The sequence below is a fragment of the Empedobacter falsenii genome (assembly GCF_019308355.1).
Lineage (GTDB): Bacteria > Bacteroidota > Bacteroidia > Flavobacteriales > Weeksellaceae > Empedobacter > Empedobacter falsenii_B.
The window spans coordinates 1-57,671 of the sequence record NZ_JAAGKM010000016.1 but is presented as its reverse complement, the minus strand read 5'-3'; the positions used below and the strand labels follow the sequence as shown (position 1 = coordinate 57,671).

The following is a 57,671-nucleotide window of genomic DNA, read 5'->3' as shown; positions in this document are numbered from 1 at the left end:
AACAAAGGAATTATGAACGGAATTGATGCGGTTGTGATTGCAACAGGTAACGATTTCCGTGCTGTAGAAGCTTGTGCGCATACATATGCGGCGAAAGATGGGCAGTATTCTTCGTTAACACACTGTGAAGTGAAAGATGGAGTTTTTCGTTTTTGGATTGATTTACCAACTGCTCTTGGTACAATTGGTGGATTGACAGCTTTGCATCCGTTAGTAAAATTAGCAATGGGAATTCTTGGGAAACCGAATGCTAAAGAATTGATGGGATTTGTTGCTGTTGCTGGTTTAGCGCAAAACTTTGGTGCATTACGTTCTTTGGTTACAACTGGAATTCAGAAAGGTCACATGAAAATGCACTTAATGAATATCTTGAATCAGTTAGAAGCAACTGAAGAAGAAAAGAAATATTTTGTCAATTATTTTAAAGATAAAACGGTTTCTCATCACAATGTTATCGAAGAGTTTTGCAGATTACGTGGTGTAAAAAATGTAGAAGAGATCAAAAAAGAGAAGTAATCTAACAAATGCGAATTTGGTCTGTTCATCCGAAATATCTCGATGCAAAAGGAATTGTAGCACTTTGGCGCGAAACGCTTTTGGCAAAAAATGTTTTGGAAGGCAATACAAAAGGTTATAAAAATCATCCGCAATTAACTCGTTTCAAAGCAATTGAAAAACCGCTTGAAGCGATTAATCAATATTTAGCAAAAGTTTGGGACGAAGCCACAAGACGAGGATATAATTTTGACCGAAATAAAATTGATTCTGATTTTACAAAGATTAAAATTGAGGTTACAACAGGTCAAATGCAATATGAATTCAACCATTTATTAAAGAAGTTAGAACAAAGAGATCCTGAGCGATTCAAACAATTTGAAAACCTTAAAATGGTTGATTGCGCGGAGATTTTTGAAGTAAAAGAAGGAGAAATAGAAAAATGGGAGATCATTTCTTAGAAGAATATTTTGCGAAAGCAAAAGAAAAACAACGCGAACACAAAAAGTTTTTGGAGAAGTTGAAGAAAAAACCACCTAAAAACTTGGATCAAAAAATGGAAGAAATTCATGAAGATGTTTTCAATCGCATCGATTGTCTTTCTTGTGCGAATTGTTGCAAAACAACGGGTCCGCTTTTTACACAAAAAGATATTGAGCGTTTAGCACATGTTTTTCGTATCAAACCAAGTCAATTTATTGATAAATATTTACGAATTGATGAGGATAACGACTACGTTTTGCAGCAAGTTCCTTGTCCGTTTTTGGATAGTGAAAATTATTGTTTGGTTTATGAAGATCGTCCAAAAGCTTGCCGTGAATATCCACATACAGATCGCAAAAAGTTTTATCAGATTAATCATCTTACCATAAAAAACACGCTAATTTGTCCTGCAACTTATGAAGTTGTGGAACAAATGCAGAAAGAAATAAAAGTATAAATGGAAACACCTCTAAAAATAATCGCATTTAGTATGTTGATATTTCCGACAATTTATCAGGGAATTGCGGGATTTAGAACCAAAGATGCTGCTGTTGTAAAAAAAGTTGCTTGGCGCGCTGTCTTAATGCAAATCATGGGAACGCTTTTGGCTTATTTTATCTTCATAAAAATTGGTCAAGACAAGCAAGTTGCCATTTATGTTGGCTTTATGTTTTTTACGTCGGTCGCCATTTTAGTGCTAATACAAAACATTCTGATTTACTTAAAAAACAATAGTAATAATTAAAAAACGTCGCTCATAGAGCGACGTTTTTTTTAATATCATTAAGCCAATAAATTAACGTATTGCTGTGCTTTTTCGGTCAATTTAGTTTTTACTTCATCATAATTTGAATCAAAAAAACTACGTAATCTGAACTTTGATTTTTTGGTTTGAATAGTTAGAATTTGATTACGATTCAAACGAAAAATATCTTCTTCTTCGTACAAATAATAAATTGCTCGATATGGAATTTCATCTTTTTTGAAAATTGTTCTGATTTCGAACGTTTCTTCTTTTAACGTAAATAAGGTCAAATTAAACGTTAAATCATATAAAATTGACATCGAAGCAAGCAAAGAAATCATGAAAACGCCAATGCGTAAAAAAGGTTCGTCTATCCAAAAATTTCCTCCAAACCAAAAAGCTTTGACAAACGTGAAGTTAACCATCATTAATAATAGAAAAATGATGACGAGAAGAAGTGTTTGCCAACTAAGTTTAGATTTTACCATCTCTCATTGGATTTGTACTAATTTACAATTTTTTTGAACAGGTTTAGAAAATTTTTCTACAAATAAAAAACCTCAGATAAATCTGAGGTTCATTATATTAAAAAAAATGTTATGTTATAAAATTTCAATACTAAAACTATGATTGAGATAATTGTTATAATCCAAGATTTATGCCAAACTGAATCATTTTACGATTATCGAATGTATTATCTTTAAAATAATTATTAAAATCCTTTCTCACAAAGACATCAATCAATCCTAAACCAATTGTTACTTCGGCTCCGTAGATAAAATTATTCACATTATAATTTCCACGATTTTTGCTGCGAACACCATCTCCTTTGTAAATATTATTCGATGATAACAACGTTCCTCCATACATATATGCTGCGATATAGTGTTTTCCTTGCGGACGATATGCAAAATCTTCGGTAATATTTTTGACTTTCGAAAAATTGTATTTAAATCCAACTGGAACCATAAAATAAGCCGAGCGCAACTTCGATTTGTCTAACGATTTGTCATGTTTTATTAAACCAACATCTCCATTTTCATCACGATTAAAACGCATATCATCGTCAATTCTGTAAGTTCTCCAAGAGAATAATGCTCCTGCCAAAAAGTTAACAGGACTTGTTAACGATAATTGTCTTTCGTACATTAAACCCGCTGTAATGTTGCTCGAAAACTTCTCGTGTTTGTTCAATTCCTCATCTTTTTTTCCTGTAAACGCCATGTATCCAAAAGAAGCATAACCGTTAATTTGATTCGCAATTCGGTAACGTTTCGTCACATCTTGTTTCGTTTTTGGCGTAATTGGATCTTCGCCGTTCATAATCGAAAATGCAACTTGTTGTTTGATGATATCATCTAAGTTAAAATTCACTTCCTGAATACGATCATTTATCGTTCCCGAATACACATTTGCAATCGCTTCTTTCTTCGCTGTAGCCTCAGAAGCATTCAGTTTTCCTTCTGCTAATTCTTTGTCAACTGCCGCAATTTTCTTTTCCATTGCAGATTTTTCTTCCTGCACAATTTGACGAATCACTAACGTAAATTCGCTAATGCGATCTTTTACAATTGGACTGATTTTTTCGTCATTTTTATCATTCAAATCAAATGTAAATTTTTGAGCATATAGTGATGTAGCTGATAAGCATAATAATCCTGCTACGATAAGTTTTTTTATCATAATCTTGCTAATTTAGGGATATTAATGTTTTATTTGAAGCCGATAGAAACCACGCGCGATTGGTTTGACTCCTTTAGATTTTCTTTATTTTCGATCGAATACAACAACATATTTGGATCTACAAAATTCTTCTTCTTTTTGTTCACTTTTACAGAATCTAATGTTGTGTTAGCTGCAATATTTTTCTTTGGTTGAGCTTCTGATTTTAACTCTTCTTTCTTCTCTGCAATAGCTTCTTTCTTCGTTGGAAAAGCCATTTCAACTTGTTGAGATTCTTCGTTTATCGCCACTTGAACTTTACCATGTTGAATTGGTTTCTTCTCTTCTTGAGGCTGAATTTCAACTTCTTTTTTAGAAGAATCAATCTTTTCATTATTCGCTAAAATCGATTCTGAAGAATGAACTGTATTAGAATCTGATTGAATTTGTTGCGGATTATTTTGTTCCTGATGATTTACCAATTCTTTTGGTTCATCATTTTTAGATTGATTCGTAAATAAATAAACAGACGTAGTAACTGTAAATAACGCCACAACCGCAGCAGATAACCACCATTTGTAGTTTGATTTTTGTGGTGATGGAGCGACATCCATACGAGCCTGAATTCTGTCCCACGCATCGTGCGAAGGTTTTAGCTCACGATTTTCTAAATCGTTTTTTATATAGTTTGATATTTTATCGTTGTTTTTCATTTGTCATTTTCTTTTTACTTAGAACAATTTCTTTCAGTTTTGCCTTTGCTCGAAACAATTGCGTTTTGCTGGTCGATACCGAAATATTGAGCATTTCTGCAATTTCTTGATGCGAATAATCTTCGAGAATATGAAGATTAAACACCAGTCTATAAGGTTCTGAAAGTTGATCTAACACGTCTTGCACATTAAAATTTAACCATGTTTCTTCTACTTCTTCATCTGCTTCATCATAATTAGAAACTCTTACATCATCAACATAAATCAATGTTTTATTTGCACGTAAAAAAGTTAAACATTCGTTGACCATAATTCGACGCATCCAACCTTCGAAACTTCCTTTATTTTGAAATTTCTCGATATGATTAAAGACTTTACAAAAACCGTTAATCATACAATCTTCTGCATAATGCATGTCTTCGATGTAACTTCTACAAACGCTCAGCATCTTTTTGGAGTTTTGTTCGTAGAGTTCTTTTTGCGCCAAAGCATCGTTCTTTTTTAGTCGATCGACTAAAATTTCTTCTTTACTTTTTCGATTTAGTACAAATAATTTCACGTGTGTTAATTGCTTTCTTACTTAATAGACTCAAGGTTTGTAAAAAGGTTACAGAAAATTAGACATTTTTTTGAAATGATTTGATATAAAATGAAAAAAGCTCGCAATGAGCGAGCTTTTTAATTGTTTTTATCTAAAAATAGATTTATTTCTGAAATGAATCTTTATTCAATTCGTATAATATTTTAAGACCTTTTATTGTGTGTAGACGATCATCGATATCAATTTTATCTGTCAATGATTTGTAAACACCGCCAACTCCTCCTGTTGAAATTACATAAGATTGTTCTCCTTCTTCGGCATTGATACGATCGATCATTCCTTCGACCATACTTAAAAACCCATAAACCATTCCTGATTGCATGCAAGATTCTGTATCTGATCCTAAAACAGTTTTTGGTGCTTTTAGTTCGACTGTTGGTAATTGAGCTGTTTCTCCTACTAAAGAATTTAAGGCAGTAATAATTCCGGGAGCAATTACTACTCCACCGACATTTGCTGATTCGTCTATGCCTAAGAAAGTTAGTGCAGTTCCAAAATCAATGACAATTTTTTTGCCTTGATAATTTTGATAATGTGCAGCTACGGCATTCGCATATAAATCTGTTCCCATTTGGTTTGACTTATGCTTGATTGCTGATGGCGTATTACGATCTACAACCATTGGTTTGAACTTGTGAATCTTTTGTAATGCAATCTTAACGCTTGCTGTAAGTGGTGGTACAACCGAACCTATCACAATATCTGTAATATCATTTTTCGAAATTCCGAAAGGCTCGTACATGTTCGAGAATTTTGCAAAAAACTCGTATTCGGTACGGTAAGGTTTTGAATTGATTGTCCATGTAATAATCTCCGTTTCACTTTTGAAAACTGCGAAACGAAGATTAGTATTTCCAATATTTACTGCTAATAACATTATTTTGTAAATACGTTATTTTTATCGTTTACATCTGCCAAACGTTTTGTTGGATCGATGGTAACTTGTTTAACTTCTTTCGAAACTTTAACATCATAGGTAGGTTTTGTCCAGAACCAATCTTCTAAAATAATTCTTTTTGCACCTTGGTATTCTACTAAGTTTTCTGCTGGTTTTTCTCCACGCATTTCACGTAAAGGAATGTAGAATAATTCTTTTGAGCCATCTGTATATTCTACCAACAAATCGATAGGCATTGCAAAATCTGATTTGTTTGCAATTGTGATTGTGTTTCCGTTTACAGCTTCTACAGCGTAATCAATTTTGCGTGTTGTGTTCAAGAATAAATTGAAGTACCATTTAAGATTAATTCCAGAAACTTCTTCTGCTACACGTTTGAAATCATTCCCTGATGGATGTTTGAATTTCCATTGTTTATAGAATTCTAGGAATGTTTTGTTTAAATTATCATTTCCAATAATATATCCTAATTGAATTGCTAAAACTTGACCTTTGTAATATGCTTCTAAAGAGTATGCATAGTTTGTATTATAATAGTCTGCTAATAAACTTGCAGGTTCTTCTTTACCAGAAAGTGCTAAATTAATATATCCTTTGTAGGCATCTGGATTTGGATTAGAAGGCATTACTTTTAATTTATCTACAACATTAAGGTGCGCCATTTGCTCTACATATGATGTAAAACCTTCGTCGAACCATTCGTTGTATGTTTCATTGATACCAAATAATTGTTGGTACCAAGAGTGAGCTGCTTCGTGGAAAATAGTTCCGATTAAGCTATTTAAATTACTTCCTCCAGCAATTAAAGTTGCAGTACCATATTCCATACCACCGTCACCACCTTGAATGATTGAATATGTTTTCCAAGGATATTCGCCAAAGTGTTCAGAATTATAATCGAAGAAACCTAATGCGTAAGGCATTGCTTGTTTCCATGCAGAAGATTTATCATTGTCTTGGTAAACTAAATATACCTCAACACCATGCTTTGATTTTGCATGTTCTACAATAAATTCTTTGTCTGCAGCCCAAACAAAATCGTGAATATTTTCAGCTTTGAAATTCCAAGCTACTTTTCCATTCTTTGTTTTGATTGTTGGATTTTTTACATAACCTTTTACACTATTAGGGTCTTGTAATTCTCCTGAAGCTCCGATTACATAATCTTTATCGATGTTAATTGTGACATCAAAATTACCAAAAGGCGCAAAAAATTCGCGACCAATGTATTCATCTAAATGCCATCCTTCTGGATCGAATTCTGCCATTTTAGGATACCATTGTGCCATAGAAAATTCTACACCATCTTTCGAATTACGTCCAGAACGACGAATTTGTTCGGGAACTTGTGCATTCCAAACCATATCGAAAGTAGAAGTTTGTCCTTCTGCAATTGGTTTTGCTAATGTAACTTCTAAGATTGTTCCGTCTACTTTATATGAAACGGCTTTACCATCTTGTTTAAGAGATGTTACTTTTTGATAACCAATTTGATCTGGTTTTAATTCAGAAATACGGCTAACATATTTAGGATTTTCTTTTGTTCCGATATTTGTTGCCATTCTTTTATCAGGATCTGAAATGTTTTGTAAACGATTATCCATCATACTTCCTGGTTGAAAAGCATTAAAATATAAATGAAAATAAACTTTATTCAGGCTTTGACCTGAATTGTTGGTGTATTTCAATTGCATTTTTCCATCGTATTGATATGATTTTTCTTTCATATCAACATCTATTTTATAATCTACCTTTTGTTGCCAATATCCTTTACGTTGTGCAAAAGCTAATTGAACCAAACATAAGCAGATTAGTAAAGTGAATTTTCTCATTTCTAACTAATCATTAAACTTTAACTTCAAAAATACAAAAAAGATTGAGATTAAGGTGAAGGTTGGGGGTTGGTTGTTTTTATTTAGTTAACAACCTTCTGTTACTTTTTTTATTCATTGAATATCTATTTTAATTAATTGGTATTCATATGCCCTTCGGGGAACAGTCAAAAAAAGTAACCAAAAAAGACTTGGCTGTAAATCGATTGGACTAAAAATGGTTTTCGCTTCGCTAAAGATTTTAAAAACTCTACGAGCTAAAATCTTTTTAACGCTGCTCTTCAATCATTTTCTTAACGTCATCGATTTAATGCCAATTTTTTGATTTGGAATTTGATTAGAAAATAATGTGAAGCTGAAATGAATTTAGCTTGATAAGTTAGGGTTTACACTCTTCTATGCCCTCTCGAGAGGGATTTTTTTTTGTGTCTTTGGTGAAGTTTTTTCTTTTGATAAAAAAAGAAAAACCGTTTGTATCTTGGACATCAACTTATGTGATTTGTTATGATATAAACGGTTTTTTCTCTCTTTTCTGAATCATAGTCAATGTTAGTTTACTATGATTTTTCCTACGTAAACAGAATTAGATGCAAATAGGTTTTCTGGATTGACAAAGGCAATCCATATATGTAATTCTTTACCTTGATATCTTGGTAATAAACTTAGTTGATATGTTAAGTCTACACGGATTGCATTGGTTTGAAAAAACTGGGTTCCTACATTAAGGTCGTTGTCTTCTGCAAGTAATGCCACCATGTAATCTGTTTCGCCATTAGAGCCCATGGAGTTGTTTTCCCAATCGATCTGAATTGTTAACGGAGTTGGAGAACTGATGGCTAAGGGTTGTAGATCTATTCCTTTTCCTTTTGAAAATTGAATTTGATGATAATTAGGTAGTATTTGTAAATTATCCATATCACAGACTAATGCATTCATGACATTGCTCATTGCAGAATTGTATGTGGAACGTAATCCTACTTTTGTTCCGAAAAATGCTTTTGCATATTCTTTGTAACTCGCAAGAAATAAGACTGATTTGTTGAAACGTTCTTTGATTAATGCTTGTTTTGGAGTTGGTGCTTTTGATAATTTTTTAGGACGAATGCGTGATATTTCGTAACCGTTGACATTTGCGACTACTATTCGACCTGTACGACCGGATGTACCTGAAATGATACTGTCAATAACTTTACCCATACTTTTTGGTTTTAAATGTTTTACTTGATTTTTAATTTCTATGGTGAAGTTCGTAATGGATATCCGTATTAATTCAATTATTGCATACAAATGGAAACATTTGGAATGATTTGCAATGCTTTGGAATGAAATGTACTTATTTGTATTCGTCTGTATATTTCTGTGGTTGTGCTGTGGTTGTTCTGTTGATAAGTACCGCAGCGCTTCGGTGTTTGTTCGGTGTTTGTGTGGTTGTAGTGGTTTTGTTTTACATTTGATTTACACTCTCCTGACCTCTTTCAAACGGGGAAGTTTTTCTTTTTGGTTAAATCTTCTGTCTCTTTTTTTGTCTAAAAAAGGATTCAAAAAAAGAATTGGTTGTTAATTGTTATCTTTAATGATGATCTTATTGAGTATTATTAAATTTATTATAAATAAAAAGAGGCTTAAAAGCCTCTTGATTTATTTGAGTAATTGATTGATTATTGCTTGGTAAACTTCGTGTCTTAAGTAGACGTTTCGACCAAAATAATTGTAGGCTTTTAAAAGGTTTTTCTTTCTGTAATTGTATAATGTACTTTTGCAAATTTTTAGGTATTGCAATACATCCTCCTCTTCCATTAGGTACAAATCTAAAGAACTAATGTTTCCTTCTGCAAATGCTTGTTGCATTTTATTGATTTCTTCTGCTAATTGTTGAAACTAATTGACTGAGTTAAACGCTTGACTTTTCATCTGAAGAATCGTAAGATTTACTCTAAAGATAAATTGATTATCGAAATGATTTTATGGGTTTTAACTTTATTTATCAATAATGTGTTGTTGATAAGTTAGGGTTTACACTCTTTGCAAAATAATCCCATATAAAAAAAAGCTCGTGTCAAGTACTTGACACGAGCTTTTAAATAATAAATAATAAAAAACTATATAATAATCATTCTCCAATTACCACATTGGCGTTTGTAAAAATGACGATAATATTCCTGGAAAAATTCCCATCACAATTAAGATTACCATTCCGATAATTAAAAGGAAATTTGTTAACCCGTCTTGTGTTTTTAATTTGTTTTTCCCTTTTTTGAAATACATGTAGTTGATGATTTTGAAGTAATAATACATACTCAAAACTGCCATAACCAATGCAATTACAATCAAAAATAGGTTTTTATCGTTTGTTCCTCCAATACTCAACGCCATAAATTTCGCAAAGAAACCTCCTGTTAATGGAATACCTGCTAATGAAATTAATGAAATTGTCATCGCTGCTGCTAAAACTGGATTTGCTTTTCCTAAACCAATGAAACTCTCAAATTTTGGATTTTTGAATTGATCAATCGCATAGAAAATAATGAAGTTCGCAACTGAATAAGCAATCGTATAGAACATCAAAGCCTCTTTAGAAGCTGAATTGATATTGAACAAAACAAATAACATGAAACCTGCTTGCGCGATTGATGAATAAGCCATCAAACGTTTGACAGATTTTTGAGAAACTGCTCCGAAGTTTCCGATAAATAACGTCAAAATGATAATTGACGCGAATAATAAACGGTAATATTCGGCATATTCTACATTTGTTGGGAATGATTTTAGGACTAAAATAAATCCTAAAAATGATCCTCCTTTGATGATTGTCGACATAAACGATGTAAACACAGTTGGTGTTCCGTCGTAAACGTCTGGTGTCCATGCGTGGAACGGTGCTGCAGAAACTTTGAAACAAAATGCGAAGATGATTAAACACCATCCTGCGTAATAAATTGTTTCGAAATCTTTGTTATAGTTTACCAATTGATCAACCATAAAAGTTCCTGTTGCGCCGTACAAAAATGTTACACCTAACATCAAAATTCCTGTTGAGAAAGCTCCCATCAAGAAATATTTTACAGAAGCTTCTGTACTTCTAAGACTTTCTTTGTTTGTTCCTGCAATAATGTACATTGGAATTGACATTAATTCGATTCCTAAGAACATAATTACTAAGTTGTGGAATTGTGCTAAAACTGCGATTCCTGTAAAAGAGAAGAAAATTAAGGCATAATATTCTGCCACATGTTTTCCTACTTTTCCAAACGAATCTTTGTTCAACAATAAGTAAAAAATTGCCAATCCTGCCAATGCGATAAAGAACGAAACGCCGTAAAGCGATTGTCCAATCATATTATCGAATTTTCCTGCGAACATTGAGCAACCTTTCAAGTCGAAAATTCCTCCTACAATCATTCCGAAAAACAGAACAACAGAAAGTATATTTAAGGCACGATTATTTTTGATGTAGAATCCACTAAACATCAAAATAATACCTGAAAGTGCTGATAAAATAATCGTATTCATATCTATTTATTCAAAAATGATTAATGTGCTAATAAATTAAAAATTGGTGTTGGATAAACTCCTAAAATAATCACGATGATTGCGATTACAGAAATAACTGCAATTGGTCCAAAACCTCCTTTTTGAGCATCTTTTTGTTTGATGTTTTTCACTTCTCCAAACAATAATGCGCTTGATAATCTCAACGTATAAACGGCAGATAAAATAACACCTAAACAAGCTACTACACATAAAACTGGATTGTGTGTAAATAATGCAGAAAGCATCATAAACTCTCCGATGAATGAGCTTGTCAATGGTAATGCTACGTTTGCTAAACCGAATATCATGAATAAGATAGATAATGTTGGATCAACTTTTGCTAAACCACCAATCGATTTGATGTCTGTCAAATCATATTTTCTTTCCATAATATCTACACATAACCATAATCCTAAAACAACTAAACCATGTGAAAACATTTGGAAATAAGCTCCTGCTACACCATTTGCTAATTCAGAAAATAATGACACAAAAATTAAAGCTAAGTGAGCAATCGAGCTATATGCAATAATTTTCTTCACATTTTTTGCACTCAAAGCTATTAACGAGGCATAAACTAATCCGAAAATTGCTAAATAAGTAATGTATTTGAACAATTCTGAAATCGTTGGAAACATTCCCAAATACCAAGTAACCACTGCAAATAATCCCATTTTCGCCATCAAAGCTGAAAGTACAACTGTTAATGGAGTTGGTGATGTTTTATAGATTGTTGGTTGCCATGTATGAAATGGAAAGATTGGAATTTTAATCACAAAAGCGATTAAGAATAACAATGCCAACGCTGTGTTTGTTGAATAATGCGGTCCTGTAACTTGTACAACATCTGTTAATAAAAATGATGCTGGTTGTAAGAAAAATCCGATGTAAATAATTCCTCCTAACATAAACATCGATCCTAAAATCGTATATAAGAAGAATGTCATATTTGCGCGAATTTTGTCTTTTCCAATTCCAAATAATCCGATTAAGAAATAAACTGGAATTAAGACAACTTCCCAGAAGAAATAGAATAAAATTAAATCTTCTGCTAAGAAAACTCCGTTTAATCCTGCTAAAGTGATTAACAATAATCCATAGAATGTATTGCTATATTTTTGTTTTGTTGTTGATAAATAAACAAAAAGAGCTAAGTAAGTAAGGTTAGTTAATAGAATCATTAATCCTCCCAAACCTTGAGCATTTAACGCGAAATAAGTTTTAACGCTGTTGAAATTGAACCATTGTGTTTGAAACGTTAACTCGTTGTTTCCACCTTTGCAAGTGATAAACAAGTACAACGCCAACAACGCTCCACCAACGAATGCTCCTAACCATCTTTGTGGTTTTTGACCTTGCATTAATAGCATAAAAACTCCTACTATTAATGGTAAAATGATAAATAAAGATAAAAGCATTACTAACCTATTTTGAAATTAAATACCCCATAAAAAAGATTGCGATACCTGCCACGATTCCTACAACCATTAGCATAATATAGAATCCTACATTTCCGTTTTGTAGCTGACGTACATTTTTTGATGCGCGACCAGAAACAGTTCCAACTCCTAAAACAAAAGCTGCAATTCCTGCTTTTTCTACATATTTTTTCAAGACATCACCCAACTCGAACAATGGTTTTACAATTGCATTGTCATATAACTCGTCGATGTACCATTTGTCTTCAAAGAATTTTGCAATTCCTGTTGCTTCACCATCTACATGGTTTGTGTATTTCTTGATTGCATAATAAATTGCACCAAGTACACAAAGTAATAAAGCTCCCATCATCATCCATTCTGTTGCATGAGAAACATGATGAGCTTCTCCGATTGATACAACTCCACTTAAGAAAGTTTGAAGTTTATGTCCGTCTTGCATAAACAACGCTGGAATTCCGATATAACCTGCAAAAACAGAAAGAACTGCTAAGATGATTAATGGAATTGTCATTGCAGCTGGACTTTCATGCGGATGAGCTTCTTTATCTCTTAAATCTCCTAAGAAAGTCATTGCATATAAACGGAACATATAGAATGCTGTCATCACAGAAACGATAAATCCGATTCCGTAAACAACTGGATTAGAAACAAACATTCCTAATAACATTTCGTCTTTCGAGAAGAAACCTGATAAACCTGGAATACCAGCGATTGCCAAACATCCAATCAAGAAAGTGATATGTGTAATTTTCATGTATTTGCTCAAACCTCCCATTTTGCGCATATCTTGCTCGTGGTGCATTCCGTGAATTACAGAACCTGCCCCTAAGAATAATAATGCTTTGAAAAATGCATGCGTCATTACGTGGAAAACTGCTGCGATATACGCTCCAGATCCAATTGCTGCGAACATTAATCCTAATTGAGAAACTGTAGAATAAGCCAATACTTTTTTGATATCGTTTTGACGCATTGCAATCGTTGCAGTAACAAAAGCTGTTGCAATTCCTACGTACTGAATAACTTGTAATGTGATTGGCGCTGCCGAAAATAATTCGTTGCAACGTGTAATCATAAAGATACCTGCCGTTACCATTGTTGCAGCGTGAATAAGTGCTGAAACTGGCGTTGGTCCTGCCATCGCGTCTGGTAACCAAGTAAATAATGGTAATTGAGCCGATTTACCTGTTGCTGCTAAGAATAACAATAATGTGATTCCTGTTAATACAAAACCTGTAAATGCAGATGGATCAATTGCTAATTGGCTGAATACTTTTACATATTCTAACGTTCCAAATTCTTTGAAAATCCAAAACATTGCCAATAAGAATCCAACATCTCCAATACGGTTCATGATGAAAGCTTTCTTTGCTGCTTTGATATATTCTGGATTTGTAAACCAAAAACCAATTAATAAGAATGAACAAAGTCCAACTCCTTCCCATCCAATAAACATCATTACGAAATTGTTTCCCATCACAAGAATCAACATGAAGAAGATGAATAAATTTAGGTAAGAAAAGAATTTTGCAAATCCTTTGTCTTCGCTCATGTAAGCCGAGCTGTACACGTGAATTAAAAATCCAACTCCTGTAATAATTAACAAAAACAAACTCGTTAATGCATCAATTTGAAATGCAAACGGAACTTGTAAAGTTGGAATATTGATAATATCAAATGCCTTAAAAATTAATGGTTGTGCATCTGCTCCTGATGGAACTGACATAAAAACCATGATTGATAAAATGAAACTTGCCAAAACTGCTCCACTTCCGATGAAAGTCACTAAGCTTTTAGAAAGTACATTTCGTCCTAAACCGTTAATTAAAAATCCGATGAATGGAATCAAAGGAATTAACCATATATACTGCTCCATTCTTAACCTTTTAAACGATTTAACACATTAATATCTACCGAGTATACTTTGCGGAACAATAAAATTATCACTGATAATCCTACAGCAACCTCAGCCGCAGCCACAACCATAATAAAGAATACTAAAAGTTGTGCATCTGTTCCTTTTTCTAATGCTGGATTTGCATGATAGTGCATTTTTGAGAACGCTACTAACAACAAATTCACAGAATTTAACATCAATTCTATACACATAAAAATGACAATTGCGTTACGACGTAGCATAACACCTGCCATTCCTATTCCGAATAGGATTAATGATAAAGTAATATAATAACTGATTGGTAACATCTTTTACTTTTTATATTTAATCCAATAATTCTTCGTCCTTTTTCGATAACATCACCGCTCCAATCATTGCAGAAATAAACAAAATACTGCTCAACTCGAATGGTAAAACATATTCTGAATATAACAATGATCCTAAGTTGTGAATCAATCCTAAATCACCTGTTCCCATTTCTACAGCTGTGTTTGCAGAAGCTTGATTTTGTGAGAAAATACCAATTGTCAAGGCAACAAATAACAAAGAGATTAAACTCGCTGCTAATATTTTTGCTGGTCGACCAAATGATTTCTTTTCACTATTCAAGTTCATCAACATCACCACGAATAAGAACAATACCATAATTGCTCCGGCATAGACAATGACATTTACAATTGCCAAAAACTGTGCGTTTAGCAATACATAATGTCCGCTGATGCAGAAGAATGTTACGATTAAATATAAAATGGAATGTACAGGATTTTTACTGAACACCATTAGTAGCGCACTTAACACCGTTAAGCTCGACAAAACATAGAATAAAATGATAGGTAATTCCATTAATTTGTAGCTTTTTTCGGGATTAATAAATCTTCTTTCGAATAGATAAAGTTTTGACGTTTGAAACTTGCTGGTGGAACTGTTTGCGATAAATAAACAGCATCTTTTGGACAAGCTTCTTCACAGAATCCACAGAAAATACAACGTAACATGTTAATTTCATATTTCGCTGCATATTTTTCTTCGCGGTAAAGATTTTCTTCACCAGGAAGTCTTTCTGCTGCTTCCATTGTAATCGCTTCTGCTGGACAAGCCAAAGCACAAAGTCCACAAGCCGTACAATTTTCGCGATCTTCTTCATCTCTATTCAAAACGTGTAATCCTCTAAATACAGGACTAAACGGTCTTTGTTTTTCTGGATAACTAATTGTTGCTTTCTTCGAAAAGAAGTGCTTCAATGTAATCATCAACCCTTTTGCGATAGAAATCAAATAGATACTTTCCCAAAAAGTAAGGGGTTTACGTTCTACTTGTTTTACTCTATTTGTAATTGGTTTCATACTTTTAATGATTTTGATGATTCTACTTGTTTAATAATAAAATCACTAAGCCTGTAATTAACATATTGATTAATGCTAAAGGCAATAATTTTTTCCAACCTAAATCCATTAATTGGTCATATCTGAAACGAGGAATCGTCCAACGCACCCACATATAGAAGAAGATGAAGAAACAAGCTTTACCGAATAATGAAAGGAAATTAAGAATTGCCGTTCCATTCACTCCGATAGAGTTTACTAATGTTGCATCGTCTACAAATGGGATATCGTATCCACCAAAATAGATGGTAGAAATTACTACAGAACTGATAAACATGTTGATGTATTCTGCGAATAAGAAGAATCCCATCTTCATCGAAGAATATTCTGAGTGATAACCTCCAATTAACTCATTTTCTGCTTCTGGTAAATCGAACGGAGTACGGTTAGTTTCTGCGAACGAACAAACCAAGAAAATAATAAATCCTAATGGTTGTAATAAGATAAACCACGCATGCTCTTGTTGATAATGTACAATATCACTCAATTTTAAAGAACCTGTCATCATCAAAATTGTGATTAACACTATTCCCATCGGTAATTCGTACGAAATAATCTGCGAAGCTGCACGCAAACCTCCCATTAAAGAGTATTTGTTGTTCGATGCCCAAGCACCAATCATAATTCCATAAACACCTAAACTTAATACACCTAAAATGTATAAAAATCCGATGTTAACATCTGCAATTTGAGGAACAACTACACGATCTCCAATCTCGAAAGCTGTCGACCATGGAATAACTGCACCTGTCATACAAGCTACAATCATTGCCAAAGATGGACCTAAGATGAATAAAAATTTATTCGAATCTTTTGGTGTAATTTCCTCTTTCGAGAATAATTTTAAACCATCGGCAAGCGGTTGTAATAAACCAAAAATACCTGCACGGTTTGGTCCGATACGATCTTGTAAGAATGCTGCAACTTTACGCTCAGCCCAAGTAGAGTACATGGCAACAACTAATGCAAAACCAATCATTACGCCTACTAAAGCTAACTTTTCTAATGCATCAGCAATAAATTCTTCTGTCATTTTGTTAATTTTATTTACGAATGATTAATCTTTAAAATCTTTACTTGTTGCTGGTCCATCAATTTTAGATAAATCACGATTTGGTTCATTTACTTCTGAAACCGAGTGAATATCTAATAAAATCTTTGGATCGCGTTTGATTACTTTCGGAAGTGTTTCTTTTGGCTCCACTTTATTCTCAAAGTAATGACCTTGACGAACAACAGAATCTTTAGAAATTTCTGATGGTTTTTCTAACGTCCAATCGTTGATATCTTTTTTATCGAAACGACATGTGTTACAAATCCAATCTTTTACTTCGTTAAATTCATCTTTGCGAGCTGTTACACGGAAAACTTCGTTTCCACGGAACCACACTTGTGCTTTACCAGAACAAGTCGGACAATCGCGATGTGCATCAACTGGTTTCAAGAACCAAACACGATTTTTGAAACGGAACGTTTTATCTGTTAGAGCTCCAACTGGACAAACATCAATAATATTTCCGATGAATTCGTTATCTAAACTTTTGTTGATATGAGTTGAAATTTCTGCGTGATCTCCACGATTCATTACACCATGCTCACGACAACCTGTGATTTGATCCGCAGTTTTTACACAACGATAACATAAAATGCATCGGTTCATGTTCAACTGAATATTTGGACCTAAATCTTCTTTTGGGAATGTACGACGATCAAATTCGTAACGTGTTGCTTCTGCTCCGTGCTCGTAACTTAAATCTTGTAATTTACATTCTCCTGCTTGATCACATACTGGACAATCTAAAGGATGGTTGATTAATAATAATTCAACAATACCTTTACGTGCCTCAACTGTACGCTCAGACGTTTTATTGCCTACAACCATTCCGTCCATAACTGTTGTACGACAAGACGGAACCAATTTTGGCATTGGACGAGGATCTGCTTCACTTCCTTTTGATACTTCTACCAAACATGTTCTACAGTTTCCTCCTGTATTTTCTAATTTACCGTAGTAACACATCGCTGGAGGTGCTACTTCTTTACCAACCATACGAGCGGCTTGAAGGATCGTTGTTCCCGCAGGTACTTCAATCGTTTCGTTATCGATGGTAACTTTAAATAATGGTGTTTCTTCTGCCATCTTCGTATTAATTTGCGGTTTCTTTAATTTCGATTGGATCAGCATAATGTGCTAAACCAAAATTACGCATCAAACATTCTTCCGGATTATTAATATGCCATTCAAACTCATCACGGAAGTGACGAATTGCCGCTGCTACTGGCCAAGCCGCTGCATCTCCTAATGGACAAATTGTATTTCCTTCGATTTTACGTTGAACATCCCATAACAATTCGATGTCAGACATTTTTCCTTTTCCTTCATCGATTCGTTTCAAGATTTTTTCCATCCAACCTGTTCCTTCACGACAAGGTGAACATTGTCCACACGATTCGTGACGATAGAAACGAGCTAATGTATACGTGTGGTAAACAACATCTTGATCTTCATCTAAAACAATAAATCCTCCGGAACCCATCATTGTTCCTGTTTGGAAACCTCCTTCTGATAAACTTTCGTAATTCATGTAACGAGGTTTACCTTCTGCAGTTTTTAACAATAAGTTTGCTGGAACAATTGGCACAGAACTTCCTCCAGGAATACATGCTTTAAGGCGTTTTCCATTTGGAATACCTCCACAATATTCGTCTGAATAAATAAATTCTTCAACCGTAATGGTCATATCAATTTCATAAACGCCTGGTTTATTAATATTACCACAAGCTGAAATTAATTTTGTTCCTGTTGAACGTCCAACTCCAATTTTAGAATATGCTTCTCCTCCAATCTCAATAATTGGAACAATAGCTGCAATTGTTTCTACATTGTTTACAACCGTTGGTCTTCCCCATAAACCTTTAACAGCTGGGAAAGGTGGTTTTAGACGTGGATTTCCACGTTTACCCTCTAACGATTCTAACAATGCCGTTTCCTCACCACAGATATAAGCTCCACCTCCACGTTGAACATAAATTTCGCAATCGAAACCTGTTCCTTGAATGTTTTTACCTAACCAACCAGCAGCTTTTGCTTCGTCGATTGCTTCTTCTAAAATTTCTGCAACCCACGCATATTCTCCACGGATATAAATAAATGATGTATTAGAACCTAAACAGAATGATGAAATCAGAACTCCTTCAATTAATAAATGAGGAATATATTCCATCAAGAAACGGTCTTTGAACGTTCCTGGTTCAGATTCGTCTGCATTTACCACTAAGTGTCTTGGAACACCTTCTGGCTTTGCCAAAAAGCTCCATTTCATTCCAGTTGGGAAACCTGCACCACCACGACCTCTTAAACCAGAAGTTTTTACTTCTTCTAAGATTTCATCAGTTGTCATTTTAAATGCTTTTTCAGCATTTGCATAACCACCGTTTTCGCGGTAAGCTTGATACTGACGAATTCCTGGAACATCAATATTTTTTAACAGTAATTTTTGTCCCATTATGCTAATTTTTTCAATTCCTCGATTAATTCGTCTACTTTCTCGATCGTTAAATTCTCACGATACGTTTTTCCTAACTGTAGCATTGGCGCGTAACCACATGCTCCTAAACATTCGGCTGGTTTTAATGTAAATAAACCATCTGCCGAAGTTCCACCAGCTTCAATATTTAATTTTGTTTTGATGTGTTCAATAATTTTGTCTGAACCTCTTAACATACAAGGTCCTGTTTGACAAACTTCTAACACAAATTTCCCTACAGGATTTAAGTTAAACATCGAATAAAATGAAGCTACTTCGTAAACTTCTACTGGTAAAATTTCTAATACTTCTGCAACATAATCTAAATGAGGAGTGTCTAACCAACCACCAAACTCAGCTTGTGCGACATGAAGTAAAGGAATCAATGCACTTTGTTTTTTATCCGATGGATAACGTGCAATGATTTTATCTACTTTTTGTTGTGTTTCTTCTGAAAATTGAATTGCCATTTTTAATAATTTTTATTAAGCATCTAATTCTCCAGCAATCAAATTCAAACTACTCATTGTGATAATGGCATCTGAAATCATTGATCCTTCAATCAATTCTGGATAAGCTTGATAATAAATGAAACAAGGTCTACGGAAATGTAAACGGTATGGCGAACGTCCACCATCAGAAACGAAATAATAACCCAACTCACCATTTGCAGCTTCGATTGAATTATAAATTTCTCCTTTTGGCATATCTACCTCTCCCATAATAATTTTGAAGTGATAGATTAACGCTTCCATTTTTGTGTAAACATCTTTCTTTAGTGGTAAATAAAAGTCTGGAGCATCAGCATGATATTGCGTTGCTTCTTCTCCTTCTAATGCATCAATTTTTGCAATTGCTTGTTTAATGATACTTAAACTTTGCCACATTTCTTGACCACGAACTAAGAATCTATCGTAACAATCTCCCGTTGTACCAACTGGAATATCGAATTCGAATTCTTCGTAACGAGAATATGGTTTCGCTACACGAACATCATAATCTACACCAGCCGCACGTAAATTTGGTCCTGTGAAACCATAATTTAATGCACGTTCAGCCGAAATTCCTCCTACTCCTTGTGTACGATCCATAAAAATTCGGTTACGTAAAAATAAGTTTTCAAACTCTGTTAAGACATCTGGAAACTCTCTCACGAAACGATGGATTTTTGTCCAAGCAACTTCAGAAAAATCACGTTCGAAACCACCGATACGACCAATATTTGTTGTTAAACGAGAACCACAAATTTCTTCGTAAATCTCATAAATCAACTCGCGGTATTTCATCATATAAAGGAATCCTGTAAATGCTCCTGTATCAACACCCATAATCGAGTTACATACAATATGATCTGCCATACGAGCCAATTCCATAATGATAACACGCAAATAAGAAACACGTTTTGGAACTTCAATTCCAACGAATTTCTCAACTGTCATGTGCCAACCTAAGTTATTTAACGGCGCCGAACAATAGTTCAATCGGTCTGTTAAAGGTGTAATTTGGTACAAAGGTTTGCGTTCAGCAATTTTCTCAAAAGCACGGTGAATATACCCAACTGTAGGAACCGCAGATTTGATGATTTCACCATCAATCTCTAAAATATTTTGAAATACCCCATGTGTTGCAGGATGCGTAGGTCCTAAGTTTAAGGTAATTGTGCTTTTTTCTAACGAACCATCTGGAAGATCAAGATGCTTTAATTTTTTAGTTTTCTCTTTTCCCATGGTTAATTTGCTTTTACATTAAAACCTCCGTAATTAAAATCTCCACCACGACCAAACATATCGTCGTCTTTGTCTTTACGTGTTTGATCCTCTAATGGGAACTCTTTGCGTAACGGATGATAATCCATTTCTGGAACATTCATGACACGAATTAAATTTGGATGTCCTACAAAATCAACTCCATAGAAATCATACGCCTCGCGCTCTAACCAGTTAGCTGTTTCGAATAATTTAGTTGCGGTAAAAATCGAAGGTTTTTCGATTGGTAAAGCAAATTTTAATCGAACCTCAACTCCTTCATATAGATTATAAACTAAATAGGTTACAACCAATTCTTCTCCAACATTATTAGGATAATGAATAGCAGTTAAATCCTTCAAAAATTTGAAAGATAATTGCTCATCATCATATAAATATTGTAAAATCTTTAGATTGAAATCTTTGTTAGCGTATAAAGTCAATACACCGAAATGCTCTTCGTATCCGTATATATTTTCTTGAAACTTCTGAACCAAACGGTCTTTTATAAATGAATTGTCCATTATTTCAACTTATTTAATTCCATAACTTGCTAAAAGTTGTTGATATTCTTCGCTACTTCTGCGACGAACACTTTCGCTCTCTACCAACTCCTGAATACGCATTACACCATCGATAATTGCTTCTGGACGAGGCGGACAACCTGGCACATATACGTCTACTGGAATTACTTCATCAATTCCTTGTAAGACCGAATATGTATCAAAAATTCCTCCCGAACTTGCACAAGCGCCAACAGCAATCACCCAACGAGGTTCTGCCATTTGGATGTAAACTTGCTTCAGAACTGGTGCCATTTTTTTAGAAATTGTACCCATTACCATCAACAAATCGCACTGACGAGGCGTAAAAGCCAAACGCTCAGATCCAAAACGTGCCAAATCGTATGTCGAACCCATAGTCGCCATAAACTCGATTCCGCAACAACTTGTCGCAAATGGTAAAGGCCAAATAGAGTTTTTACGCGCTAATCCAACTACTTTTGATAGTTGCATCGCCATAAAACCTTCACCTTCAAAACCTCCTGGAGACTCTACAATCTTCACATTGGTATTGTGTGTTACTGGTCTTTTATTATGAATCATTATACTATTATTTTAGAATTTTAATCGCTCTATTTTTCCCAATTAAGAGCTCCTTTTTTGCGTACATACAAGTACATCACAAAGAATAATCCAACGAATGTTACAACTGCTGCAAAACCTTCCCAACCTAACTCTTTAAAATTCGCTGCATATGGGTAAAAGAAGATTACCTCTACGTCGAATAACACGAATAAAATGGCTACTAAGAAGTATTTAATTGCAAATGGCTGTCTTGCATTTCCAACTTTCTCAATCCCAGACTCGAAATTCTCTAATTTTTCGTCTGTCTTTCTCGATGGCCCAAGAAAATGTGTCGCAACGATAGTACCCGCTACAAACGCAAAAGCAATCACAAAAAGAATGAGAATAGGAATATAACTTGATGCTGTTTCCATAACTACTTTACTATTTTTCCAACTAATATTTTATCGATAAAAATAATAATAAAATATCATATTATTTATGTAAATTAGTTTTCAGCTAGTTATAGTTCTTTATATGATAAATTATATATTATTTATCTATATCGGAAGTTTAATGATTGAATAAAAAAAGGAGAACTAACAACTTGGTCAATTCTCCCTATGTATTTTATTAGATTACTAATTAAAACTTAAAAAAGTTAATGAATTAATAAATTTTGTAGATTTTGCAGTGCTTCATGCACAGTTTTAATATGTTCAAATCGTACTAACAATGTTGGATACTCTTCTCCTTTTTTGGGTGATTTTTCCTTAAAATTGATGTTTTTAGGGTTATTTTGAACGTAATTTAAAATTAATCTAAATTCATCTGACTGATAAAATTCGCTTTGTGGTTTATTAATAAAATAAGCCAATAAAACACCATTTTTCATCACCAAACGTTCGAAACCTAATTTTTTACTGATCCATTTCAGTTGAATTGATTCCAATAAATTTTCGGCTTCAATTGGTAATTTTCCAAAGCGGTCAATCAAATTATTTTTAAACGTTTGTAATTCTGTTTCAGTTTCGACATCAGCTAATTCTTTGTACAACAATAAACGCTCTTCCGAACTTTCAATGTATTCGTCGGGGAACATAATTTGTAAATCCGAATCAATTTGCACATCCGATACATACGATTTTACTTCTTCCGATTTTTGATCTTCGAACAAATCTTTGAAATCTGTTTCTTTCAATTCTTCAATCGCTTCATTCAAGATTTTTTGATACGTTTCGAAACCGATATCCATCATAAATCCTGTTTGTTCAGCACCTAAAAGATTTCCAGCTCCACGAATTTCTAAATCTTTCATCGCAATATTGAATCCTGATCCTAAATCAGAAAACTGCTCAATTGCTTGCAAACGTTTACGCGCTTCGTCCGTTAAAACCGAAAGTGGTGGCGCAACCAAATAACAAAACGCTTTGCGGTTACTACGACCAACACGTCCACGCATTTGATGCAAATCTGCCAAACCGAAATTCTGCGCATCATTAATTAAAATCGTATTCGCATTCGGAACATCTAAACCAGATTCGATAATAGTTGTTGACACAAAAACATCATATCGACCATCAATAAAATCGAGTAAAACGGCTTCTAATTCTTTCCCATCCATTTGTCCATGACCAATCGCCACACTCGCATCAGGAACTAATCGTTGTACCATTCCAGCAATATCTTTTAACGATTGCACACGATTGTGAATGATATAAACTTGTCCACCACGTTGCATTTCATACATAATCGCATCACGGAAAATCTCTTCATTAAAACCAACCAATTGCGTATCGACAGGTTGTCTATTTGGTGGAGGAGTTTTGATAACCGATAAATCACGCGCAGCCATCAACGAGAATTGAAGTGTACGCGGAATTGGCGTCGCAGTCAAGGTTAATGTATCAATATTTTCGCGAAGTGTTTTCAATTTATCTTTTACACCAACACCAAATTTGTGTTCCTCATCCACAATTAATAATCCCAAATCTTTGTATTCAATTTTTGGATTAACCAATTGATGCGTTCCTATCACAATATCAACTTGACCAGATTTTAAACCATCTAAAACAGCTTTTTTCTTTGCTCCTGTTACAAATCGATTGAGATAAGCAACTTTCACAGGCAAATCTCGTAAACGCTCTGAAAATGTCTTGAAATGTTGAAAAGCTAAAATCGTTGTTGGCACTAAAACAGCAACTTGTTTTCCATCAACAGCTGCTTTCATCGCCGCACGAATCGCAACCTCTGTTTTCCCGAAACCAACATCTCCACAAACCAAACGATCCATTGGGCGTTCAGATTCCATATCCGTTTTTACATCTTGCGTCGCTTTGTACTGATCGGGCGTATCTTCATAAATAAAAGATGCTTCCAACTCATTTTGCAAATACGTATCAGGCGAATACGCAAAACCTTTTCTGGCACGGCGTTTCGCATATAATTTAATCAAATCGAAAGCAATTTCTTTTACTTTAGCTTTGGTTTTATTCTTTAAATTTTTCCAAGCTGGAGATCCAAGTTTTGAAATTTTTGGCTCAGCGCCATCTTTTCCTCTAAACTTTGCAATTTTATGCAACGAATGAATATTAACATACAGAATATCATTATTTTGATAAATCAATTTGATTGATTCTTGCGTTACGCCATTATTATTCAATCGTACCAAACCTGCAAATTTTCCGATCCCATAATCTATATGCGTCACAAAATCTCCAACTTGCAACGAATTGATTTCCTTTAGCGTAATCGCTTCTTTTTTGGAAAATGAATTTCGAAGATTGAATTTATGATATCGACCAAAAATCTGGTGATCCGTATAACACGTTAATTTGATTTCTTCGTCAATAAAACCTTGATAAATAGATCCCAAAACGGGAATATATGAAACTTCTTTTCCGATATCATCAAAAATTTCTTCGAAACGTTTGATTTGATTTTCATTGGAACAAATCAGTGCATTTTTGAAACCTTCGGCTTTATGCTCATTCAAATCATCAATTAATAACTCGAATTGCTTATTAAAACTTGGTTGAGGTTTGAATGGTGATTCTATTTCTTCAACTGTTTCAAAATAAGATTTCATGGAACATTCAATAACTCCATAAGATGAAATTTGTTGAAGAAATGCATTCTCATTCAAAAATAAATGATTCGGTTCTGCTTGTTTAATTTCTCCTTTCAATTCTGAAAAAGCAACTTCCGCTTGTTCAAAATTCTTGGTGATTTGTTTCGCTAAAACAGAAATATTTTTCGCGATAACTAAACTATCTTTCGAAATATATTCTAAGAAACTTTCTCGTTTTTCGTTAATCGATTTACTCTCAAGATTTGGAATAATCGTAATTTCTTTTGTCGTTGCAATGGACAATTGATTCTCGATATCAAACGTTCTGATGGTTTCCACCTCATCACCAAACAACGAAATTCGATAAGGATGCTCATTCGAAAACGAAAAAACATCTATAATTCCACCACGAATCGAGAATTCTCCCGGTTCAGAAACAAAATCAACACGATGAAAATTATAAGAAGATAAAACCTCCGTTAAGAAATCAATTCCTAAATCATTTCCAACCTTCACTTTAAGTGTATTCGTAGAAAGCGCTTTTTTTGTCACTACTTTTTCAGACAAGGCTTCCGCATATGTCACCACAATTTTTGGGCGTTTCGAATGCGATAATACATTTAAAACCTCTGTTCTAATAACAACATTTGCATTATTTACTTCCTCAATTTCGTAAGGACGCTTATAAGAAGACGGAAAAAATAGAATTTGTTCTTTATCAAACAAAGTTTCCAAATCATTTAACACATAAGCCGCTTCTTCTTTATCATCAAAAATTAGAATCGTAGGACGCGCAACACGATCATATAAATGACCAGTTATAATGCTCAATCCTGAACCTAAAAAACCTTTGATATTGACTTTATGCTGTGGATTATTTTTAAAATTGACAATAAGCTTCTGTACGAAATCTGAAGAATCGTATAAGCTAAAAACGTTGTGAATAGTTTTCTGTTCCAAAGTTTTGCAAATATAAAATTTTATAAACTTATTTTTAAACAATCTTTAAAAAAAGCAATGTTAAAATGCGAATTTTCAATTAATGAAAATTTTTCGGAAAATTTATAAAAAAAGTTGAGCTAAGTTAAAAAAATTAATCCTAGCTTTGGCTTATCAAAAAAAGAAAATGAAATTAGTTCACAACATTATCAACTTGATTATTTTAGTCATTCTTATCCCAGGGAGTGGTAATTAGTTGTGTACGTACAAAATAACAATTAAAGCCACTTCTTAACGAGGTGGCTTTTTTTATGGAGAAAAATTAATTAAACAATATTATGCAAAACAATTTCGTCATTATTATCATTATTATTTTAGTCTTGGTCTTACGATTAGGAAAGGTGGTTTTATGACAAATTTTTTGAACGATTTTTTATGAGCCACCTTTATTCAGGGTGGCTTTTTTTTATGTTTTTAATACAAACAATGTCAAATAAATAGTGATGAAAAACAACAACAAAGCACTAAACAAACATAGTCGAACCGTTACGCAAGATGACACTTTACCCGCGTCACAAGCGATGTTACATGGGATTGGCTTAACAAACGAAGACCTTAAAAAACCATTAATCGGAATTGCAAGCATGGGGTACGATGGAAATACTTGCAATATGCACCTAAATCAATTTGCACAGTTGGTACAAGATGGAATGAAAGCCGAAAGCCTAATCGGATTGAAGTTCAACACTATCGGAATTAGCGATGGAATTACCAACGGAACTTCAGGAATGCGCTACTCTTTAGTAAGTAGAGAAATCATTGCAGATTCTATCGAAACTGTTTGTGCAGGACACTTTTACGATGGCGTAATTACTATTCCTGGTTGTGATAAAAACATGCCAGGATCGATTATGGCAATGGGACGTTTAAACCGTCCTTCGATCATGATTTATGGTGGAACAATTGCTCCGGGACATTACAAAGAAGAGGAATTAAACATTGTTTCTGCTTTCGAAGCATTAGGAAAAAAATTAAACGGAAATCTTGATGACAAAGATTTTTGTGGAATCATTCAGAATGCTTGTCCTGGTCCAGGTGCTTGTGGCGGAATGTATACAGCAAACACAATGGCAGCGGCGATTGAAGCAATGGGAATGAGTTTACCTTATTCTTCGTCTTACCCTGCTCTTAGTCAAGAAAAGAAAAACGAATGTACAACTGCGGCACATTATCTAAGAATTTTATTAGAAAAAGATATTAAACCAAGTGATATCATCACGAAGAATTCTTTAGAAAATGCAATCAAAACAATTGTTGTTTTAGGCGGAAGCACAAATGCTGTTTTGCACTTATTAGCAATTGCAGCGACTATGAATATCAAATTATCATTAGACGATATACAAGCAATTAACGATAAAACATCAGTAATAGCAGACTTAAAACCTAGTGGAAAATACTTGATGGAACATTTGAGTAAAGTTGGTGGAGTTCCTGCTGTTTTAAAGTATATGTTACAAGAAGATTTAATCGATGGAAGTTGTTTAACGGTTACTGGAAAAACATTAGCCGAAAATTTAGCATCGGTTCCTGATTTAGATTTCTCTAAACAAAATATTATTCGTCCATTATCTAATCCCATAAAAGAAACTGGACACTTACAAATGCTTTACGGAAACCTTGCTCCTGGCGGATCGGTATCTAAAATATCTGGAAAAGAAGGTTTTTATTTTAAAGGAAAAGCACAAGTTTTTAATAGCGAAGTTGAAGTTTTAAAAGCAATTGAAGATTTACAAATCAAAGCTGGAAGCGTTATCGTCATCCGAAACGAAGGTCCGAAAGGTGGCCCTGGAATGCCAGAAATGTTGAAACCAACATCTGCCATTATTGGAGCTGGATTAGGAGATAAAGTCGCTTTGATTACAGACGGACGTTTTAGCGGAGGAACACACGGATTTGTCGTCGGTCACATAACACCAGAAGCTTTTGAAGGAGGTCCAATCGCATTAGTCGAAAATAATGATCTCATCGAAATTGACATCAACAAAAATGAATTAAACCTTTTGATTGATGAAAAAACATTAGAAAATCGAAAAAATAACTGGAAACAACCCGCATTAAAAGTAAAAAATGGAGTCTTATACAAATACGCAAAGCAAGTCGGAAACGCTTCAGAAGGATGTCTTACTGACCAATAAACCAACTCAAATTTCAGGTTCACAAGCGATTATTAACGCTTTATTGTCCGAAGGAGTTACAACAGTCTTTGGCTATCCTGGTGGCGCAATTATGCCTATATATGATGCTTTGTATGATTACAAAGATAAATTAGAACACATTTTAGTTCGTCATGAACAAGGAGGCATTCACGCTGCGCAAGGTTATGCAAGAACTTCAGGAAAAGTAGGTGTAGCTTTTGCCACGAGTGGTCCAGGCGCAACGAATTTAGTCACTGGAATTGCAGATGCCATGATTGATAGCAATCCTATTGTATGTATCACAGGGCAAGTTTTCGCTTCTCTTTTAGGAACGGATGCTTTTCAAGAAACTGACGTTATCAATATTACTAATCCTATCACGAAATGGAATTATCAAATTACTGATGCAGAAGAAATAAATGATGTTCTAGCAAAAGCATTTCATATTGCTCGCTCTGGAAGACCAGGACCTGTCTTAATTGACATTACAAAAAATGCTCAAATACAACTTATCGAAAAGAAAAAGTATGAGAAATGCACGCATGTTCGCAGTTATAGACCAGAACCAGAGATAAGAACTGAATATATAAAAGCTGCTGCTAAACTTATTAATCAAGCAAAAAAACCATTTGCGATTATTGGTCAAGGAATATTACTTGGAAAAGCTGAACAAGAATTAAACGATTTCTTAGAAAAATCTGGAATTCCTGTAGCAACAACTTTGATGGGATTAAGTTCTTTAGATACTGATCATCCACAATATGTAGGTTTATTAGGTATGCATGGTAATTATGCACCTAATGTTAAAACAAATGATTGCGATGTATTAATTGCCATAGGAATGAGGTTTGATGATCGCGTAACTGGACGCTTAGACAAATATGCAAAACAAGCCAAAGTGATTCATCTTGATATTGACCCAGCAGAGATTGGTAAAAATGTAAAAGTTGCTGTCCCTGTTTGGGGAGATTGTAAAAAAACACTTCTGTTATTAACAAATTTGATTCATCCTAATGATCATTCTCAATGGTTAAAAGAATTTAGAGATCTCGAAAAAGAAGAACGTACAGAAGTTATTAATAAAGAATTCCATCCAACAACTGATGTGATATCTATGGCTGAGGTTATCAATACCTTAAATGAATTAACTAAAGGAGAAGCCGTTATTGTGACAGACGTAGGACAACATCAGATGTCGGCTTGTCGTTACGCGAAATTCAAAGATTCTAAGCTTTTGGTTACATCAGGAGGATTAGGAACAATGGGATTTGGTTTACCTGCAGCAATTGGAGCATGGTATGGAGCACCAGAAAAAGACATTGTCATGGTTTGTGGAGATGGTGGTTTCCAAATGACGTTACAAGAAATGGGAACGATTATGCAATTTGGAGCTAAAGTAAAAATATTAATCCTAAACAATAGCTTCCTTGGAATGGTGCGTCAATGGCAAGAATTATTCAACGACAAACGCTATTCTTTCGTAGATATTACAAGTCCAGATTTTGTAGCACTTGCAAAAGCCTACCAAATAGAAGGTCAAAAAATAGAAGCAAGAAACGACTTGAAAAATGCTTTAAAAGAGATGTTAGAGCATGATGGTTCTTATCTTTTAGAAGTTATGGTAGGAAAAGAAAACAATGTATTTCCTATGGTAGAACAAGGTACAAGTGTTTCTGAAATTAGATTAAAATAAATTATTATGGACTCAAAACAAGAATATACAATTACGCTATATACAGAAAATTCCATAGGAATTTTGGGAAGAGTTGCAGGAATTTTTACTCGACGAAAAATTAATATTGAAAGTTTAAGCACTTCTCCATCAGAAATAGAAAATGTACACCGATTTACAATTGTAATTGAAGAATCTGAAGAAGTTGTTCGAAAACTTTGCATGCAAATTGAGAAACAAATAGACGTTCTTAAAGCTTATTTCAACAATAATGATGAATTAATTTGGCAAGAACAAGCTTTATACAAAGTTCCAACCAATATTATTGCAGAGAAGGCATATGTAGAACGTTTGTTACGTCAATATGGTGCAAACACAGTCGTAATCCGTAATGATTATACAGTTTTTGAAACAGCTGGTCATCGTGAGGAAATTGATAATCTAACACAAGAGCTGACTAAATATGGCTTAATAGAATTTGTTCGTGGAGCTAGAATAGCCATTATAAAAGCAAGTGCTGGTTTCCATGAAAAATTATTACAATTCGAAAAAGACGAGCCATCAAAAGAAGTAATCGAAAATGAATTCCTAAACGAAGGAAACTCAGTTTTCACGATGTAAAGACAAACAATTCAACAAATAATTTTATTAAAAAAAACAAAAATGACTAATTACTTTAATTCTCTATCATTAAGAGACCAATTATATCAACTAGGACAAGCAGAATTTCTAAATAACTCAGAATTCGCAAAAGGTACAGAAGCATTAAAAGGCAAAAAAATTGTGATTGTAGGTTGCGGTGCGCAAGGATTAAACCAAGGATTAAATCTACGCGACAGCGGTTTAGATGTTTCGTATGCATTACGCAAAGAAGCGATTGAACAACAAAGAGATTCGTGGAAAAATGCAACAAGTCATAATTTTACAGTTGGTACTTTCGAGGAATTAATCCCAAATGCTGATGTTGTTGCGAATTTAACGCCAGATAAACAACATACGCAAGTTATCAATACTGTTCAACCACTTATTAAACAAGGTGCTACACTTTTATATTCTCATGGATTCAATATCGTAGAAGAAGGTGTACAAATTCGTAAAGATATTACAGTAATCATGGTTGCTCCAAAATGTCCAGGTTCAGAAGTTCGAGCAGAATATTTAAGAGGATTTGGAGTTCCAACATTAATTGCAGTTCACCCAGAAAATGATCCCGAAGGTAAAGGACTTGACCAAGCAAAAGCATATTGCGCAGGAACTGGAGGTCATAGAGCAGGCGTTTTAAAATCATCTTTTGTGGCAGAAGTAAAGTCTGATTTAATGGGAGAACAAACCATTTTATGCGGTCTTTTACAAACAGGTTCTATTCTTTCTTTCGATAAAATGGTTGAAAACGGAATTGATGCTGGTTACGCTTCAAAATTGGTTCAATATGGTGTGGAAGTCATTACTGAAGCTTTAAAACATGGCGGAGTTAGCGGTATGATGGATAGATTAAGCAATCCTGCTAAAGTAAAAGCTTTTGAATTATCAGAAGAATTAAAAGACATTATGCGTCCATTGTTCCAAAAACATCAAGACGATATTATTTCGGGTGAATTTAGTAAAACAATGATGGAAGATTGGGCGAATGATGACAAAAACTTATTAAAATGGAGAGCTGAAACTGGTGAAACTGCTTTTGAAAAAACACCAGCTGGCGATGCAAATATTACAGAACAAGAATATTTTGACAACTATACATTAATGGTTGCTTTTGTTCGTGCTGGAGTTGAATTAGCTTTCGAAACAATGGTAGAAGCCGGTATTAAACCTGAATCTGCTTATTACGAATCCTTACATGAAACACCATTGATTGCGAATACAATTGCGCGTAAAAAATTATTCGAAATGAATCGAGTGATTTCTGATACAGCAGAATACGGTTGTTATCTTTTCGATCAAGCTTGTAAACCTTTGTTAAAAGATTTCATGACAAAAGTAAACGTAGATGTTGTTGGGAAAAATTACAACGAAGGAAAAGACAATGCTGTTGATAATGCGACATTGGTACACATAAATGATGTTTTACGTAATCATCCTGTCGAAACTGTGGGAAAAAAACTTCGTAAAGCAATGACTGCTATGAAAACCATAAAAACGGCATAATCAAATATTAAAATAACTAAGAAAATAGTGAATTATGACAAAGGGACTTAGAAGTGAGAAAACTGAGACCTTAGGCGTTTCGCTTGACGAAGTAAACTTAGCACAAATGAATTTGAAAGGAGTTGCCAAAAACACTCCTTTCGATTTCAATGAAAATTTAAGTCGTCAATTTGATGCGAATGTCTATCTAAAACGAGAAGATTTACAAGTCGTCCGTTCGTACAAATTACGTGGTGCTTATAATAAAATCGTTCAGTTATCAGAACAAGAAAAAAATAATGGTGTGATCTGCGCAAGTGCAGGAAATCACGCACAAGGTGTGGCGTATTCGTGTCAACAATTAAACATTAAAGGCAAAATTGTGATGCCTACAACGACACCTCAACAAAAAATAAAACAAGTAAAATGGTTTGGTAAAGATCAAATCGAAATCATTTTACATGGTGATACATTTGATGATGCATCGGCTTTTGCGCATCAATTATCGCAAGAAGGAAATATTACATTTATTCATCCTTTTGATGATGAAAAAGTAATTGCAGGACAAGGAACGGTTGCATTAGAAATTTTGAATCAATGCAATCAACCAATCGATTATATTTTCGTGCCAATTGGTGGTGGAGGTTTAGCATCTGGCGTTATTTCTGTGATGAAAACACTTAGTCCAAACACCAAAATTATTGGAGTAGAGCCGAGTGGCGCAGCAAGTATGGCAGAAGCTATCAAACAAAAACAATCTGTTGCATTAGCGAAGATTGACCCTTTTGTAGATGGCGCAGCTGTAAAAAAAGCAGGTGAAAAAACCTACAAAATCTGTGCAGAAGGTTTAGAAACAACTTGTGCTGTTCCGGAAGGAAAAGTTTGTTCGAGCATTTTGCGTTTGTACAATGAAGATGCAATTGTTGTAGAACCAGCAGGCGCTTTGAGTGTTTCGGCTTTAGATTTTTTTAAGGAAGAAATCAAAGGAAAAAATGTGGTTTGTGTGCTTAGCGGAAGCAACAACGACATTACGCGAATGGAGGAAATAAAAGAAAGAAGTTTGCAATATGAAGGTTTGAAACATTATTTCATTATCAATTTTCCTCAACGTGCCGGCGCTTTGAAAGAATTAGTGAACGAAGTTTTGGGTGAAAATGATGACATCACCTATTTCCAATACACGCAAAAAAACAACAAAGAAACAGGTCCAGCAGTAGTTGGCATTGAATTAGACAAAAAAGAAGATTTAGATGGTTTAATTTTTAGGTTAGAAAATCATCATTTCGACTATCAATATCTTAACACAGACAACAAACTTTTTTCATTAATGATTGGATAATTTTCCCATCATTAATATACTATTCAAAAAAAGCAAAGCTTCTATTTAGTTAGAAACTTTGCTTTTTAATTTATTAATTATTCAACAACCAATTTTTTAACTCATCAAAATTATTGTTCATTTCAACTTTATTCGATTGTTTCAATTTCAATTCTTCGACTTCTTTTGGATAGACAATTTTATCTCGTATTTCTTTCGGAAAAACTTCAGAAAATTTACATGGATGCGCCGTTGATAAAAATACCACCAACTCTTTTTCTTTTTGCTTTTTCGCTTGATATCCCTTCGCCGCCAACCACGCAATCGACGTATGCGGACAAGCAATATAATCATATTCTTGATTAATTTCTACGATTGCATTTGTCGTTTCAATATCTGAAAAAGCTTTTGAAATCATTTTTGATTTTAATTGATCCATATCTTGATCAAAAAATTCCATCACACGAACCCAATTACTCGGATTTCCAACATCCATTGCATTCGATAACGTTTGTACAGAAGGTTTTGGTTGATAATTTTCGGTTTTTAAAAATGATGGAACAGTATCATTCGCATTTGTAGCTGCAACAAATTGTTCTACTTCTAATCCTAATTTTGAAGCTAAAATACCTGCCGTAATATTCCCGAAATTTCCACTCGGAACAATAAAAGAAACTTTCTCAAAACCTTTCCTTTTTGCTTCGGAAAATGCCTCGAAATAATAGAAAGATTGCGGAATTAAGCGAGCAATATTAATTGAATTTGCTGAGGTTAAATTAAGATTTTTCATTAAATCTTTGTCTAAAAACGCGTGTTTCACCAATGCTTGACAATCATCAAAAGTTCCATCGATTTCTATGGCGCGAATATTTTTTCCATTCGCTGTTAATTGCAATTCTTGTATCAGCGACACTTTTCCTTTTGGATACAAAATAGTTACTCTCGTTCCTTCTACTCCCAGAAAGCCAAGTGCTACAGCGCCTCCTGTATCGCCAGAAGTTGCGACCAAAACATCTAACAATTGATTATCTTTTTTCGAATAATGTGCCATCACTCGACTCATAAATCTCGCTCCAAAATCTTTAAAAGCAAAAGAAGGTCCATGAAACAATTCCAAAACAGCTAAATCATCTTCTAAAAATACCAAATTCGCTGAAAAATTGATTGCCTCATCAATTAAATTATTAATTGTTTCTTCAGAAAAATCATCTTTTAATAAATGATTTGTAACCTTTTTCGCAATCTCTTGAAATGAATAATTCTCGATCGAATTCATCCAATTTTCATCTAATTTTTGTAACGACAAAGGCATATACAAACCTTTATCTTCTGGCAAAGATTGAAAAACCGCTTGTTTAAAATCGACTCTATTATTATGATTATTTGTACTGTATAATTCCATTTTTAGTATTTTATGTATGGTCCTTGTTGATTAATTTTAGAAACAAATGATAAATGTTCAATTTCTTTTATCGTCAAAAAATCATTTAATTTTTGTGCGATATTTTCTGCATCCAATTTACTTTTAGATAATGCCATAACAGTTGGTCCAGAACCAGAAATCCCGAACGTTAATGCATTATTTTCGAGCGAAATACTTTTCATTTCATTAAAATATGGAATCAATAAAGAACGATTTGGCTCGATAATATCATCTTGCATGGAACGACCAATCTCTTCATAATCATTCTCATAAAGCGCCGCAACCAAACTTGCAATATTCCCATATTGTTTTATTGCTTTACTCAATTGCACTTTATCTTTAATTAATTTGCGCGCATCCTTTGTTGATACTTCTACTTTTGAATAAATCAGTGTGACATATAAATTTTCTGGAACAGGCAAAGAACGCACCAAAAGCGGCTCGTAAGAAGGAATCAATGTAATTCCACCAAACAATGATGGCGCAACATTATCCGCATGAGCAGCGCCACAAGCCAAACGCTCGCCTTCCATACAATAAGGTAAAAGATCTTTTTTAGAAAGTGGTTTTCCTAATAATTCATTTAATGCAAAAAGTCCAGCAACCGTACTCGCCGCACTTGAGCCTAAACCACTTCCAATCGGCATTTTCTTGTGTAATTCTATCGATAATCCAAAAGAATCTTGTAGACCTAAATCACAAAATAATTTCCATGCCGAATGAGAGACTGTATTTTTCATCGCATCCAAAGGCAATTTACCCTCGTCACCTGTAATTGTCAGAATTTCGATTCCTAACTTTTCTGTCTTTTTCATGATTACCTCATCACCTGGATAATCCACCGCAAAGCCCAAAATATCATATCCACAGATCATATTGGCAACTGTTGCAGGAGCAAAAACATGTACTTTATCTAAAAACTTCGCTTGATCAAGCTTATATTTATTTTCGATTATTTGATTCATCTTTTATCGTATTGAACTTATATTAACTAAATCTGCAAAAACGCCAGCTGCTGTAACTTCTGCACCAGCTCCAGGTCCTTTCACAACCAAAGGACGTTCCTTGTAACGCGCTGTTGTAAAGGAAATAATATTATCGCTTCCAGACAAGGCATAAAACGGATGTTGATTATCCACCAATTCTAACGAAATTGATATTTTTCCATCTTCTAAAATCCCGATGTAACGAATCACTTTCTGCTCCTCATCTGCTTGATGTTTTATCTTTTCGAAATAATCATTTTCGTTGACTAATTCTTGATAAAAATCTTCTACAGTTGCAGCTTCTAAACAAGATTTAGGCAAAATAGAATCGATTTTTACATCTCCCGCTTCAATTTCGTAACCATTGTCACGAGCAAGAATCAACATTTTTCGCATAAAATCTATTCCACTCAAATCATCGCGAGGATCTGGTTCTGTATAACCTAATTCTTGCGCTTTTTTTACAATTTCGGCAAATGTATTTTCACCTTTAAAATGATTAAATATATACGAAATTGTTCCTGATAAAATTGCTTCAATTTTTAAGATTTGATCTCCACTCATTCTTAAATCTTTCAACACGCTAATAATTGGTAAACCTGCTCCAACATTTGTTTCGTAAAGAAAATCAATACCATATTTTCGAGCAGTTTCTTTCAATTTTTTATACTCTTGATAAGAAGATGAATTCGCAATTTTATTACATGTCACAACCGAAATACTGCTTTCAAAAATTTGTTTGTAATAATTTGGCAAATCAGAACTCGCAGTATTATCTACAAAAACACAATTTGGTAAATTATACTGTTTCATTTTTTGGATAAATTCATTCAAATCAGCTGGAGAAGAAGAATTTTCTAATTCATTTTTCCAATTCGATAAATTAATTCCGTTTTCATCAAACATCATTTTTTTTGAATTTGATAATCCAACCAATTTTATTTCGATATCATTATTTTTTGCTAAAAAATCTTTCTGTTTTTCTAATTGATTTAAAAATGTCGACCCAATATTTCCTACTCCAACATTGAAAACATGAATTGTTTTTTTCAAATGATTAAAAAACGCATCATGTACCGCATTTAAAGCTTTTGACAAATCATTTTCGTTAATCACAACCGAAATATTATACTCCGAAGAACCTTGCGCAATCGCTCTGACATTGATTCCATTTCGTCCTAATGCATAAAATAACTTGCCCGAAACACCAACCATTTTCTTCATGTTTTCTCCAACAATTGCAATAATTCCGAGATTTTCTTCAATTTCAATTGGTTCCAACCATTTTGCTGCAATTTCCAAACAAAACTCTTCTTCAATTAATTGCTTTGCTTTTTCGACTTCATTATGATGAATGGCAAGCGTGATACTATGCTCTGACGAAGATTGCGTAATCAACACAATGTTGATATGATGTTGCGCTAAAAGTGAAAAAAGTTTTCCACTAAAGCCCAATTTGCCAACCAAGCCGCTTCCTTTTATATTGACTAATGCAATATCTTTGATCGACGAAATTCCTTTAATTGGATAATCTGTTGGTTGCGAATCGAACTGAATTTTTGTTCCCTCAAAATCCGGTTGAAATGTGTTTTTAATTAAAATCGGAATTCGAAGTTTAAAAGCTGGAGCCATTGTTGGCGGATAAATCACTTTCGCACCGAAATACGACAATTCCATCGCTTCTGTATACGATAAATTTTCTAACGAAAAAGCTTTGTTCACAAAACGAGGATCCGCCGTCATCATTCCATTTACATCTGTCCAAATTTCAATTTGTTCTGCATGTAAAGCCGCACCAATCAAAGCCGCAGTGTAATCAGAACCTCCTCTTCCCAAAGTTGTCACTCGTCCTTCTTCATTAGCAGCAATAAACCCTGTTACAACTAATAATTTATCCGAATAATCTTTTGCTAATTGTTGAATATTCTGAAACGATTTTTCCTCGATAACATTCGCTTGACCAAAATTATGATCAGTCAAAATATAATCTGATGCATTAATCGCCAATGAATTTCCAACATGCTCTTGCATTACTTTTGCTATTAATAAAGCACTACATCTTTCGCCGAAACTCAAAATCAAATCTTTTGTTTGAGGGCTTAATTCTTTCAGAATTTCCACCCCTTCTAATAATGCTTCCAACTCATTCATCAACAATTTTAATTTTGTTAAAATCGGATTTTGATTCGGCACATCGATTAAAGCTTTTACAATTTCGAAATGTTTGTCTTGAAAAAGTTTTAAATCATTTTCACCAAAATTTCCTGATGAAGCTTCTTCAGACATTTTGGTTAATAAATTGGTCAAACCAGAAATAGCAGACACAACCAAAATAATCGAGTTATTTTGTTGCTTTTCCTGTTTAACAATTTCTACGACCGCGCGGATACCTTCTACCGATCCGACTGATGTTCCTCCGAATTTTAAAACTTTCATAATTTAAATTTTGATCATAAAAAAAGCATCTTCCTTTTGAGAAGATGCTTTTGCATTATTTTTTTAGAATTAAATACATAACAAAACTCCTCTAAGTGTGAACACTAGAAGTCGTCGTAATTGAAATGATTGTATTTAATCCGTTTTGTTTCATTATTGATAACGAATATACAAACTTTTTCAATAAATCATTACGTATTTATTATTTTTTTATATTTATTTCACCGAATCCTTTTTTACAGCCAATGAATCATTTGGTTCAGCAACAGGTTTTACATCACTTGCATAGCCAACAACAATTCCGTCTAGTTTATCAATTTTTCGTACTTTAAAAGTTTCTGTACCTTCTGCTCCTTTAAAAGATACTTTATAAACTGCTTCGTAAACTGTTTTGTCACCATCTTCAAGAGGCGTCATTTTCTCAAAGTTGTAGACATCAACTGGCCCATATTGTTTAACCACCGCATTCAAATCATCCACATTTACGCCTTCTACTTTCGAAAAAAGTGAATCTGGCTTATCTGCTCTGTATTTGTAAACATCTAAAACTGCTTCTTTCACCTTATAATCTGGCAAATCTGATTTTTTATTACATGCTGTTAAAGCCAAAATACCGCCAACCATAAGTAATGCACTTGCTTTCATAATTCCTATTTTTTGTGTTAATTGATTATAACTAATGTAAAAATAAATAAGATAAAAAACAAGTATTTTTATTGAAATCAAATAGATAGAAACAAAAAAAGTCGATTCTGTTGCAGAACCGACTTTTGAATATATCTTATTGTAAAATAAATTTTATACTTCAAAATTGACGTAAAAACCTTCGTGACCTCGAACATTGAAAACGGTATTGTCTTCAAAAATCAAGTATTGACCTTTTATTCCTTTCAAAACACCTTTTATTTCTGGCGTTTTTTTCAAGTTTAATGATTTTACTTTTTCTGGATAAGATAAAACTGGATAGTCTAACTTCCAAACTTCTGGCTCATCAACCAAAAATTTTTGAAAATCTGGATTCACTTCATTTCTGATTTCGTGATACTTTTCGAACAAATTAATTTCTGGCACATCGTTTTTCAACATTCTTTGCCAATTTGTTTTATCAGCAATAACATTTTTCAACGAAACCTCTATCATTCCAGCTTCGTAACGATTATCCGTTCGCGCAATAATAATAGCTTCTGAAGCTCCTTGATCGATCCAACGTGTCGGCACTTGCGTTAAACGCGTTACACCAACTTTTATTCCTGATGAATTTGCCAAATACACAATATGCGGTTGCAATTCGAATTTCGTTTCAAACTCTAAATCACGTTGCGCAATTCCCAAATGTGCTGTAGAAAGTTCTGGATTGATAATACTTGGATTAGCTTCTGGAACTGTAAAAAAACAATTTTTACAATATCCCATCTGATAAATCTCTTTGTCCTCGTGACAGTTTAAACATTCGTAATGATCAAAGTTAATCTTGATTTTTTTTCCTAACAATTGATTCATAACAATAAAATCATTCTTGAAATTCCAATAATAATTGATTGGCGTTCCATTTTCAGTTGTCATTTTACGAATTTGTCCTTCAAACTGCATCTTGCTAAAAAAGTTTAATTAATTTTGTGTAAATCTACAAAACTTTTAGCGGATGGGAATAGTCAATAAGATTATGGAAATTATGATGCGTAGCCGAATGAATATCATCGAGGAAAGTATCAAAAATCCAGTTGGTACGCAAGAACGTGTGTTATTTGAGAATATCAAAAAAGCCAAATCGACTATTTACGGAAAAGAATTTCATTTTGACGAAATCAAAACGACACATAAATTTCAAGAGCAAGTCCCTGCAGTGCATTACGAGGATTTTCAACCTTATATTGAATTAGCAAGAAAAGGTGAAAAAGATGTTACTTGGCATGGAAAAATAAAATGGTTTGCGAAATCTTCTGGAACAACAAATGCCAAAAGTAAATTTATTCCGATTAGTAATGAATCCTTAGAAGATTGCCATTACGCAGCAGGAAAAACAATGTTTGCATTGTACTTAAATGCTTATCCCGAAACGGATATTTTTATGCACAAAAACTTAAGAATTGGCGGAAGTAGTGAACTTTATCAAAAATATGATACGCGTTTTGGTGATTTATCAGCTATTCTGATTGATAATTTACCTTTTTATGCAGAAATGAAAAACATTCCAAATCGTGAGATTTCTCTAATGTCTGATTGGAATGTAAAGATGAATGCTATTATTAATGCAACAAAAAATGAAGATGTTGGTTCTTTAACTGGTGTTCCTTCATGGATGTTAGTCGTTTTGAATAAATTATTAGCCGAAACTGGAAAGAATTATTTGGACGAATTATGGCCAAATCTCGAAGTGTTTTTTCATGGTGGAATCAGCTTCAAACCTTATGCAGAAAATTATAATTTAATTACTCAGAAAAAATTAAATTATTTCGAATTATATAATGCTTCCGAAGGTTTTTTTGGAATTCAGGATCAATTAAATAGTAAAGAGTTGTTGTTATTATTAGACAACGGAATCTTTTACGAATTTATTCCAATGGAAGAATTTGGTTCAGAAACTCAACGATTTTTAACAATTGGAGAAGTTGAAGTTGGTAAAAATTACGCTATGGTGATTACAACAAATGGAGGTTTGTGGCGCTATATCATTGGTGATACGGTTCGCTTTACATCTACAAATCCTCATCGAATTGTTGTTTCTGGACGAACAAAACATTATATCAATGCATTTGGCGAAGAATTGATGATAGAAAACGCTGAAGAAGCTTTGAAACGTGCTTGTATGCAAACAAATTCAATTGTTTCTGAATATAGTGCTGGTCCAATTTTTATGCAAGGAAAAGAAAAAGGCGCTCACGAATGGATAATAGAGTTTGATAAAGAACCTGAAAATTTTGAGCAATTTATTGATTGTTTAGACAAAAGTTTACAAGAAGTTAATTCAGATTACGAGGCAAAACGTTACAATAATATGACACTTAATCGACCGATTGTACACAAAGCGCGCAAAAAATTATTCATCGAATGGATGGCTTCTCGTGGTAAGTTAGGTGGACAAAATAAAGTTCCGAGGCTAGCAAACACTCGCGAATTTATAGAACTATTAATTGAACTAAACAATCGATCATAATAAACAAAAAGAGAATCAATATGATTCTCTTTTTTTGGTTTAAAATAAATAGGATAATTACCTCGAAACAAGTAAATTTACTATTAAGAGAAAAAATACCTATTAATGCGAAGTACGAATTTATCTGAACTTAAATTCCACCAAATTGTGGAAAATAAGTTTCAAATTTACAACAGTCTCTTTATGAGTCTGCCCTACGAAAAAATGCAAAACATTGGATCGTTGATTCCGTTTTTGTACGATGAAAGTCAAAAAGGTTTACCAGAAGGTAAATCGCCAAATGAAATCATCAACAATTTTTTTGAGAAATACACCGATTTAAAAACCGAACAAGAACAAATCGATTTGATGTTTCGAATGATACAATACATCGAGCGACAAGTTGTTTTGTTTGATAGTATCGAAGATGCTGCATTTCCGTCATTACATTCCGAAAATGAAAAAGGAAGTTTGGAAAGCATTTACCATATTGCACAAGCGCAAGGTAAAATGGAACAAGTAAAAACTAGGATCGAAGATTTTGTAACAAGAGTTGTTTTTACAGCCCATCCAACACAGTTTTATCCGACAAATGTTCAACAAATTATTCAAGATTTACGCGACGCAATTCAACAAGATTCGGTAAGTAAAATTGATTTATTGTTGCAACAATTAGGAAAAACACCTTTTATAAACGAAGAAAAACCAACTCCTTACGATGAAGCTGTTTCTATTATTTATTATTTGAGAAATGTATATTATCAAACAATTGGACGATTATACAACGAAATCAACCAATTGTTTTTTACAGAAAGTAAACCTCTAAAATCTCCTGTTATTCAATTAGGTTTTTGGCCTGGAGGCGATCGCGATGGAAATCCGTTTGTAACAGCAGAAATTACATGGAAAGTTGCAAGTTTATTGCGTACAAGTATCTTAAAAAATTATTACAATCATCTTAAAATTGTTCAACGTAGATTAACATTCAAGCATGTTACAGAACCTTTGAAAGCGTTGAGTAATTTGATTTACGAAAATATGTTCAATGAAAATGGAACAATTACAATTGATGAAATCAAGATGCGTTTACAGACTATTCGTACAATTTTGATTGAACAACACAATGGCGTTTTCTTAGATATTTTGGACGATTTTATCACGCGTGTTGATATTTTCGGGTTACATTTTGCTTCGTTGGATATTCGTCAAGATTCGCGTGTTCATCAAAAAGTAATTAACCAAATTGTTGAAAAATATACTGGAATTAATCTGAAAGATTTAAGCGAAGCAGAACAAATCGACTTGTTAACAAATCCTTCTTTTACAGCTAAGCCTGAAGATTTTGAAGATGATATTGTCGTCGATACAATCAGAAATGTTTATCAATTAAAAACGATTCAGCAACGAAATGGCGAATTAGGTGTTAACCGATACATTATTTCAAATTCTGAAACCATTTTCGATGTCTTAAATGTTTACGCTTTATTCAAATTTTGTGGTTACAAAGATGACGAAATTAAGTTTGATATTATGCCACTTTTCGAGACGATTAGAGGTTTAGATGGTGCTGAGAATACGATGAATAAATTGTATAATCTACCAATTTATGCACAACATTTAGAACGTAGAAAACAGCGTCAATCAATTATGTTAGGTTTTTCGGACGGAACAAAAGACGGTGGTTACATCAAAGCAAATTGGGAAATTTATCGTACCAAAGAAATCCTTTCGAATGTTTCGGATAAAAATCAAATCGAAGTTATTTTCTTTGATGGTCGTGGTGGACCTCCTGCACGTGGCGGTGGAAAAACACACGAATTTTATGCTTCTCAAGGGAAAACAATTGCGAATCACGAAATTCAAATTACGATTCAAGGGCAAACAATTACGTCGAATTATGGAACAATGCCGCAGGCAAAATATAATTTTGAACAATTGTACACGGCTGGTATCATTTCGGATGTTTTCTCTACAAGCACAAGTCAGATTTCGCCAGATGAGCGAATTTTGATTGATAAATTAGCCACAATTAGTTATCAGAAATACGAAGATTTGAAAGCGCATCCTTCATTTTTACCTTATTTAGAAAATATGAGTACGCTTAACTATTATGGAAAAACGAATATCGGAAGCCGTCCGAGTAAACGAGGTGGTGATAAAAAATTAGAGTTCGATGATTTGCGTGCTATTCCATTTGTGGGTTCTTGGAGTCAATTAAAACAAAATGTTCCGGGATATTTTGGTGTTGGAACAGCTATAAATGAATTGAAAAAACAAGGTCATTTAGAGGATGTAAAAGATTTATTCAAGAATTCGAGCTTCTTCAAAACATTGATCCAGAATAGTATGATGTCGATGGAAAAAACTTATTTTCCATTAACTTCTTATATGAAAGATGATCCTGAATATGGTGAATTTTGGAATATTTTGCACGATGAATTTGAATTATCAAAAGCATTATGTTTAGAAATTTCGGGTTACACAGAATTGATGCAAGACGAACCATTGAACAAATCTTCGGTACAAATGCGCGAAAAAATTGTGTTACCATTATTAACGATTCAACAATTTGCGTTGAACAAAATTCATCATGAAAGTGAGTTCAAATCAATCTATGAGCAAATTGTGATGCGTTCGTTATTCGGAAATATTAATGCGAGTCGAAATTCGGCTTAATTTTCAGAATATCTTAATACCTTCGCAACGATGGAAAAGATTATTTTAGGGATTGATCCTGGAACAATGGTGATGGGTTTTGGTTTGATTGAAGTCAAAAATAACAAAATAAAGTTGATTACTTTAGACGAATTGTTGTTGCATAAACTTCCGAACCAGCAAACGAAATTGAAAAAGATTTTCGAAAAAACTTTAGCCATTATCGATCAATATCATCCTGATGAATTAGCCATTGAAGCGCAGTTTTTTGGCGTTAATGTTCAGTCTATGTTAAAACTTGGACGTGCGCAAGGTGTTTGTATAGCCGCTTGTTTGCATCGCGATATGCCTGTGGTAGAATATGCGCCAAAAAAAATTAAGATGGCGATTACCGGAAACGGAAATGCCTCGAAGGAGCAAGTTGCGGGCATGTTACAACATTTACTTGGATTGAAAGAAATTCCAAAACGTTTGGATGCCACAGATGGTCTTGCCGTTGCGGTTTGTCATTATCTAAATTCGGGTAAAACAACTGGGACGTCAAATTCATATTCGAGTTGGGATGCCTTTGTAAAAAATAATCCGAATCGAACAAAATAAAATATATTTGTAGTAGAATTAGCAACCTAATTCGTAAAACATAAAACACATCAAATGAAAAAATATTTAATCGCTGCTTCAGTTTGTGCAACAGTTTTCTCTTCAGTGTTATTTTCTTGTAAAGATTCGACTGGAAAAAACAATACTGCAATCACTGAAATTGTTTCGAAAATTGAACAAAATAAATACAAAATTGGCGACAAAATCGATATTCCTTTAACTAATTTAGATGGAATTACGAAAGTTGTTGTTTCGGTGGATGGACAAGAAGTTCCTGCTGATTTTACGATTGACGGAAAAACAATTGGATTAGGAAATCATACGGTTAATTTGAAATTCTTCAAAGGAGAAGAAGAAACAAATTCGCGCGATTTTACGTTTGTGGTTTATGCAAATGAGCCGGCTGCGCAATGGAATTATGAAATTGTAGGAACTTATCCACATAACCCTGATTATTTTACGCAAGGTTTTTATTTCAAAAACGGAAATATTTTCGAAGGAACTGGACTTCGTGGAGGAAATACACGTTTGATTGAATATAAATTGGGTGCTACTGAACCTACAAAATTATATCAAATCAAAGACGATGTTTTTGGAGAAGGAATTACAGAACTGAATGGTTTTATTTATCAATTAACATGGCAAGATCGTGTCATTTATAAATATGATTTAAACTTTAATCAAGTTGAAAAATTTGATATGCCAGCTCAAATTATCGAAGGTTGGGGAATTACTACAATTGGTAAAGAATTAGCTGTAACAGAAGGTTCGCAACGTATTCATTTCTTCGATGAGAAATTTAACTACCTTAGAACTGTTCAAGCTTTTGATAGCACACAACCATATAGTTATTTGAATGAAATTGAGTATCACGATGGTTTAATTTATGCAAATGTTTACCTAAAATCTGGACACGCAGATAACAGTAATATCGTGGTAATAGATCCGCAAACTGGCGCTGTAAAAGCTGAGTTTAATTTTGCTGAATTGAAAGGAAAACAAGGAAATCCACAAGCGCAAGAATTGAACGGAATCGCTTTCAAAGACAACGGAAATATGTTAGTTACTGGAAAGCTTTGGGACAAAATCTTTGAAATTAAGATTAAGAAGTAATTTCCTTAACACATAAAAAAGCAAAAAGCTCGACCTGCAAAATCGAGCTTTTCTTTTTCAAAAATCATCTAAAAAATTATAAGTAAAAATTTATGGTTATGAAAGATCCTATAACCAAAATTGATCTTTCCAATCTGTGTTAGTTAAAAGTGAATTAAATTGTTCTTTAATTACTTTTAACTTTTTTTGTGTTGCATTTTTCTCAAATTCAGGAAACATTTGTTTCTCCTCAAATCTGATGTGCAAATCCAATTCTTCTTCGATATAAATCAAACTTTTCATCGGATTTTTTGCATCTATTTTGAACAAGCGTCTCAAACGTCTATGTTCTTTCAATGCTCTTTTTACCAAGTAATGATCTTCATCTAAAAGCGAAAACAAGTAATTTTCTTCTATCTCAAATTTTTTGAATAATACTTTTTCCCCATACCAATTTACATAATCAACAATTCGTTGAATATCGACTCCTTTATCTATTCCAGCACGAATATTCCAACAAAAAAATAATGTCTTATGATGTCTTTCGCACGCTTCATTTAGATTTACTGTTACAGTATAACTCATATGAGAAGCAGTTGTTTGAGGAAGTTCTATTAATAGGTTCATTGTTGTAATTTTTTAATTCGGATAATCGGATATTTTTATCTTATTTTTAATCAATTTTTTTTAATGCTTAAGAAAAGCAATTCCTTTCTCTAGATCATCAATCAAATTAAACATCGATGTCTTTTCTAGCATTCCTCGCAAATCATTACGAATTGCAAAAACACGGCTATGTAAAGCACAAGGTTTGTTAGCATCGCATTCTACTAAACCTAAAATGCAACTGTGATAAAGACCATCTCCATCAATCGCTTTGATGATATTCACTAATTTGATATCTTCTAAATGCGCTGCATCCATTTGGAAACCTCCCATTTTTCCTTTGACAGATGAAATCACATTTGCTTTAACTAATTGTTGAAGAATTTTGGCTGTGTAAGCTTCTGGAGAATTAATCGAATTTGCAATTTGTTTTAAATTGACTCTCTTTCCTTCTACAGATTCTTGTGCAATAAACACACAAGCCTTAATTCCATATTCGCACGCTTTAGAAAACATTAATTTCTTTTATTCATTATAAATTATGAAACAAATATACAACTAATTTTAATTCGGACAAATTTATCTTATTAAATTTTTAAAAATAAAAAAACCACTCAAAAATGAGTGGTTTAATGTTATCTGAAAAGAAAATTTCTTAATCTTCGTCTTCGTCTTGATCAGCATCCTTAACAGCGTTACGAGAAGTACGAATAGCTACTACTACTGCGTTATCTGGATGAGCGAATGTGTAGTTATCATTTTTCAATGTTTCCACATACATTTTGTGACCGATTCTCATTGGAGTGATATCGATTTCGATTTCGTCTGGTAAGTTTGCTGGAATAGCACGAACTTTTAATTTACGCATGTTGAAACGTAAAACTCCACCAGCTACTAAACCACGAGCACGTCCTACTAAACGAACTGGTACTTCCATAGTTACTGGTTTGTCCTCGTTTAATTGGTAAAAATCTACGTGTAAGATTTTATCCGTTACTGGGTGGAATTGGATGTCTTGTAAAATTGCTTGAATTTTAGCTCCATCAGCTAACTCGATAGTTGCTGTATGAGCATCTGGAGTGTAAACTAATGATTTGAATGCTTTTTCATCAGCTGAAAAGTGGATAGGCTCTCCAGAACCGTAAACCACACAAGGTACTTGTTCAGCATTACGTAGGTTACGTGTAGCCACTTTACCTAAGTCTTCTCTTTTTACACCTTGAATTGTAATTGACTTCATAATAATATGTATATAATAAAAATAATTTAAATTTAAGTTAAATCATTAGATAACAAAACGTTGGCTAATAGATTTATTGCTATGTACTAAATGCATAACATCAGCAAAAAGCGGAGCGCAAGATAATACTTTTATTTTAGATACGGAAGTATTTTTTAATGGAATACTATCAGTTATAGCAATTTCCGTTAACAAAGAGTTATCAAGACGCTCATAAGCTGGTCCAGATAAAACTCCGTGCGTTGCAATTGCACGAACAGATTTTGCTCCTTTTTCCATAATCAATTCAGCAGCTTTAGCAAGTGTACCCGCTGTATCAATCATATCATCTACTAAAATAACATTTTTACCTTCTACCTCACCGATTAACATCATGCTATCAACTTGGTTTGCAACTTTACGTTCTTTGTGACAAATTACGATATCTGCATTAAGGTATTTAGCATATGTATTTGCACGTTTAGCACCACCCATGTCTGGAGAAGCGATACAAATATTATCTAAACCTAAACCTTTGATATACTCAACAAAAATTGTTGAAGCGAATAAATGATCAACAGGAACTTCAAAAAATCCTTGTATTTGATCAGCGTGTAAATCCATAGTCATTACACGAGTTGCTCCAGCTGTCATTAACATTTTTGCAACTAATTTTGCTCCAATTGGCACACGTGGTGCATCCTTACGATCTTGACGAGCAAAACCAAAATAAGGAATAACAACTGTAATACTTTTAGCAGATGCGCGTTTTGCAGCATCACACATTAAAAGTAATTCCATTAAATTGTCTGTTGGTTGCATTGTTGAACCAATTAAGAAAACGCGAGCACCGCGAATTGGTTGTTCAAAAGCTGGCACAAATTCGCCATCGCTAAACTCTACAATTTTAGATTTACCAAGTTCTTGACCATATTGATCGGCAATTTTTTGTGCTAATTCTAATGATCCTCTGGTTGAAAAAAGAAATGCTGATTGTTCCATTGTTTGTTTTGGGAAATATTTGTGCAAAAATAATTTAAATGATTTGAAAATGATATAAGAAAACTAAAAATTAATTTCGGCACAATTATTGAAGTTCTTTTTAACTCATTAAACTAATCAACAAGAGAATTATATGATTTTCGTTAGTAATAGGCGTTTTTAACAGTTTTTTATTGATTCGTTTTTAAGTATTTATATTATTTTGTAATTAAATATATCCTCATGAAAAAGATTTCATACCTATTAAGTGTAATTGGATTAGGAATTTTTGCTCAAGCGCAAGAAACTACTGAGACAGTTAACAACGATTACAACAAATGGTCTATCGAGGCCAATGGAGGTGCTGTAAAAGCACGTAAAGCTTTCACTCCTGGTTACTATTCTGAAACGCCAAGTTTCTATCATGCTGATTTTGGAGTTCGTTACATGTTCAACAATAAGTTTGGTTTAAAATTAGACGGTGGATATGATCGTATCAAAGAAGGTGAAGATGTAGCTCGTTTCCGTTCTAATTATTACCGTGTAGATTTACAAGGGGTTGCGAACTTAGGACGAATCATGAATTTTGAAACATGGACAAATAGAATTGGTTTATTAGCGCATGGTGGTGCAGGTTATTCTTGGATGAATAATGACGCAACAAAAGGTGCTGATGGTAAAGTTTTCGATGACAATGATAACATGGTAAATGTTATGGTTGGTTTAACTCCTCAGTTAAGATTAACAGATCGTGTTGTATTAACAGGAGACGTTTCTTATGTAAGAAATATTCGTCAAAACGTAGCTTTTGATGGAAATTCTGAAATTTCAGGTTCTGGTTTTGGTGGTGAATTATGGAATGCTACTTTAGGTTTAACTTTCTACTTAGGTAAAAACCAAAAACACGCTGATTGGGTTTACGAACCAACTCGTTCTGACTTAGAAGATCGTATTGCTAACATCGAGCAAATGTTAAAAGATACTGATGGTGATGGTGTTGCTGATTACTTAGATCAAGAACCAGATTCAGCTCCAGGTGCAGTTGTTGACACTCACGGTGTTACAATTGACCACAATGGAAATGGTATTCCAGATAACATTGAAGAGTACATCAAACAAAATGCAGGAGGAAATACAACTATCGTTAACGATGCTGATTTCTTAGAGCAAATGATTAATTCAGGTATCATCAATGTATACTTTGATTACAATTCTGATAAACCATATCAACAATCTGTTGGAGGTATTAAATTTGTATCTGAATATTTAAAAGCTAAACCAAATGCTCAAATTGACATTTTAGGTTACGCTGACCCAGTTGGAAGTGATTCTTACAACAAAAATTTATCTCGTAGAAGAGCAGAAAATGTAAAAGCTATTTTAGTTAGTCAAGGAGCAAATGCTTCTCAATTAACTACAGTTGGTGAAGGTGAAGATAAAGAATTCAAAAATTCTCAAGTTTCTTCTCATCAATTAGCAAGAAGAGTTGTTTTCAGAGTAAAATAATTCTCTCTTAATTTAAGATATTAATCAGGGATAGATTTTTCCATTTTTTGGAGTCTCTATTCCTGATTTTTTTATTATCTTTACCACCACTTAAATTACTAAAATATTGAATCCTTTTAACCAACACTTTAATGCTCCTAGATGGGTAGTATTAGTGCTAGACATACTTATAGTTTTCTTTAGCTATGTAATAACCAATTTTATACTTAATAGTTTTCTAAATTCTTTTAGTTTAGAAAAATTATTATTTAAATTACCATTTGTTGTAGCAGCATATACTCTATGTTTCCTATACTTCAAAACATATAAGGGAATTGTAAAAAAAACGGGGTTAAAAGATGCTGAAAATGTTTTTGTTTCAAATACGACCGCTTTTCTGATTCTTTTCTTCATCTCTTTTATCTATAGACAATTCATTGAATCTAATCTTTCGGAGAACACTCCTGTTTCATATGTTTTCAGAATGTCTTACTCTGTTATCTTTGTCCATTTATTTATTTCAACAGTAATAATGGTTATTGCCAGATTATATTATAAATGGATTTACGATTATTTTTTTTCTAAAAATAAAGCTCAACAAAAAACATTGATTTACGGAGCTGGAGATTCAGGATTAATCACTCGAGATATTTTACAAAACGATACTCAATTTAACTATAAAGTAGTAGGTTTTATTGATGACAAACCTTCTAAAATTGGAACGTTTATCGATGGCGCTAAAATTTATTCTATAAATGATGTTGATGATAAATTCATTGAACGAAATGATATTTCAGAAATCATTATTTCTATTCAAAATATTAAAACTAATGAGTTATTAAACCTTTCTAAATCTTTAGAAGATTTAAATGTTAATATTAAAATAATTCCTCCTATTTCTAATTGGATTGATGGTACATACAAGCCTGCTCAAATCAAACAATTAAAAATTGAAGATTTATTAGGGCGTGAATCAATTAAGTTGAAAAACCCTATTATTAATGAAAATGTACAAGGTAAGGTAATACTTGTTACTGGTGCTGCAGGTTCTATAGGAAGTGAAATTTCAAGGCAACTTGCTATGATGGATTTTGCTCAACTAATTTTGATTGATCAGGCAGAATCGGCTCTATATGATGTTCAACAGTCTTTAAAAAATGAAATTTCTGAAGAAAAACAAAATAGAATAGATTATATCGTTTCGAGTGTAAGAGATCGAAAACGAATGTTAAGCCTTTTTGATAAATATCATCCGCAAATTATTTTTCATGCAGCTGCATATAAGCATGTTCCGTTGATGGAAAAATTTCCTTATGAGGCAATCAACACAAATATTTATGGAACAAAAATAATTGCTGATTTAGCAAATGAATTTGGTGCTGAAAAGTTTGTAATGGTTTCTACTGATAAAGCTGTAAATCCTACAAACGTGATGGGCGCAACTAAACGAGTTGCCGAAATTTATGTAAATTGTACAAATGAAATTTCTAAAACTAATTATATTGTCACACGATTTGGTAATGTGTTAGGATCTAATGGATCTGTAATACCTTTATTCAAGCGTCAATTGGAAAACGGAGGTCCATTAACTGTAACTCATCCTGATATTACACGTTTTTTTATGACAATACCAGAAGCGTGTCAGTTAGTACTTGAAGCAGCAATAATGGGAAAAGGTGGCGAGATTTTTGTATTTGATATGGGCGAGTCTATGAAGATTATTGATCTTGCTAAAAGGATGATTAAACTTAGTGGATTTAAATATCCTGAGGAAATTGATATAAAAATTGTAGGTTTACGCCCAGGTGAAAAAATTTATGAAGAATTATTAGCCAATGATGAAAATACAGTTAAAACACATCATGAAAAAATAATGATTGCTAAAGTAAATACTTCAAAATGTCAAGATAATAAAAAGTTGATTGAAGAGTTATGCTCAATGTCTTCAACTATAGAAAAGCATGAACAAGTCATGCATTTAGTGGCTAAAATAAAAGAGATAGTACCAGAATTTAAATCTCAAAACTCTGAATTTGAAAAACTTGATAACTTAATTTATGAAAAATAAAATTTTTAATCTCCTAATTGTAATAGTTATTCTCACAATTTCATCTTGTGCGTCAAAAAAGGAATTAGTTTATTTAAGTGGAGACCAACAGTCTACTACAAATTTCGAACAGTATATCCCTAAAATTCAATCTTCTGACATATTAGCTATTAGTGTTAGTGCTGCTGATATCAAAGCAACAGAACCTTTTAATCAACAAAGTATTTATCAAGTAAATTCTGGAATGCAAAATAATCCTTATGCAAAAGTTTATACTGTTGATGAAAATGGGTATATCAACTATCCTTTAATAGGTAATGTAAAAGTTGGAGGATTAACTAGAACAGAAGCTGAAAACGAATTAAAATCTAAGATATCAAAGTACATTGTAAATCCTGGTGTTAATATAAATTTCACAAATTTCAGAATCACGGTTTTAGGAGAAGTAGCTAAACCAGGTAATTTTACAATTCCAAATGAAAGAGTGAGCATTCTTGATGCATTAGGAATGGCAGGAGATTTAACAATTAATGGTGTAAGAAAAAATATTATGGTTATCCGTGAACAAAATGGACAAAAACAAACCTATAATGTCGATTTAACATCTAAAGAAATACTAAACTCCCCTGTTTACTATTTAGCACAAAATGATGTTGTTTATGTAGAACCAAATAATGCAAAAATTTCATCATCTAAATTTACACCAAACTATTCTTTATGGATATCTGTTGCTGGTGTTATAATATCTGTAATTGCTGTTATTTCTAAATAAAAATGAGTAAAAATAAAAACAAAGTAGAAGACCAATACTTCGATGAGTCTGAAGAAACTATTAATATCAGGCAAATTTTAGAACAATATTTATACTATTGGAAATGGTTTGTTTTTGGAGTTATTATTTCTTTGATAGTAGCATTTTTGTATGTAAAATACACACAAAAACAATATCAAGTTTCAGCTAAAATATTATTGAACGAAAAAGAATCTTCAACAGGAGAATTAGCTGGTTTAATGGATCAAGCTATGCTTGGAGGTGGTTCTGGAGGAAGCGCAGAAGTTGGTGATCAAATTGATGTACTAAAGTCTAGAAGATTATTAACTAAAGTAATTCAAAAAAATAACTTTAATATACAATATTTTAGCGTAGGTCGAGTTGCAGAAATTCAATTACAACAAGAAAAATCTCCCATAAAATTCATTTTATTAAATGAGAACGATAAAGCCAATGAAAGCTTAGACAATAATAGTTTTATTGTAAGTATATTATCGAACACTAAATTTAAACTTGAAAATAAAAAAACAAGTGTTATAAAGGAATATTCTTTTGGACAAAAGATTACAGAAGACTTTGGAAGTTTTATAATTAGTCCAAATGGAAGCTTAGGAAAACATATTGGTTTTGAATATCAAATTAATTTAAATTCTATTGATAGAATTGTTAATGCATATCAAAACTCATTGAGTATTTCTCCAAATACTGAGAAGAGTTCAAAAATTATTAATTTTTCTTTGGTTGGTCCTGTTCCAGATATATCTAAGAAGTTAATAAATGATCTTATTACAACTTATAATGAAGATTTAGTAAGTGATAATCATAAATTAACAGAAGCTACCTCTAAATTTATTGATGATCGCCTACAAATTGTTACAAACGATTTACGTGGAGTTGATAAAAATCTTGAACGTTATAAAGTTCAAAATAATATTACAGATGTTACTTCAGAAGCAAATATCTTTTTAGAAAGTGCCGCAGATAACGAAAAGAAACTTTTAGAATCATCTACTCAACTACAATTAGTTGATTATATGAACTCTGCTCTAAATTCTTCTAAGACTGATTTACTACCTTCTAATATTGGGTTAGAAGATAAATCTATCTCAGCAGAAATATCTTCATACAATGAATTAGTTCTCGCTAAAGAAGATATGTTAAAATCTGTAACAAAAGATCACCCTAACGCGATCAAATTACAAGAGCAAATTAATGATGTAAAAAGAAACTTGAAGAATAGTTTGCGTTTGTACCGAAATAATACTCAAACAACTCTAAGCACAATTCAGAACAAACAAAATCAAATAACAAGCAGAATACAAAAAGTACCAAGCCAAGAACGAGGTTTTAGAGATATTTCTCGTCAACAGCAAATTGTTGAAGCTTTATATTTATTCTTATTACAAAAACGTGAAGAGAACGAAATAAAAGCAGCTGCTACACCAGAGAATATAAAAGTTATTGACTATGCTTATAGTTCTAAGGTTCCTGTCTCACCTAAGAAAAGTATTATATTATTAGGAGCTCTAATTCTAGGATTAGTTATTCCATTTATATGTATATATATTTATAAATTATTGAATAATAATGTAAACTCTAAGGAGGATGTTGAAGATGCTGTGGGAGCTCCAATTGCTGGGCAAGTACCTAAAAGTGATATTTCTATTATCGAGCAAAATGATAATTCTAGTGTTGCTGAAGCTTTTAGAATTCTTAGAACAAACATGAATTTTTTACTTAAAAATTCAACAGATCCTCAGTCTATCTATATAACTTCTACTACAAGCGGAGAAGGTAAAACATTTATATCAACTAATTTAGCTCAAATATTAACAATGTCAGGTAAATCTGTTTTATTAATTGGAGCAGATATTAGAAGTCCTAAAGTTTTAGATTATTTAGGAATTACCGATCAATACAGACACAAATATGGTGTTACAGAATATTTGATTTCAAATGATATTAATATTAGTGATATCATCATCAAAAATCCTGCTGATTATAAATTTGATGTTATTTATTCTGGACAGGTAGCTCCAAATCCTTCAGAGCTATTGATGAACGGACGTTTTGATGATATTGTCAAATATGGAAAAGCAAACTATGATTATGTATTAATAGATACTGCCCCTGTTAGTTTAGTTACTGATACTTTATTAATTTCTGACAGTGCAGATATTACAATGTACGTTGTTCGTGCTAATTATTTAGACAAACGAATGCTGGCTATTCCTAAAGAATTATATCAAGATAACCGTCTTAAAAATATGGCAATGGTTGTTAACGATGTTGACTTTACAAAAGGTTATGGCTATGGTTATGGTTATGGAAAAAACCATAATAAAGGTAGGTTTTTTAAAAATCTTTTTAAACGTAAATAAAATAAAAACCTGAAGTTAATCTTCAGGTTTTTTTGTACGATAAAAATATATACACTATTGACCTTCCTTCTCCAATCTCTCTAATGCTTTTTCGTGAGCAGATTTTACATCATTTTTGATTTTTTTATCTTGAGTAGATTTTCGAATCTTTTCTGCATGATAAGCCAAATCATCCAATGTCATTTTATAACTCACATAAAACCCGCGATTATATCTTGAATACGAAGCTAATCCCCAACCAGCAATTAATTGATTCTTAATTTTTTTAGTTTGATATTCGTTCAAATAACGTTGAAGTTTTGGAGAAATTTCTTCTTTCGCAATTGATTTTACAGAACCATTCATTCGGCTAAACCAATATTTATTATCCAATTTTATATACGATTTTGCACCTAAAATGCTTTTAAAAGCAAGATCCCCAAGCAGTAAAACCTTCTCAAATTCCGATTTTTCATTGGTCATATAATCCCAATACATTTCAGAAGTCATTCCAACCATCGGACTTTTATCTATTGTTGCTTCATACAAATCTTTACCATTTTGATAAGCTGCAGCAACATTTTTAAATTCAATTCCAAAATCATCACAAGCCTTCTGATAACCTGTAAAAGAACCCGAATATTTCTCGAAATTATCTATAAAAACTCTATAAATACAATAATGTGAAATATCAATCAAAACTTTTTTAGAATCATCTAAAAAACCGTTTATCAACTGTATCGGAAAGTTATAATATTCGTAGGAACTCATAATTGTTTGATTTTCTTAAATGTGGTGTTAATTCATCGACTAAGATAAGATAGTTTTTATTATTCTTAAAATGATAAGTATCAAAAAACTTCAAAATTTAATAGGTTAGATTTTTAAAGCGGTAAAACTTCAATTCCTAATTTCTTCCTAAATCTTCTTTGTCCTTTGCTTCAAAATAATAAACAAATGAAGTTTTTCTTAACAATATTGACAACAATTTTCATTACAATTTTCATTACAATTTCAACTAACGCCCAGACAAAAAATGATTCAATCATCACGATTCAATCACAACAAAAAACATTAAAACCTAAAGTTGATCATGCAGAACCATTGTATACAGATTTGATGCGCGATCTGGGAGCAAGAAAAGGAGAAGCTGAGATAAATGTAGGGGTTGGAGTGACCTCAAAAAAAGGATATAATGAATATAATGGTTTTATTGAGTATGAATGGGCTGTTGCAGATCGTTTGGGATTGGAGGTTGAAGTACCTTTTTCTTTTAATCACAAAAGCGATAATAACGATGGCTCTATTTATGTTCCGAACAATAAAATTGAAGGTTTAAAATTAGCAACTCAATATACTTTTTTAGTAAATGAAAAACAAAAAATGTCTTTGGCTGTAGCTTATGTTCATGAATTTGAGTTTAATAATTTTAAAGAATTAGGACATCAAGGTTCTGTATTTACGGGTATGAAAATGAATCCTGTTTTTATTGGAGCAAAGAATTTTAAAAATTTCAACACGTTAATCTATACAGGTCCTATTTTTGAACATCATTATAAAGAGCAAAAAGTAGATGTTGGAGCAACTATAAATGCAAGTATGATGTATGTTTTACCAAATTCGAAAAACTTTATTGGACTTGAAAATAATATGGATATTGACCGCGATGGATTTCATTATACTTTAAGACCTCAAATTAGATTGGCTATTCAACACAATTTAATGATTGGTTTGGTTACTGGAGTTTCTATCACCAAACATACAGGAACCAACCTTGATGTGATGACACGTATTATTTGGGAACCTTAGTTTTCTTAATAAAAAAACCTCCTTTAAAACTTTTTAAAGGAGATTTGTGGAGCTGGCGGGATTAAAGATATGTGCTACATATCAATCTTTTAGCTCTAAAAACCTTCTAAAGGGGATGAAATCGGGGATGATTTCCACTAATTATCATTTTCAACCCTACTCGTATATTTTATTTAAATCAAAGAATTCCTTCGTCTGCAAAACTAAGGTAAGAATTTTTAACCATAATGATATGGTCTAACAATCGAATATCAAATAACTCGCAACACTCTTTAATTTTAGAAGTTATTCGTTTATCTGATTCACTCGCATTTAGGTTTCCACTTGGGTGGTTGTGAGTTATTACAAGAGCAGATGCGTTAGCTTTTAATGCCATTCCCATAATCAACCTTACATCAATGCTACAAGTGTTTATTCCGCCCTTAAACATGCTTTTAATTCCTAAAACTTGATTCCCTTGATTTAGTAATAATATTTTGAACTCTTCTTGAAGTTCAATTGTATCCAAATCCCAATTCGCTTTAAGAACTTGATAAACTTCACTACTTCCCATTACTTTGATTTTCTCATCAACTTCATTCATATATGAGATTTTAATTTCTGATGTAATCTTCCCCTTGTTAAGAACACTTAAAAGTAGAGTTTTTATTTAATATTATTGTATTATTATTTTGATTAATTTGAAATGTAGGAAAATCATTAGGATTTTTGACCTTACCATATTTCAAT

52 protein-coding genes (1 of these 52 running past the window's edge) are annotated in these 57,671 nt (G+C 33.0%); 18 read left to right on the top strand and 34 right to left on the bottom strand.

The genetic code is table 11. The features are described 5' to 3' along the window. The 4 genes in view from G0Q09_RS08240 to G0Q09_RS08225 are tightly spaced (at most 8 nt apart) and all read left to right on the top strand, a layout consistent with a single transcriptional unit that may run on beyond the window. A protein-coding gene (locus tag G0Q09_RS08240; protein ID WP_219034527.1) for a hydroxymethylglutaryl-CoA reductase, degradative crosses the window boundary here: on the top strand, positions 1–516 show its 3' portion. It extends 840 nt beyond the left edge of the window; 516 of the gene's 1,356 nt are visible here — the last part of the coding sequence; its start codon lies off the left edge, out of view; its stop codon occupies positions 514–516. 8 nt (positions 517–524) lie between these two features. After that, positions 525–956, top strand: coding sequence for a pyrimidine dimer DNA glycosylase/endonuclease V (locus G0Q09_RS08235; RefSeq protein WP_219034526.1), 432 nt, complete (start codon positions 525–527; stop codon positions 954–956). Further along, positions 938–1,435: a YkgJ family cysteine cluster protein gene (locus G0Q09_RS08230; RefSeq protein ID WP_171623750.1), complete on the top strand. Its 498-nt coding sequence runs from the start codon at positions 938–940 to the stop codon at positions 1,433–1,435. Before G0Q09_RS08235 ends, G0Q09_RS08230 begins: the two co-directional genes overlap by 19 nt. After that, positions 1,436–1,723, top strand: coding sequence for a hypothetical protein (locus tag G0Q09_RS08225; RefSeq protein WP_219034525.1), 288 nt, complete (start codon positions 1,436–1,438; stop codon positions 1,721–1,723). 38 nt (positions 1,724–1,761) lie between these two features. Here G0Q09_RS08225 and G0Q09_RS08220 read toward each other — a convergent pair whose 3' ends face one another. The 23 genes from G0Q09_RS08220 to mfd all read right to left on the bottom strand — a co-directional run bounded on the left by G0Q09_RS08220 (position 1,762) and on the right by mfd (position 26,050). Beyond that, entirely contained in the window at positions 1,762–2,211 is a 450-nt protein-coding gene (locus G0Q09_RS08220) for a hypothetical protein (RefSeq protein WP_219034524.1), read from the bottom strand. Between the two features lie 154 nt (positions 2,212–2,365). Beyond that, a complete protein-coding gene (locus tag G0Q09_RS08215; RefSeq protein WP_125348909.1) occupies positions 2,366–3,406 on the bottom strand; it encodes a PorT family protein in 1,041 nt (346 codons plus the stop codon). A gap of 29 nt (positions 3,407–3,435) precedes the next feature. After that, a complete protein-coding gene (locus G0Q09_RS08210; RefSeq protein ID WP_219034523.1) occupies positions 3,436–4,098 on the bottom strand; it encodes a hypothetical protein in 663 nt (220 codons plus the stop codon). Beyond that, positions 4,082–4,657, bottom strand: coding sequence for an RNA polymerase sigma factor (locus G0Q09_RS08205; protein WP_219034522.1), 576 nt, complete (start codon positions 4,655–4,657; stop codon positions 4,082–4,084). Before G0Q09_RS08205 ends, G0Q09_RS08210 begins: the two co-directional genes overlap by 17 nt. Positions 4,658–4,802: 145 nt before the next feature. Further along, a complete protein-coding gene (locus G0Q09_RS08200; protein WP_257468124.1) occupies positions 4,803–5,576 on the bottom strand; it encodes a type III pantothenate kinase in 774 nt (257 codons plus the stop codon). Next, on the bottom strand, positions 5,576–7,429 hold the full coding sequence (locus tag G0Q09_RS08195; protein WP_219034521.1) for a M1 family metallopeptidase: 1,854 nt from the start codon (positions 7,427–7,429) through the stop codon (positions 5,576–5,578). The genes G0Q09_RS08200 and G0Q09_RS08195 overlap by 1 nt, the downstream gene beginning before the upstream one ends. A 549-nt stretch (positions 7,430–7,978) precedes the next feature. Beyond that, positions 7,979–8,626 (bottom strand): DUF6266 family protein, encoded by a 648-nt coding sequence (locus tag G0Q09_RS08190; protein WP_219034520.1) that lies wholly within the window; start codon positions 8,624–8,626, stop codon positions 7,979–7,981. Between the two features lie 441 nt (positions 8,627–9,067). After that, positions 9,068–9,277 carry a helix-turn-helix domain-containing protein gene (locus G0Q09_RS08185; protein WP_219034519.1) on the bottom strand — a complete coding sequence of 70 codons (210 nt, stop codon included), beginning with the start codon at positions 9,275–9,277 and terminating at the stop codon, positions 9,068–9,070. A 273-nt stretch (positions 9,278–9,550) separates the two neighbouring features. Then, positions 9,551–10,939: an NADH-quinone oxidoreductase subunit N gene (locus G0Q09_RS08180; RefSeq protein ID WP_219034518.1), complete on the bottom strand. Its 1,389-nt coding sequence runs from the start codon at positions 10,937–10,939 to the stop codon at positions 9,551–9,553. A gap of 20 nt (positions 10,940–10,959) precedes the next feature. Further along, positions 10,960–12,378 (bottom strand): complex I subunit 4 family protein, encoded by a 1,419-nt coding sequence (locus G0Q09_RS08175; RefSeq protein ID WP_125348902.1) that lies wholly within the window; start codon positions 12,376–12,378, stop codon positions 10,960–10,962. Between the two features lie 7 nt (positions 12,379–12,385). Further along, on the bottom strand, positions 12,386–14,278 hold the full coding sequence (gene nuoL, locus G0Q09_RS08170) for an NADH-quinone oxidoreductase subunit L (RefSeq protein ID WP_125348901.1): 1,893 nt from the start codon (positions 14,276–14,278) through the stop codon (positions 12,386–12,388). 2 nt (positions 14,279–14,280) lie between these two features. Then, a complete protein-coding gene (nuoK, locus tag G0Q09_RS08165; protein ID WP_219034517.1) occupies positions 14,281–14,607 on the bottom strand; it encodes an NADH-quinone oxidoreductase subunit NuoK in 327 nt (108 codons plus the stop codon). 16 nt (positions 14,608–14,623) lie between these two features. Continuing rightward, the gene (locus G0Q09_RS08160; protein WP_038333350.1) at positions 14,624–15,142 is read right to left on the bottom strand and encodes an NADH-quinone oxidoreductase subunit J family protein; all 519 of its coding nucleotides are present in this window, start codon (positions 15,140–15,142) and stop codon (positions 14,624–14,626) included. After that, positions 15,142–15,642: an NADH-quinone oxidoreductase subunit NuoI gene (gene nuoI, locus G0Q09_RS08155; protein WP_038333352.1), complete on the bottom strand. Its 501-nt coding sequence runs from the start codon at positions 15,640–15,642 to the stop codon at positions 15,142–15,144. The genes G0Q09_RS08160 and nuoI overlap by 1 nt, the downstream gene beginning before the upstream one ends. Before the next feature lie 22 nt (positions 15,643–15,664). Further along, positions 15,665–16,714, bottom strand: coding sequence for an NADH-quinone oxidoreductase subunit NuoH (nuoH, locus tag G0Q09_RS08150; RefSeq protein WP_019974862.1), 1,050 nt, complete (start codon positions 16,712–16,714; stop codon positions 15,665–15,667). Positions 16,715–16,738: 24 nt separating this feature from the next. Next, on the bottom strand, positions 16,739–17,821 hold the full coding sequence (locus G0Q09_RS08145; RefSeq protein WP_115002357.1) for an NADH-quinone oxidoreductase subunit G: 1,083 nt from the start codon (positions 17,819–17,821) through the stop codon (positions 16,739–16,741). A gap of 7 nt (positions 17,822–17,828) precedes the next feature. Then, positions 17,829–19,187, bottom strand: coding sequence for an NADH-quinone oxidoreductase subunit NuoF (gene nuoF / locus G0Q09_RS08140; RefSeq protein WP_115002289.1), 1,359 nt, complete (start codon positions 19,185–19,187; stop codon positions 17,829–17,831). Then, complete coding sequence (locus tag G0Q09_RS08135; protein ID WP_115002287.1) at positions 19,187–19,678, bottom strand: NADH-quinone oxidoreductase subunit NuoE family protein; 492 nt, start codon at positions 19,676–19,678, stop codon at positions 19,187–19,189. The genes nuoF and G0Q09_RS08135 overlap by 1 nt, the downstream gene beginning before the upstream one ends. A gap of 15 nt (positions 19,679–19,693) precedes the next feature. Next, complete coding sequence (locus G0Q09_RS08130; protein WP_038333370.1) at positions 19,694–20,935, bottom strand: NADH-quinone oxidoreductase subunit D; 1,242 nt, start codon at positions 20,933–20,935, stop codon at positions 19,694–19,696. A gap of 2 nt (positions 20,936–20,937) precedes the next feature. After that, positions 20,938–21,477: an NADH-quinone oxidoreductase subunit C gene (locus tag G0Q09_RS08125; RefSeq protein WP_038333373.1), complete on the bottom strand. Its 540-nt coding sequence runs from the start codon at positions 21,475–21,477 to the stop codon at positions 20,938–20,940. A 9-nt stretch (positions 21,478–21,486) separates the two neighbouring features. Continuing rightward, positions 21,487–22,059 (bottom strand): NADH-quinone oxidoreductase subunit B, encoded by a 573-nt coding sequence (locus tag G0Q09_RS08120; protein WP_038333376.1) that lies wholly within the window; start codon positions 22,057–22,059, stop codon positions 21,487–21,489. Positions 22,060–22,088: 29 nt separating this feature from the next. Then, positions 22,089–22,454, bottom strand: a complete 366-nt coding sequence (locus G0Q09_RS08115; RefSeq protein ID WP_115002285.1) for an NADH-quinone oxidoreductase subunit A — start codon at positions 22,452–22,454, stop codon at positions 22,089–22,091. A gap of 227 nt (positions 22,455–22,681) precedes the next feature. After that, the gene (gene mfd, locus G0Q09_RS08110; RefSeq protein ID WP_219034515.1) at positions 22,682–26,050 is read right to left on the bottom strand and encodes a transcription-repair coupling factor; all 3,369 of its coding nucleotides are present in this window, start codon (positions 26,048–26,050) and stop codon (positions 22,682–22,684) included. 482 nt (positions 26,051–26,532) lie between these two features. On the opposite strand from mfd, the gene ilvD reads away from it, so the two are divergent. The 5 genes from ilvD to ilvA are packed head-to-tail and all read left to right on the top strand — an operon-like array spanning position 26,533 to position 33,359. Further along, entirely contained in the window at positions 26,533–28,224 is a 1,692-nt protein-coding gene (gene ilvD, locus G0Q09_RS08105; RefSeq protein WP_219034514.1) for a dihydroxy-acid dehydratase, read from the top strand. Next, a complete protein-coding gene (gene ilvB, locus G0Q09_RS08100; protein WP_219034513.1) occupies positions 28,157–29,917 on the top strand; it encodes a biosynthetic-type acetolactate synthase large subunit in 1,761 nt (586 codons plus the stop codon). Before ilvD ends, ilvB begins: the two co-directional genes overlap by 68 nt. Positions 29,918–29,923: 6 nt before the next feature. Further along, positions 29,924–30,517 carry an acetolactate synthase small subunit gene (gene ilvN, locus G0Q09_RS08095; protein ID WP_038333453.1) on the top strand — a complete coding sequence of 198 codons (594 nt, stop codon included), beginning with the start codon at positions 29,924–29,926 and terminating at the stop codon, positions 30,515–30,517. A gap of 42 nt (positions 30,518–30,559) precedes the next feature. After that, positions 30,560–32,041 carry a ketol-acid reductoisomerase gene (ilvC, locus tag G0Q09_RS08090; protein WP_219034512.1) on the top strand — a complete coding sequence of 494 codons (1,482 nt, stop codon included), beginning with the start codon at positions 30,560–30,562 and terminating at the stop codon, positions 32,039–32,041. Between the two features lie 34 nt (positions 32,042–32,075). Beyond that, a complete protein-coding gene (ilvA, locus tag G0Q09_RS08085; protein WP_219034511.1) occupies positions 32,076–33,359 on the top strand; it encodes a threonine ammonia-lyase IlvA in 1,284 nt (427 codons plus the stop codon). Positions 33,360–33,432: 73 nt separating this feature from the next. Here ilvA and thrC read toward each other — a convergent pair whose 3' ends face one another. The 5 genes from thrC to G0Q09_RS08060 all read right to left on the bottom strand — a co-directional run bounded on the left by thrC (position 33,433) and on the right by G0Q09_RS08060 (position 39,773). Then, on the bottom strand, positions 33,433–34,740 hold the full coding sequence (gene thrC, locus G0Q09_RS08080) for a threonine synthase (protein WP_219034510.1): 1,308 nt from the start codon (positions 34,738–34,740) through the stop codon (positions 33,433–33,435). 2 nt (positions 34,741–34,742) lie between these two features. After that, positions 34,743–35,726 carry a homoserine kinase gene (locus G0Q09_RS08075; RefSeq protein WP_219034509.1) on the bottom strand — a complete coding sequence of 328 codons (984 nt, stop codon included), beginning with the start codon at positions 35,724–35,726 and terminating at the stop codon, positions 34,743–34,745. A gap of 3 nt (positions 35,727–35,729) precedes the next feature. After that, positions 35,730–38,183 carry a bifunctional aspartate kinase/homoserine dehydrogenase I gene (gene thrA / locus G0Q09_RS08070; protein ID WP_115002271.1) on the bottom strand — a complete coding sequence of 818 codons (2,454 nt, stop codon included), beginning with the start codon at positions 38,181–38,183 and terminating at the stop codon, positions 35,730–35,732. Between the two features lie 216 nt (positions 38,184–38,399). Next, on the bottom strand, positions 38,400–38,828 hold the full coding sequence (locus tag G0Q09_RS08065) for a hypothetical protein (protein WP_147280028.1): 429 nt from the start codon (positions 38,826–38,828) through the stop codon (positions 38,400–38,402). Between the two features lie 153 nt (positions 38,829–38,981). Then, positions 38,982–39,773: a DUF2797 domain-containing protein gene (locus tag G0Q09_RS08060; protein ID WP_125348888.1), complete on the bottom strand. Its 792-nt coding sequence runs from the start codon at positions 39,771–39,773 to the stop codon at positions 38,982–38,984. A gap of 52 nt (positions 39,774–39,825) precedes the next feature. On the opposite strand from G0Q09_RS08060, the gene G0Q09_RS08055 reads away from it, so the two are divergent. The 4 genes from G0Q09_RS08055 (at position 39,826) to G0Q09_RS08040 (ending at position 45,684) form a co-directional block, all read left to right on the top strand. Beyond that, positions 39,826–41,337 (top strand): GH3 auxin-responsive promoter family protein, encoded by a 1,512-nt coding sequence (locus G0Q09_RS08055; RefSeq protein ID WP_219034508.1) that lies wholly within the window; start codon positions 39,826–39,828, stop codon positions 41,335–41,337. Positions 41,338–41,520: 183 nt separating this feature from the next. Continuing rightward, on the top strand, positions 41,521–43,992 hold the full coding sequence (locus G0Q09_RS08050) for a phosphoenolpyruvate carboxylase (RefSeq protein WP_257468118.1): 2,472 nt from the start codon (positions 41,521–41,523) through the stop codon (positions 43,990–43,992). 30 nt (positions 43,993–44,022) lie between these two features. Continuing rightward, positions 44,023–44,571, top strand: a complete 549-nt coding sequence (gene ruvC, locus G0Q09_RS08045) for a crossover junction endodeoxyribonuclease RuvC (protein WP_125348885.1) — start codon at positions 44,023–44,025, stop codon at positions 44,569–44,571. A 54-nt stretch (positions 44,572–44,625) separates the two neighbouring features. Next, entirely contained in the window at positions 44,626–45,684 is a 1,059-nt protein-coding gene (locus tag G0Q09_RS08040; protein WP_219034506.1) for a glutaminyl-peptide cyclotransferase, read from the top strand. Positions 45,685–45,792: 108 nt separating this feature from the next. On the opposite strand, the gene G0Q09_RS08035 is transcribed toward G0Q09_RS08040, so the two are convergent. The 4 genes from G0Q09_RS08035 to G0Q09_RS08020 all read right to left on the bottom strand — a co-directional run bounded on the left by G0Q09_RS08035 (position 45,793) and on the right by G0Q09_RS08020 (position 48,490). Next, entirely contained in the window at positions 45,793–46,290 is a 498-nt protein-coding gene (locus tag G0Q09_RS08035; protein WP_052217884.1) for a hemerythrin domain-containing protein, read from the bottom strand. Positions 46,291–46,350: 60 nt separating this feature from the next. Beyond that, complete coding sequence (locus G0Q09_RS08030) at positions 46,351–46,785, bottom strand: RrF2 family transcriptional regulator (RefSeq protein ID WP_038336279.1); 435 nt, start codon at positions 46,783–46,785, stop codon at positions 46,351–46,353. 139 nt (positions 46,786–46,924) lie between these two features. Further along, complete coding sequence (locus G0Q09_RS08025) at positions 46,925–47,509, bottom strand: 50S ribosomal protein L25/general stress protein Ctc (protein ID WP_038336278.1); 585 nt, start codon at positions 47,507–47,509, stop codon at positions 46,925–46,927. A gap of 45 nt (positions 47,510–47,554) precedes the next feature. Then, on the bottom strand, positions 47,555–48,490 hold the full coding sequence (locus G0Q09_RS08020) for a ribose-phosphate pyrophosphokinase (protein ID WP_038336277.1): 936 nt from the start codon (positions 48,488–48,490) through the stop codon (positions 47,555–47,557). Between the two features lie 222 nt (positions 48,491–48,712). On the opposite strand from G0Q09_RS08020, the gene G0Q09_RS08015 reads away from it, so the two are divergent. From G0Q09_RS08015 to G0Q09_RS08000, 4 genes are all read left to right on the top strand, one after another. Further along, entirely contained in the window at positions 48,713–49,975 is a 1,263-nt protein-coding gene (locus G0Q09_RS08015; RefSeq protein WP_219034505.1) for an OmpA family protein, read from the top strand. A 106-nt stretch (positions 49,976–50,081) separates the two neighbouring features. Continuing rightward, positions 50,082–52,022, top strand: coding sequence for a polysaccharide biosynthesis protein (locus tag G0Q09_RS08010; RefSeq protein ID WP_257468117.1), 1,941 nt, complete (start codon positions 50,082–50,084; stop codon positions 52,020–52,022). After that, complete coding sequence (locus tag G0Q09_RS08005) at positions 52,012–52,773, top strand: polysaccharide biosynthesis/export family protein (RefSeq protein ID WP_219034504.1); 762 nt, start codon at positions 52,012–52,014, stop codon at positions 52,771–52,773. Before G0Q09_RS08010 ends, G0Q09_RS08005 begins: the two co-directional genes overlap by 11 nt. A gap of 2 nt (positions 52,774–52,775) precedes the next feature. Further along, complete coding sequence (locus G0Q09_RS08000) at positions 52,776–55,154, top strand: GumC family protein (RefSeq protein WP_219034503.1); 2,379 nt, start codon at positions 52,776–52,778, stop codon at positions 55,152–55,154. Between the two features lie 54 nt (positions 55,155–55,208). Here the strand turns inward: G0Q09_RS08000 and G0Q09_RS07995 are convergent, their stop codons facing one another. Further along, complete coding sequence (locus G0Q09_RS07995; RefSeq protein WP_219034502.1) at positions 55,209–55,904, bottom strand: hypothetical protein; 696 nt, start codon at positions 55,902–55,904, stop codon at positions 55,209–55,211. Positions 55,905–56,090: 186 nt separating this feature from the next. On the opposite strand from G0Q09_RS07995, the gene G0Q09_RS07990 reads away from it, so the two are divergent. After that, on the top strand, positions 56,091–56,942 hold the full coding sequence (locus tag G0Q09_RS07990) for an HAEPLYID family protein (protein ID WP_219034501.1): 852 nt from the start codon (positions 56,091–56,093) through the stop codon (positions 56,940–56,942). A gap of 178 nt (positions 56,943–57,120) precedes the next feature. On the opposite strand, the gene G0Q09_RS07985 is transcribed toward G0Q09_RS07990, so the two are convergent. Continuing rightward, positions 57,121–57,525 (bottom strand): JAB domain-containing protein, encoded by a 405-nt coding sequence (locus G0Q09_RS07985; RefSeq protein ID WP_219034500.1) that lies wholly within the window; start codon positions 57,523–57,525, stop codon positions 57,121–57,123. Positions 57,526–57,671: the final 146 nt, after the last annotated feature.

Excerpts from the sequence above, each read along its gene's own strand:
- G0Q09_RS08235 (WP_219034526.1), top strand. The coding sequence starts at position 525 with ATGCGAATTTGGTCTGTTCATCCGAAATATCTCGATGCAAAAGGAATT.
- G0Q09_RS08230 (WP_171623750.1), top strand. The coding sequence starts at position 938 with ATGGGAGATCATTTCTTAGAAGAATATTTTGCGAAAGCAAAAGAAAAA.
- G0Q09_RS08225 (WP_219034525.1), top strand. The coding sequence starts at position 1,436 with ATGGAAACACCTCTAAAAATAATCGCATTTAGTATGTTGATATTTCCG.
- G0Q09_RS08220 (WP_219034524.1), bottom strand. The coding sequence starts at position 2,211 with ATGGTAAAATCTAAACTTAGTTGGCAAACACTTCTTCTCGTCATCATT.
- G0Q09_RS08215 (WP_125348909.1), bottom strand. The coding sequence starts at position 3,406 with ATGATAAAAAAACTTATCGTAGCAGGATTATTATGCTTATCAGCTACA.
- G0Q09_RS08210 (WP_219034523.1), bottom strand. The coding sequence starts at position 4,098 with ATGAAAAACAACGATAAAATATCAAACTATATAAAAAACGATTTAGAA.
- G0Q09_RS08200 (WP_257468124.1), bottom strand. The coding sequence starts at position 5,576 with ATGTTATTAGCAGTAAATATTGGAAATACTAATCTTCGTTTCGCAGTT.
- G0Q09_RS08195 (WP_219034521.1), bottom strand. The coding sequence starts at position 7,429 with ATGAGAAAATTCACTTTACTAATCTGCTTATGTTTGGTTCAATTAGCT.
- G0Q09_RS08190 (WP_219034520.1), bottom strand. The coding sequence starts at position 8,626 with ATGGGTAAAGTTATTGACAGTATCATTTCAGGTACATCCGGTCGTACA.
- G0Q09_RS08185 (WP_219034519.1), bottom strand. The coding sequence starts at position 9,277 with ATGCAACAAGCATTTGCAGAAGGAAACATTAGTTCTTTAGATTTGTAC.
- G0Q09_RS08180 (WP_219034518.1), bottom strand. The coding sequence starts at position 10,939 with ATGAATACGATTATTTTATCAGCACTTTCAGGTATTATTTTGATGTTT.
- G0Q09_RS08175 (WP_125348902.1), bottom strand. The coding sequence starts at position 12,378 with ATGCTTTTATCTTTATTTATCATTTTACCATTAATAGTAGGAGTTTTT.
- nuoL (WP_125348901.1), bottom strand. The coding sequence starts at position 14,278 with ATGGAGCAGTATATATGGTTAATTCCTTTGATTCCATTCATCGGATTT.
- nuoK (WP_219034517.1), bottom strand. The coding sequence starts at position 14,607 with ATGTTACCAATCAGTTATTATATTACTTTATCATTAATCCTATTCGGA.
- G0Q09_RS08160 (WP_038333350.1), bottom strand. The coding sequence starts at position 15,142 with ATGGAATTACCTATCATTTTATTCTATGTTTTGTCGAGCTTAACGGTG.
- nuoI (WP_038333352.1), bottom strand. The coding sequence starts at position 15,642 with ATGAAACCAATTACAAATAGAGTAAAACAAGTAGAACGTAAACCCCTT.
- nuoH (WP_019974862.1), bottom strand. The coding sequence starts at position 16,714 with ATGACAGAAGAATTTATTGCTGATGCATTAGAAAAGTTAGCTTTAGTA.
- G0Q09_RS08145 (WP_115002357.1), bottom strand. The coding sequence starts at position 17,821 with ATGGCAGAAGAAACACCATTATTTAAAGTTACCATCGATAACGAAACG.
- nuoF (WP_115002289.1), bottom strand. The coding sequence starts at position 19,187 with ATGGGACAAAAATTACTGTTAAAAAATATTGATGTTCCAGGAATTCGT.
- G0Q09_RS08135 (WP_115002287.1), bottom strand. The coding sequence starts at position 19,678 with ATGGCAATTCAATTTTCAGAAGAAACACAACAAAAAGTAGATAAAATC.
- G0Q09_RS08130 (WP_038333370.1), bottom strand. The coding sequence starts at position 20,935 with ATGGGAAAAGAGAAAACTAAAAAATTAAAGCATCTTGATCTTCCAGAT.
- G0Q09_RS08125 (WP_038333373.1), bottom strand. The coding sequence starts at position 21,477 with ATGGACAATTCATTTATAAAAGACCGTTTGGTTCAGAAGTTTCAAGAA.
- G0Q09_RS08120 (WP_038333376.1), bottom strand. The coding sequence starts at position 22,059 with ATGATTCATAATAAAAGACCAGTAACACACAATACCAATGTGAAGATT.
- G0Q09_RS08115 (WP_115002285.1), bottom strand. The coding sequence starts at position 22,454 with ATGGAAACAGCATCAAGTTATATTCCTATTCTCATTCTTTTTGTGATT.
- ilvD (WP_219034514.1), top strand. The coding sequence starts at position 26,533 with ATGAAAAACAACAACAAAGCACTAAACAAACATAGTCGAACCGTTACG.
- ilvB (WP_219034513.1), top strand. The coding sequence starts at position 28,157 with ATGGAGTCTTATACAAATACGCAAAGCAAGTCGGAAACGCTTCAGAAG.
- ilvN (WP_038333453.1), top strand. The coding sequence starts at position 29,924 with ATGGACTCAAAACAAGAATATACAATTACGCTATATACAGAAAATTCC.
- ilvC (WP_219034512.1), top strand. The coding sequence starts at position 30,560 with ATGACTAATTACTTTAATTCTCTATCATTAAGAGACCAATTATATCAA.
- ilvA (WP_219034511.1), top strand. The coding sequence starts at position 32,076 with ATGACAAAGGGACTTAGAAGTGAGAAAACTGAGACCTTAGGCGTTTCG.
- thrC (WP_219034510.1), bottom strand. The coding sequence starts at position 34,740 with ATGGAATTATACAGTACAAATAATCATAATAATAGAGTCGATTTTAAA.
- G0Q09_RS08075 (WP_219034509.1), bottom strand. The coding sequence starts at position 35,726 with ATGAATCAAATAATCGAAAATAAATATAAGCTTGATCAAGCGAAGTTT.
- thrA (WP_115002271.1), bottom strand. The coding sequence starts at position 38,183 with ATGAAAGTTTTAAAATTCGGAGGAACATCAGTCGGATCGGTAGAAGGT.
- G0Q09_RS08065 (WP_147280028.1), bottom strand. The coding sequence starts at position 38,828 with ATGAAAGCAAGTGCATTACTTATGGTTGGCGGTATTTTGGCTTTAACA.
- G0Q09_RS08060 (WP_125348888.1), bottom strand. The coding sequence starts at position 39,773 with ATGCAGTTTGAAGGACAAATTCGTAAAATGACAACTGAAAATGGAACG.
- G0Q09_RS08055 (WP_219034508.1), top strand. The coding sequence starts at position 39,826 with ATGGGAATAGTCAATAAGATTATGGAAATTATGATGCGTAGCCGAATG.
- G0Q09_RS08050 (WP_257468118.1), top strand. The coding sequence starts at position 41,521 with ATGAGTCTGCCCTACGAAAAAATGCAAAACATTGGATCGTTGATTCCG.
- ruvC (WP_125348885.1), top strand. The coding sequence starts at position 44,023 with ATGGAAAAGATTATTTTAGGGATTGATCCTGGAACAATGGTGATGGGT.
- G0Q09_RS08040 (WP_219034506.1), top strand. The coding sequence starts at position 44,626 with ATGAAAAAATATTTAATCGCTGCTTCAGTTTGTGCAACAGTTTTCTCT.
- G0Q09_RS08035 (WP_052217884.1), bottom strand. The coding sequence starts at position 46,290 with ATGAACCTATTAATAGAACTTCCTCAAACAACTGCTTCTCATATGAGT.
- G0Q09_RS08030 (WP_038336279.1), bottom strand. The coding sequence starts at position 46,785 with ATGTTTTCTAAAGCGTGCGAATATGGAATTAAGGCTTGTGTGTTTATT.
- G0Q09_RS08025 (WP_038336278.1), bottom strand. The coding sequence starts at position 47,509 with ATGAAGTCAATTACAATTCAAGGTGTAAAAAGAGAAGACTTAGGTAAA.
- G0Q09_RS08020 (WP_038336277.1), bottom strand. The coding sequence starts at position 48,490 with ATGGAACAATCAGCATTTCTTTTTTCAACCAGAGGATCATTAGAATTA.
- G0Q09_RS08015 (WP_219034505.1), top strand. The coding sequence starts at position 48,713 with ATGAAAAAGATTTCATACCTATTAAGTGTAATTGGATTAGGAATTTTT.
- G0Q09_RS08005 (WP_219034504.1), top strand. The coding sequence starts at position 52,012 with ATGAAAAATAAAATTTTTAATCTCCTAATTGTAATAGTTATTCTCACA.
- G0Q09_RS08000 (WP_219034503.1), top strand. The coding sequence starts at position 52,776 with ATGAGTAAAAATAAAAACAAAGTAGAAGACCAATACTTCGATGAGTCT.
- G0Q09_RS07995 (WP_219034502.1), bottom strand. The coding sequence starts at position 55,904 with ATGAGTTCCTACGAATATTATAACTTTCCGATACAGTTGATAAACGGT.
- G0Q09_RS07990 (WP_219034501.1), top strand. The coding sequence starts at position 56,091 with ATGAAGTTTTTCTTAACAATATTGACAACAATTTTCATTACAATTTTC.
- G0Q09_RS07985 (WP_219034500.1), bottom strand. The coding sequence starts at position 57,525 with ATGAATGAAGTTGATGAGAAAATCAAAGTAATGGGAAGTAGTGAAGTT.